The organism is Ruegeria sp. HKCCSP351, from assembly GCF_017872535.1.
GTDB lineage: Bacteria > Pseudomonadota > Alphaproteobacteria > Rhodobacterales > Rhodobacteraceae > Ruegeria.
This window is the reverse complement of record NZ_JAEDOV010000010.1, coordinates 56,950-112,365: the sequence shown is the minus strand read 5'-3', so window position 1 is coordinate 112,365 and position 55,416 is coordinate 56,950. Positions and strand designations below refer to the sequence as shown.

The following is a 55,416-nucleotide window of genomic DNA, read 5'->3' as shown; positions in this document are numbered from 1 at the left end:
CGAAGAGCTGGGCCCTACAGCCGAAAAGAAAGGGCTTCGGCTGGAGGTTCGGGTTGAACCGGTTTCAATTGAGGGAGACCCGTTGCGCCTGAGGCAGATTTTCGTCAACTTGCTCAGTAACAGCATAAAGTTCACAGACAAAGGGTATGTCGCCGTTTCCGTCGTACAGGATGGTACCTCGGTTTTGGTCTCAGTCAAAGACAGTGGACGTGGCATACCGGACGATCAGTTGAATTTGATATTTGATCGCTTCATCCAGGTAAACGCAAATCAGAAAGGCCAGACAGGAACAGGACTTGGCCTTACGATTACAAAAGACTTAGTCCAGTTGCATGGTGGGCAGATTACTGTGTCCAGTACTTACGGTGTAGGCAGCACGTTTCAGGTCAGGTTCGAGAAGGATACTCCTTCTTCCCGTGAGGCAGCAAATACCGTTGCTGAGAAGTCCGATGTTGTTGAAATTGGCACCCAATCCGCTTGAACAAAAGGTATTTGCAATGAGTCTCTTAAAAAGAGTGGTACATGTAGACGACGATGAAGACATTCTGACTATCACTCGTATGTCGTTGGAACTCGTCGGCGACTTTGAAGTCACCCAATTCAGTTCTGCAAAAGATGCATTGAATAATCTGAAGAGCCTGCAACCCGACCTTTTCCTTTTGGATGTGATGATGCCGGACATGGATGGCCCCGAGCTTCTTTGCGAGCTGCGAAAGCGCCCGGAATTTCGAGATACGCCTGTCGTGTTTATGACAGCAAAAGCTGAATCCAGCATTCAGAACACCCCCATCAGTGAGAGTGCTTTGGCGTATATAACGAAACCGTTCGACCCCTTCGCACTTCCAAAACAATTGAAGTCCTTGCTTGAGAACGGGCTTTGAATTTCAATTGCTTTCCAAACGCTTAGAATGTCCTCGCTTCCTAAATTGTCGTGGCGTCACGGAGATAAGTTTTTGTTGCTTTCAAATTGCGGTTCTCTACCATAAAGAGTGTTCTAATGCACTGTAGTGCCTAGAAAGTGTATACTTTGAGAAATTAAGGGGGGTTTTGACTTGAGCAGTCCGCCTGAGTCTGAAACGGGTGGCGTGGTTAACTCTGAAGTGTCGCCTTTGATGCGACAAATGATCGACTATTGTCAGGTTGGAATAGATCTGACAGGGCAGCGGTTGCTCATTTTCGCAGCGGCTCTCGCACTTGCGGCATACTACTATGATGACAAATTTGCGGGAATCCTGCTGGTGCTGGTAATCGCATCAGAACTCTTTGATTATTGGCTTTTCAACAAGGTGACGTCGCAAGAAAACACAGATCATCAAGCAGCCAGACGTCTTTTACCCTGGCTTTATCTGAGCACACTTCTCAGCACATCATTGATCATCGCATACTCGATTGGTATTGCATTTATTCAAGGACCGACAAGCCATTTCATGGCTTCATTCTTTCTTTTTGCGGCAGCCCTTTTTGCAGCGATGCACAGCCACTATGTCCTGCACGTTCTGGTAACCCGCCTTTTATGCTTCGGAGTTGCCTTTCTGTTCATACCGATCAGGGATATCGTGATTACGGATGCCCCCATTCAATCGGAGCTCTGGGCACATCTATTCACAAGCATCTTTGTTCTTACATTTATCGTCGACAGTTCGTTGGGTTACCTCAGGATTTACCGACAGCGTTCTGCACAGTTCGACCTGCTTCAGGAAGAGCATGAAAAATCAAAAATGGCCTACAAGGCAAAATCTGAATTCATCTCAACAATGAGCCATGAACTCAGGACACCGCTGACATCAATCCGGGGGGCAGTTGGTCTCGCACAGTCAGGCAAGCTGGGTGAGTTGCCGGAAAAAGTAGCGGATGTTCTGGATGTCGCCAACCGCAACTGCATCAAGCTTCTAAAGCTTGTAGACGAAATTTTGGATCTTCAAAGCGTTGAGTCCGGTCTCATGAAGTACGCGCACGAGTTGCTCGACATACGTCAGGTTGTTTCCGACGCAGTTGAAGACACAAAATCCTTTGCTGTCGAACGTGCTGTGTCCATTAAGTCGACCCTGCCGGATCAAGCGATAGTTGTGCGCGGCGACAAACACAGGCTTCAGCAGGTTTTCGAGAATATTTTGTCAAATGCCATTAAGTTTTCGCCTGCCAAAAGCAAAGTGCTGATCTCGGTGGAGATTGAAGATACCAGGGTGAAAGTATTGTTCCGAGACGAGGGAATAGGCTTGTCCGAACAGGACCACGAAAAGGTGTTTGACCGTTTCACACAGGTGGATTCATCAGATACTCGGAAAATCGGAGGCACCGGCTTGGGCATGAACATTTCTAGGCAAATCATGAGTGCGCATGACGGCAGCATCAGTTATAAAAAGAATGACGGCCCAGGAACCACTTTCCTCGTAGAGCTGGAGCGTGCCGTCAATAGCCCAAGACTTCGTTAGGCGCGCGTTGCGATCAATCAGCCAACCAATGGCTTTCGCGTGATGTTCGAGTGTTACAATACGAAAGTTAGGTATAACGCTCATATGCGCCTAAAGGCGTATACCACATGGATGAATGGCAGATTTGGCGAAGCTGCACCGCAGCGCTGGTCGACTTGGCGAGCGACCGCTCAGGGCCGTCCCCGATGTATCAACTCGCCGTGCGACAGCTAATACTGCGTTGCCTCTGAGGTCGGCACGGATGAAGATTTTCTGATGCGGGCCAGGGTGCGAGGTTTCGGCTTGGCTCGACTGTGGCCCGCGTTGGAAAATCTTAATCAAAGCGGACGAATGAAAAGCTCAAAGGGTGGAGCATTCAGGTCAACGGATCTGACTTCTCACTCTCGCCGCAACGAACGATTTGCATATCATCCGCTCTGAGGGACGACGACGAAAAGGGCCTTCGCAGCAGTGGCTCCAAAGTCCGCTGCCTGGAAGCACGTCAAAACCACATGTCCTTTACAGTTCGGCTGTCACGAGGAAGTTCTCGAAAGCTGTCGCGCCCCTCGAAGTGACGGATTGGAATCTCACTGATTGGTGACGGATCAGACATTCGAACATTAACCGCAGACAGTTTGCGGCCGTTTTCGTCCGAGAAACACGCAACATAGTGCGTCACACACCCGCAATTGGCGCAAAAGTGGAAATGGATATCCCCGCTATCGCGACGCAGATGTGTACTTGTTTTCCCGGTAGTTTGAATGTCATAGCCAATGTGCCCATAGGCCCAAAGGGCACCGAAACGCCGACAAATTGTGCAATTGCAGGCCGTGACCGACTTCGGCACAGCATCGAGAGTCCAGCCAACTTCGCCGCAGTGGCACGTTCCTTTCAGCATGTATCAATCTCCGCTCTTGGCACTGACGGCATCATGATGACCGACCCATGTGCTTTGGCCCAGGCGCGGATCGCCGCTTGGGTCAAGCTGCACTTGTGGCCTTCCCTTGAACAGCAGATAGCCGATTTACATTCACGGCGATACACAGCTGGGTCGCAGGACTACTGGGCGGCGATGCGTGACTGGCTGGTTCGGAATGACGTTCCTGCTCCAAACAATCTGCCGGGGCGGCCAGAACAAGAATAAGGGCTGGCTGAGGGGGTCGAGGCCAGCCCCTATCTTCGTCACGAGGGGGCAAGTGGTTATTCTGATCCCAATCTATCCAACTCAAGCAATGCCCGAAATTGGGGGATTCCCGTAACATTTCTAACTTCACCGAAAAAGTTTGTTTCCAATGGGCAAACAGTGAGTTTCAAAACGAGATGTGGACACAATTTTGCCGCAATGCGATCCTCTGTTCGTGGGTGGCGCGTGTTGATTTTAGAGCGTTCCAGTTTTTCCATCTGGATTTGAGGGGGTTGTTGAGTTCGGCGCGCCGCCCCACGAGTATTTTATCGAACCGCCAGAGTATTGAACTGCACTTTCCGAGTGCCGGAGCGCCAACGCAATTTTCATCTCATGGACGCAATTTGAACACTCTCCGAAAATATCAGTGCGGAGCGGCGCGCCTTGATGGGGATTATGATTTCAATGAGGGGGTACGAGTTCGGCGCGTCGTACCACCACCGCCGGACATACTCGTTGTCCTTTGTTTTGTTTAATTACTGTTATTTGATCCAGTTTGCGATTTTTGAGAATGGGTGATTAGTGGAAGAGAATGAAGGCGTCTGGTTTAGCCAGGTCATGTATGACACAACGTTGATGAAGCCCTTTACCTCCGAGCAGGCTTTAAGCAACTTGCCGACTGCTGGTGCAGTAGACAACAAAAACAGGGCTGGATCGTTCAATCCCGTGAGGCCTTTCCTAAATTAGTTTTTGGAATGTATCCGAACAAAAAGCCTCAGGCGCTGCCCGAAATTTTCAATGGGCCATATGGTCCAGTCGTATCTCGCGCGGTAGCGAATGTACTTCGCGAAGCAGAACTGGGAAAAACGAAAATCTATCCTTTGAACGTTTGCCAACACGACCGTGTGACACCAGTTGAAGGCGAGTATTTTACACTCGCCCTTGGTGAACAAAAAACGGCGTTTGTTCCGGATCGGTCGAATATGGTCAAACCTATGGGGAATAAACCAGATACTTGGATGAAGCGGGGCATGAAACCCAAAGACTTCGACATTGTTGTTTCAGGTATAGCCTTGGAGGGACCCGATTTGTGGGTTGATCCGCGCTTGTACTGGAGCCTGTTTTTTAGCGCCCGCTTGGTAAAAGCGTTGAAGGCAGCGAAGCTCACACGCCGCTTCGGGCTGAGTAAATGTAAGGTTGTTTCCATTCACTAAAGGGGTACGATTTTGGGGATGACGCATTATCGATACCGGCCAAGTTATGGGGAAATCTGGCTGGTTGTAAGTGTCCTTCTGGAGGCGGTTTGAAATCTATTTCAGTGCAGAGTAGCGGCCCGGATTTTTGGCTCATCGCCGGAATACTTCTGGGCGTCATCCTACTTTATTTGGCCTTGCGATTGATGCTCCGCGTATTTGGAGCAACCAAAGAGAAAGTCTCGTGCCGTTGGAGGAGAGACACCGCGCAGGACAAGGAAACTCTACGCGCGTGGAATTGCCGAGCATGCGGTGTTACAGCATATTCCGGAAACGGAAGAAGACCCACAGGCTGTCGCAAGTCCTCAAAACTTCAGAGCTTATAGTCAGGATGGGACCGCGTTGCACGAATAGCACTTGGGCCGCATTTGCCTCTTTCCCCGGTTCGTTATGCGACACGTTCATAGGTTGCTCGACCGAGATGGGTCATGCGGTTGAGGGCTTTAACAGCGATCTTGGTTTCGGTTGTCTGGGTCTCCAATTTGCGGCTAAGCAGCACTGATCCGTTGAATTGTTTGTAACGCCCGATCTGGGCCTCGCCGCGTGATCTTTGGCCATAGCCAGTAGCCTTCTGCCAGGCCATTCGACCACCCTTGGCGATCATGTCGATAGCCTCAGCCTTTGCCGATATCACTATGGGCTCTTCTCCCACATTCGTGCTGCTGCTTGCATACATCTTCGTTCCTGACGAACAAATAGGTCCGCGCAGGATCGCGGGCGTCATCCTTGGGTTCGTCGGGCTTTTGGTCCTGATCTTGCCTTAGGCTTCTAACGGACAGGCAACGGGTGGTTCTGTCATGGCCAAAATTGCCTGCGTGGCAGCATCACTGTGCAATTCGGTCGGTGCTATTCTGATCCGCCGCGTGCCGGCGATCCCGCCGATAGCATTTACTGCGGGGACTTGTGCTGCTTCTGCACCGAGGTTTGCAGTGAGCCCGTAGCGGAAACCAGCCGTAGGCCGTGCTACGATGAACTGTATCAATGCAACTGTTCTTTCAGGACCGCACAATAGGAGGACGCATCGATGATCATGCGGATATTTCAGGTCACTGTGAGACCCGGCAAAGAGAATGAGTTCAGTAAGTTCTTCCACGAGACGGCGATACCGTTAATGAGAGGGACGAAAGGCATCGTTCAGGTTCTTCCCGGTGCCTCCAGAAAGGACTCCCCGAGAGAGTTCAGCTTTGTGATGATTTGGGACGGTCTAGAGTCACTAAAGGCGTTCGTCGGAGACGATTATCAGAGCCCGCACATCGATCCTGCCGAAGCCGAGCTGGTCGAGGCTCGTTCAATTAAACATTACGAACTTGTAGACGCGTGGTAATTCAACAGAGCGGCCGCTGAGAGCCCGAAGCGGACCATCACTTAAGACGGTCAAGATCGCCAATTCATGGCATGCAAAACGCTTGTGCCTTGTTGACCCGGCAGCTCAAATTCGCCCAAAAGTTCAAACTTTAGGTTTGGATCATCACCAACCAATGCACGCGTCACGTCAGATACAAGAACCTCGCCTCGACTAGCAACAGCCGCGATACGAGCGGCAATATTGACAACCGAGCCAAAGAAATCCTCATGGGACTGCACTACATCGCCAGTGTGAATTCCAACTCTGACGGCGAGCCGGGGCTCGGCAATTTCGTTCGCCAGATCACGCTGAATTTTACCTGCTGCCGACATTGCAGATCGAGCGGACGCGAAAGACGACATCGTACCGTCGCCTAGTGTTTTGACGAATTGGCCTCCATTTGCTTCAACGATCTGTTTTAATGCCGCAAAATGAGCATTGATCTTCGCAGACCACGCGCGGTCACCCAGTGTGTTTGCGATGACGGAGGATGCCACGACATCCGTAAACATGACTGAAGCAAGTCCTTCGGTTTGGCCTAACGACATACTCTCACGCGCTGCCTCGGCCAGTTGAGACATTGACGTCTGCTCCATCCCCAGTATGACTTGATTGGGTATTGGCACAGAGCCGTGCCGATTAATGATTTTCCAGCTCCCTTGCTCCAGTGCGAAAATCAGCGTTTCGCGAAATTCGAACGGTTTTTCGGACCTGCCCACTAAAGTGACCTTGTTAATGACGGTGGCCCATCCGATGTCGCCTGCTTCAAAGGCTTCCGCGAAAAGCTCCTCCATGTGCAGAATATCTGGCTTATCTTGAAAATACGCGGCGACAGCGTCTCTTACTTCCTGTCCGCTCCAGTTCTCGCCGCTCGCCGACCCGAGAAAGCTAAGGTTTTCACTATTGGACAAAAAATTGGGCAAAGCGATCTGATTACCACTGCTGTTGTTCATGTACCAGCGGCGCGAAATAGCAAGCAGTTCTGGAGAAGGCTTGATCACAAGTTTCTTTCCAAGAGGCCGCAGTTTGCTATCGCTGTCGCGGCAGTTCAGCAAACGGTTGTTGCTTAATGAATACCGGAATTGCCTTGCAACTCAAAGGGCAACTTTGTCCGCATCACGACCATATTCTCGGGAAACCCAACCACTGCAACGTCAAGAAGAACCGTCTGCACCGCGCCGAGCCATTACGTGGTCCATAGTTAGACTAAGCACCTCGACTTCGTCCTGATTGTAGGTTCGGTAGCGGAACCGGACGGTTCCCCGGTCAGGTTTTGAACGCGACGGCGTGAGCACCTCGACCGTGACGCGCGCATGAAGCGTGTCGCCGGGAAAAACAGGGGCGAGCCACCGCACCTCGTCCATACCATGCCCGCCCATGTTGGTGTCGGTTAGAACGCCAGTGTCACGAAATAGCCGGAAGGTGAGCGCGATGGTTTGAAAACCACTTGCAATGATCCCGCCGAAAATCGAACCTTTTGCCGCCACCTTATTTACATGGAAAGGCTGGGGGTCGTGCATAAGTGCGAAGTCGACAATCGCGCCCTCGGTGAGTGTGATTCCACCGGTCTCGAACGTATCATTGACAGACAGATCGTCGAAGTATTTGCCGCTAACCATGCACAAAGAATAGACGGTAAATGTTCGCGCATCAACGAAGACCCTAGCTCTTTGTAAGCAGAACAGTCGTGCCAGCGAACATCCGAGAACGCCCGCTTCAAGCCCACCACGGACTTAGTTTAGATGGCAAATGTGGAGTACGACAGATGTACGGCGCCTAGCTCGTTAGGGGGCTGAGCGCACCGGTCAGGGACACTTTGCCCTAGTGGAACGCTCCCAAGGAGCCAAAGCCAGCGTCATCGGCTGGCTCGTTTTGGCGAGTATGATTCATGTGTTAGATTATACTTATTTGAACTTGGGGGGGAGATATCGTGTCAGATGAAGAAAAAATCCGCGCCTTGGTCCGCGATCACTTCGAAGGCATGAAATGGAACAATCAGGAAGAGCCGGATTGGGAACGCTTCCGGGGAGACTTCTTACCAGGAGCGATTTTATGCGGAGCAGCTCGACCGGCGCAATTGCGATCACTGGATGAATTCATCGAGCGTATGGAAGCGGTGGCGCGGAAAAACCTTGAATCTTTTGAAGAGCAAACGCGGAGTATGAAGATACTTAAGTTCGGGAGCATCGCAGTCGTGCTTGCGGTGTCGGAGCTTTTGGAAGACGGCACGGATGTGAGCCAAGACGTGAGTGGATATCTTCTCGTAAAATCTGACGACGACTGGAAAATTATCGCGCACACTTGGGATCAAGCTGGCGATGACGAACTGTCACTTAAGAGGTTGGACCTGCAACCGGCAGTCTGAAATTGACATCGTCTGTTTGTACGCGCCGATTAAATACAGAACTCGCGGGTTTTAGAATTATTGGAGTTCAGATTTGACGGAAATGACTTTCGTTCTGGAAAGCACTCTCAAGTGCCCTGAGTGTGGACATGCTAAGGTGGAAACCATGCCGACGGACGCATGCCAGTGGTTCTACGAGTGCACTTCATGTGGCAAGGTCCTTAAGCCGTTACCCGGCGATTGTTGCGTGTTTTGCTCTTACGGGACGGTAGCTTGTCCGCCGATCCAAGAAGGTGGCACATGCTGTGGATAATCGCGGGGAAACACCTCCAGAAATATCATCTGCTATGCCAGTCGAACTGCGCATTTTTGTACCGGTGGCGATCCGCGCAATCATGAATAACCTCGTTCCGCGCTTGGAAACGGTAACGGGTGCAGCAGTCACTCAGTTGGTTGATCTAAACCCCGCGATACCGGAGCGCATCTCGGCGGATGAAGCTTATGACATCGGCTTGACTAATCCCCCTTACGCTAAGGCGCTCGTAAAAGATGGAAAAGCAGATGCAGCCAGTCACCGAGCTTTTGGCCGTGTGCCCCTTGCCGTTGGCCGAAAAGAGAAAACCGAAGGCTCAATCAGAAAAGACGTGGAGACTATCAGAGCCCTTTTGCATGAAGTCGATAGCATCGCCTACACGGGTGCAGGCACAAGTGGCCGCACCTACCTCGATTTGATCGAGCGGCTGGATCTGAGTACTGTGCTTTTACCCAAGAGCCTAGCCATGGGTGGTGGCGAGCCAGTCGCATCCGTCGCCGCCGGGGAAGTTGAGCTTGCAGTCGCTCCGCTGACTACGGTGCTTTCAACACCGGGGGTGGTTCCTGCGGCAATCCTACCGGAGGAGCTTGGGACTCATATCGATATGTCAATATTCTTGAGCACAACGCCCCCGAGCAGCGCGGCCCTTGCGCTAGAATTTTTGACGGCGAACGAACTCGACGATGAACTAGCCGCCGCGGGTGTTCTGCGGTTCGAGTTGGATTAAACGCGGATCGACAGAGTCGCGCTATTTCTGCAAGGTGTTCGCGATTACAGCCATAATCTAGACATCCGCAACAATTCTAGCAGGCGGCCGTTTTAAGCCAAAGCGGCCGCCCCAAGCTCCTTACCCGACTTGGTCTGCTTCGAGGCTAAAAGGGGTAAAGACAGCAAGTTGGTTTCAGGGTTCTCCTGGCATTGGAGCTGCGTTTACTTCGATAGTGTTGAGATCGGGATCAAGCAGATAGAGTTGTGGGAACCCGGCGAGACCTTCACGCAGAATAACTAGTCTTTTTTTGTCACCCGCTGGCAAATCCTCGCTATATCCAGCCGCCTCCAAGCGATCGACCATTTCTTCAAAGTCGTCAGTGCAGAATGCAAAGTGTACGTCGGCAATGTCAGGAGAAGATTTGGTGCGATAGGTTCCAGCATCGTTCAGCACCAGGTGAATTTGGCGATCGTGACATGCCAACCAAACTCCGGGAGTCGAAAATGGTGGGCGGTCAAGGCGTTCCAGGTTGAAAAGACTTTCGTAGAAGGAAGCTGACTCCTCAACATCCCGGACGGGATACGAAACATGATGAAGTAGTATTTTGGGCATGAAATGTCACTTCTCAAAGTCTTCGATACGATAAATAGCAGATGTGGCATCAAATGTCCGGTTCGTCCGCGATGTGTGAGTCCACTCAGTCTCCAATTTTGCAAGTGCTGCGAACGACCGCTAAGCGGGCTGCGTCTGCAGCATTCTAGACCATGTTTGAGTGACTGGTATGGGCCGTCCGCGAAGACGGCCCAAGTTGTTAGATTTCAATGGCCTCTGCGATCGCAAGCGCATCTTCCAGCTCAACACCGAGATACCGGACGGTGCTGTCCATCTTGGTGTGCCCAAGTAGCAGCTGGACCGCCCGCAGGTTGCCGGTCTTCTTGTAGATCTGTGTGACTTTTGTCCTCCGCATCGAATGCGTTCCGTATGCACTGGCCTCCAGACCGATCGACGTGACCCAATCCCGGACGATCCGGGCGTACTGGCGTGTCGAGATGTGCAAGCGTTCATGGAAACGACCCGGCCATAGGTACTCCGAGCCGACCATGAGCTCATCTTCCATCCACTTTTCAACCGAGGCGCGTGTGCCTTCGGAGATTTCAAAACGAACCGGCTTCTGCGTTTTGCTTTGCAACACCGAAGCTCGTTCCTTGATCTGGCCGGACGCCATCACGTCGACGACTTTCATCTTCACGAGATCGCAGCCACGCAGTTTGCTGTCGATTGCCATATTGAACAGCGCCAGGTCCCGATGGTTCTCGGCGAGTTCAAGTCGAACACGGATTGCCCAGACGTGTTTTGGTTTCAGTGGCCGTTTTTGCCCAACGATGCGCCCTTTGTTCCAAGCTGGGCGAAGCGCACGAATGGCCGGTAAGTTTGGTGTTTCCATGACTGATCCTCCGATCCGCCATGCCCTCCCACAACGACAACCTGACGTTGACGATGCCACCATATCACGGGATGCTGCGTCGCATCCGAGGTCGGGGCTGAGCCCAAATTGACCAATTCTGTCGTCAGGATCAATTGGCGCATACTGTCAAGAAGCTGCCACTCAAATTCGCGGATCAACGCAAAGCGAGTGAGAGTTTGCGGTCCGCACGTTCCACCAAATGCTTCAATCGGTGGCAGTTAACTTCGGGTCAGACGAAGATCGCTTCAGACGCCATATGTGCAAGATCGAACCCAGATGAATGCTGCACCAATGCGCGAATTGCGAGATTTTCCAGGCTCTGATGCTCAGGAAACGGGAGTGTGAATCCTACGGGGCAAAAGAATCCTTGACCAATTCCAACATCAGCTCTAGTAAAACTGAAATGACGTTTTGCTAGATGAAACGATTGCGAATGATTATGTGGAGCCGCGCATGTCGCGAAGCCACAAACCAACCAACAGTTCGGGAGGAGCCTGACATGATGAAAGATAACCAAAAACTGAAGCTCACCACGGCGCTAGTGGCAGGTGGCCTGGCCATTGCTTCGCCTGCCTTTGCCGAGGGAGAGGTCGTGTTTGCGTCCTGGGGAGGCTCGTTTCAGGATGCCTTGCGCTCAGCCATGCTGGAACCTGCCGCTGGTGCGCTGAATATCACTGTCAAGGAAGATACGACAAACGGCATTCAGGACGTGCGCGCGCAGATCACGGCGGGTGCCGTTGCATGGGACGTTACAGAACAGGATTTGCCTTCGTGTGAAACCCTGAGCCGGGAAGGCAGCCTTGAGCCGATCGACTATTCGATTGTTGACACCACAGGCATTCCGAAAGAGCTGATCCATGACAATTACATCGGCTTCATCAACTTCACCAAGGTGATTGCCTATCGCAAGGATGCATTTGGCGACAATGGCCCGTCCAATTGGGCAGAGTTCTGGGATCTGGAAAACTTCCCCGGCAAGCGCGGTATGCACGGCAAGGTGAACTATAACCTCGAAGCCGCGCTCATGGCGGATGGTGTGCCGATGGCCGAGATCTATGACACGTTGGCCACGAATGAGGGCAAGGCGCGCGCATGGGACAAGCTGGGTGAGATTGCCCCCGAAGTTACCGTTTGGTATCGCGGCGGGTCGCAATCGGCGCAGTTGCTGCGTGACGGCGAAGTGGACGTGATCCATATGGGCCATAACCGCGTAGAAAGCGTGATCGCGTCGGGCATTGATGTGGCCTATGCCTTTGATGGCGGCACGATGGACGTGGACTGCTTGTTGGTTCCCAAGGGGGCTCCGAATAAAGACAACGCGATGCGCCTTATCAACGAATTGCTGAGCGCCGAAGCACAGGCGAGGCTGGCGGTGACCATGCCGTTGGGTCCGGTGAATTCGGGTGCCTTCGGCACCGGGATAATCTCGGATGAGATGGCAGTGAAGGTCAACACACATCCCGACAACTATGGCAAGCAGCTTCTGGTCGATCCGAACTTTTACATCGGCCAGCTGGGCGAGTTGACCGAAGAGTTTGACACGCTGATCCAACAGTAAAAAATATCTGGGCGCGGCACATCTTGTGCTGCGCCCATTTTTGTCAGGTTAGGAGCCCCCATGTCACCTGCAGCCCACTCCCTTCCCATCGATATATCCAACCTGTGCAAGGCCTACGGATCGGTCAAAGCGCTGAATGACGTGTCTTTGAACATCGCCGCGGGCGAGTTCCTGACATTGCTGGGGCCATCAGGCTCCGGCAAGACGACGCTTTTGATGGCGCTGGCCGGATTTGTGCGTCCTGATGGCGGGTCGATCCGGTTTGGCGAACAGGAAATGATTGCAACGCCGCCCCACAAGCGCGGCCTTGGCATGGTGTTCCAAAGCTATGCGTTGTTTCCGTTCATGACGGTCGCAGAAAACGTGGCTTATCCGTTGAAAATTCGCGGGGTGTCCAAAAGCGATCAGAAGGCCCGCGCCGAGCGCGCGCTGGAGACCGTGCAGCTGGGCGGTTATGGCGACCGGCGCATCACGCAATTATCCGGGGGACAAAGACAGCGCGTGGCCCTTGCCCGCGCCATGGTTTTTGAGCCGCAGATCATTCTGATGGATGAGCCGTTGTCAGCGCTCGACAAGAAGTTGCGCGAACATATGCAAATCGAATTGAAGGCGCTGCATGAAAAGCTGGATGCAACTGTCGTTTACGTGACCCATGACCAGCGCGAAGCCCTGACGATGTCGGACCGGATTGCAGTGGTCAATCATGGGCGGATCGAACAGATCGCGACGCCTGAGCGGCTCTATCGCCAGCCGCATAGTTTCTTTGTGGCGGATTTTATCGGGGAATCCATTTCCCTGCCGGTTAGTGTAGCGAATGACACGGCGCAGCTTGGCGAGCGCGTTCTGAAATCCAATACGCCTATTGCGCTGGGCAGCGGAGGCCATCGTCTGATCATCCGGCCCGAGTTGCTGGAAGTCACAGCAGGCGCGGTGCCAGACGCCGCCAATGACCTGTCCGGCCAAGTGCATGACATCATTTATCAGGGCGACAGCGTTCTAGTGATCGTTCAGCACGACAGCGCTGGTCAGATCAATGTGCGTGTGCCTGCCAATCGCGCGGGCCAAACCGGGTTGCCGTCGAAGGGAGAGCAAATCGGCCTTGCCCTGCATCCCGAAGATACGATCATCGTACCGGAACATGTGGCATGAGTATCGCCGAGACGTATGAAGGTGCTGGGACTCTTCAGAATGCCAGCACGCTCAAATCCGAAGAACGCCGCGAAAAACTGACGTTTCTTGGGCTTTCGATGCCTGCGGTTTTGACGATCTTGATCGTCGTCTTCCTGCCGATTTTCTGGCTGTCTTCGCTGTCGTTTTTCAATGCGGCAGGCGAACTGAGCACGGAAAATTACACGCGCATCTTTAGTAGTGCTCTCTATCGGCGAACCTTTGTCGTCACGTTTCAGATCAGCATTGCCGTGACGGTGATTTGCGTCCTTCTCGGCTACCCGCTGTGCTACTGGCTGACAAAGATGCCGAACAAAACAGCGGCCATTCTGATGGTGTTTGTGCTGGTCCCCTTCTGGACCTCGGTTCTGGTGCGGACCTATGCGTGGCTGGTGCTTTTGCAGCGCAATGGGATCATCAATTCGTCGCTGATGTCACTTGGCATTATCGAAGAACCGCTGCAACTGGCGCACAATCTGACCGGCTCCATCATTGGCATGGTGCATATCATGCTGCCTTTTTTGGTTCTGCCGCTCTACGCCACTATGCGCAATATTGACGGCGACCTGGTCCGAGCCGCCGTGGGCCTTGGTTCCAGCCCGCGCGGGGCCTTTTGGCGGGTATTTTTCCCAATGTCCCTGCCGGGCCTTTTTGCCGGCATCGTGCTGGTTTTCATCCTGTCGCTTGGGTTCTTTGTCACACCGGCTTTGCTGGGCGGTGGCCGGGTTCAGATGCTGGCGCAGCGTATCGAAAGCACCATCACAGTCTATTCGAACTGGGGGGCCGCATCAGCCCTGGGCGTGGTCCTGCTGTTGCTGGCGCTGGCGATGATCTGGCTGATGAACCGTGTCTTCGGGCTCGACAAACTGTTTATGCGCTGAGGATCTGAAAATGGAACAAGTCGGACAACGTAAAATCGACGGCCTGTGGCTGACAGTGGTCGGCATTGCTGTGCTGTTCTTTCTCATCCTGCCCACGCTGATCGTTATCCCGATGTCGTTTTCGGGGGCATCCTATCTGGAATTCCCGCCGACATCGCTCTCGTTTCGCTGGTACGTGGCCTATGTCACGTCGCCGGAATGGATGAGCGCAACAAAGACCTCGCTGATCGCGGCGGCGCTGACCACGGCAATCGCGACGCCCCTGGGCTCACTTTGTGCCTATGGTCTGCATTGCTCTGCGCCTCGTATCAGGAGCGCGGCTCAAATCCTTGTGATCATGCCGATTGTCGTGCCAGTGATCCTGATCGCTGTTGGAGTGTTCAGCCTCTATGCCAAGCTGGGGCTCAATTACACACTGACCGGGATCGTGATCGCCCATACTGCGCTGGCGCTGCCATTCGTGATCGTGACGGTGATGTCGGGATTGCAGAATTATGATTTCGATCAGGAGCTTGCAGCGCGCAGCTTAGGGGCGTCCCGTGCATACGCATTGTGGACAATCACCGTACCGCAGGTGAAATTCTCGATCCAGACAGGGGCTTTTCTGGCATTTATCACGTCGCTGGACGAGGTTGTGATCTCGATGCTGGTCTCGGGCGGGGAAAACGCCACAATCACCCGGCGCATGTTCAATTCACTGCGTGATCAGCTTGATCCGACAATCGCGGCGATCTCGACCTGTCTGATTGTCGTGTCCATCACGGCGCTTATCGGTGTGCAGATGATCGGGCGTCGGAAAGACAAGGCACAATGATGCGGGTCTTATTTTTCGCCAAACTCCACCCGAATCTGGCGGGCGGCATCAAGGACCGCCGCGCGATACTTTTCGACGGCTGTGTCATTGAAGCGGACGCGCAGGCCGGACAAGCTGATCGCGCCCAGCAATTCATCTTCGAACCCAAGAACAGGAACCGACAGTCCGGCGACGTCAGGATCGCGTTCACCAAGGCTGAGATAATACCCGGCCTTTCGGATGCTGGCCGCCTGTTTTCCCTGCCGGATGGAATAAGCATCCAGCACCTGACCCGAAGAGCCCATGCTCAGCGGAATGATCTCGCCCTCCTGAACGTGATCCCGCGCAAGCCTTGGCGAATTGACCCGGTAGAGGCACACGCCAGAGTTGCCGCGTTGCACATAAAACGACGCACTTTCGCCGGTCGCATTCACCAAATTCGCAAGCACCGGTCGCACAATTGGCCCCATCCGCAGGTTTTGGCGAAACACGGATCCAAGACGCCACAAAGACGGCCCGAGGTGAAACAGACCCTCGGCGTCTCGCGTAATATGACCAAACTTTTCAAGCGACACGCTCAGACGCAGAATTGTCGCCTTGTTGACCCCGCTGCGGTCCGCAACCTCCTTCAAAGAGAGGCCTGCATCGCCCGGCTCAAAGATGTCCAGCACACGCAATGCGCGCTCTACCGCTTCGACACCACCATTGGCGTCAGGGGATCGGGGCTTGTCGGGCATAGGCAGACCTTTCGACGCAAATCCGTCGCTTTTTATAGCCGGTTTGAGCGCAATTGGAAATCGCAAATAACGAAGGCGTCTGGCAATGAATAGCGCGCGGAAACAAATGATAACAGCTGGTTATGCGGACCTTCCTTTTGGCATTCATTCGCAATGTAAGGCTGATTGTGTTGGGGTTATGGGCGTTCCGAGCGAAGTTAACACCGGGCCCCGATCCGGCACCTCTCTGGCACCCGATGCGCTGCGCAAAATGACTGCCCAACTTGGGATCGGACTGCCTGTAGATGGTCGGGATCTTGGCAATCTGGACCTGTCAGGGGATTGGCCTGCCGCGTTGGAACAACTTGTGACGCAAATGGTGGATCACGGTGTTGTACCCGTTGTCTTGGGTGGCGCGTCTGATGTCGCCTCGGGTGTGCTGGGGGCCTTGCCTGATCTGCCAGTTGTCGCGGCCATGCCGTTGGCCCGGCGTGATATCGCGACGCGAACAGCCAACACGATCTGGGTGGGATTGAACGGCGATCAACCTGCTGGTGTCTGGGATCTGATCAGCCAGCGCAAGATGGATTGGCGCACCGCGCGGCAGTTGGATGAAGGGCACGGCGACTATTCTGACACGCCCGAGCGCGCTGTCTTGTGGATCGACATATCGGTCATTGATCTGGGGCATGCAGCTGGCAGCGTCGGCCTAAATCCCGGCGGGATGAAACCTGAAACGCTGGTTTCCGTCATTGGTGCCATGTCCTGTAAATGGCAGGCGATTGTGATCACCGGCCTTGCGCCTGCGCGCGACACCAGGGGAATGTCGGAACTGGCGGCGATCGAAACCCTGAACGCGGCGTTGCACAATGAGTGAAGCGGCGCAAATACAGTTTGACGCGATCCCCAGTTTTCTGGGCGCATCCATTGGCGATCTGGAAGATCTCGTGCCCGGTCAGGTCGCGATTGCAGGCTATTTTTGTGACAATCTCGCCCGGCCATCGGCAGGGCAACGCTATCTCGCGCGCCAGCTTCGGTATGCGTCCTGCCCCACAGTAACACCCGCGAATGCAATTGACCTTGGGGACGTGAACGTCTTTCCGCTAGAACCTGACAAGCATTTTCTCGCAGTTGCCTCGCAATGTGAATCGGTTCTTGAAACCGGTGCCCGCATGGTGTTGGTAGGCGGCGATTCCAGCGGTTTGGAAGCGCTTGACGTCGCCGCAAGACAGGTCACAGGTGCGGATGTTCCCATCATTGGGGTCAATGGCGGCGCAGTGAGCCATTTGCCCCGCACCCAACCGGTCATCCTGTCTGTGGATTTACAAGAGCTTGCGGGCAAATGGGTATCGCACCCGCATCGCCTGACGGGAATGTCACCAGCACAAATGATCGCGCAAATTGACGCCACCCCGGGCGATACCATCGCGGCTGCGGTTTTTGGGCTTGCCCCGGAACTGGACAACCGTGGCAAGGCTGAAACCCGCGCTGCACTGGCGATCCTGCAAGCGGTCACAGCTCGTCTTGAGAAAGGAGCAGGCTGATGCCTCTACGTTCGGCCCCGTTGCCGCGCATGGCAGGGCATCTGTCGTTCATGCGCTCTCAGACCAAAGCAATCGGCGACGTCCGGTCTGGAGATCTGGCCGTACTGGGCATCCCGTTTGAAGATACAAACGCACCTCATGCAGGGCAATCTCTGGCGCCGCGTGCATTACGCGAAACCTCGGTCTATTTCGGTTGGCACGCAAATCCACAATTCAGTCACCCCGTAGATATCGATGCGCGTCAGGATATCAGTACCGATGGCCTGCACGAGCGGCTTTGTGATCTCGGAGATATTGCACCGGGGTCCGAAGATGCGATCCACGCGGCCTTGAAGGCGGCCATGCGTCAGATCAGCGACAATGGCGCCTGTGCAATCTTTTTGGGCGGATCAGATCGCATGTCCGAGACGGCGCGGAGCGCGCTCCCTCATTGTCAGACAGTGCAGCTTGGCGGTACACCAGCCGATGCGCGCGATTTTCATATTGCGCCCTTGCCGAACGGAACGACCACGCCGGTAAATAGAGATACTGCCGCGCAGCGTGCCGCGTTTTCAGAGTGGCGGGATCCATCAAAGCCGTTGTTTGTTCGGTTTGATCTCTCGGTGTTTGAAACATCGCTCAGTGCGCTTTGTGATCGGCCCCGTTTGGGGGGCTGCGATCTTGCGACGGTGGTGCAATGGCTTGAGCTTTTGGGACGGCACGAGGTCAGCGCCATTATGTTGACCGGTCTGAATCCGAACCGTCCCGGAATGGGTGTCGTGAAGGTTGGCCAACGCCTGATGGTCACGGCTCTTCTGGCGTTTATCTATGCGCGCCTCGGCTTTGGGATTGATTTTCCGCGCCGCCAAACTTCCAAGGAAAAAGTACTGACATGACTGCAGCGATAACGACATTTCTCCCGCCTCTGGCACAACCGGGGTATCGGCTGTTTGATGGGCCTCTGCTCGATGCCGCCGACGTCCGTCCGGGCCAAATCGGTGTGGTGGGTATGCCCAGCGATTGGACACATTCAAGCCGGCTCGGAACCAGGTTTGGTCCCGAGGCGCTGCGTAAGGCAACGACGGTATTGCAATCCATGCGACCGCAGGGGGTCAGTTTTGATCCAGATACGGGCCAAAGAAGCGCAACGGCCAGCGACTGGCTCGTGGATTGCGGGGATGCAGTGATCACCCCTGAGGATGTAGACGCAACCACCGAGGCCATTGCCGCAATGACCGAGGCGCTGAGCGTTGGAGGGGCGATCCCTCTGGCACTGGGCGGTGATCACTATAATAGCTTCCCGGCCTGCCTTGGCTATTCCCGTGGGTTGGCCAAACGCGCACCAAATGCACGTTTTGGGTATATCCAGATCGACGGTCATCTGGATTTCTCTGACCGGCTTGGCGCGTGGGGCAGCCATAACCACGCAACCAATGCCCGTCGGATTTCCGAACTGCCCAATGTCGACGTGTCCAATATGGTTTGGGTCGGGATCACCGGTTGGGTCGACAGCGGTGAACTCGCCTTGATCGAAGAGCAGGGCGGTCGGGTGTTTTCGGCTGGCGACGTACATAAATTGGGGACGGCAGAGGCAATTCGTCAGGCGTTGGAGCATGCCATGAAGGGATGTGACGAACTGTATCTGTCAATCGACATCGATGCGATGGACGCTGGCTACCTCCCCGGCACCGGCTCAATCGTTCATAGCGGTATTACACCGCGTCAGTATTACGATCTGCTGGATGGGCTGGCCGAGGCCCCGTTGGGTGGACTGGATATTGTTGAGGTGTCCCCTCCTCTTGATCCGTCGGAGCGTACCGAATTTCTGGCTGCAGAAATGTTGTTCCGGATCCTGCGTCGCTTCCGCACACAACCTGTGACCGGGGCGGTGACAGAGCAATGATGGACTACAAAGGAACAGAGCAGCTGGGTGGGTTTTCCCATGCAGGAAAAACACTTGCGCCCGCGACACGGCCCTGGATCACAGACCTGTCAGCGCTTTGCCCTTACGAGGGCCTGCAACCCGGGAACCTACCGGAATTTGAACGCGACCCGAATTGGGACAACTGGGCGCTCACCGACAGTCCCAAAGACCCGAACCTGCGCCTGAACTGGCATCTATTTGAGGACGGTGGAAGAAGATTGATGGTCGCCGACCGGATGCTTATGAGCCGCGTCAGCTGGCAGGATCTGGATGATGCGGGGTATGTCCATGGCACAGAGCTGTCGATTGATGGACGCCTGTTTCGCTGCCGGTTGCTTACGGGGGGGGATACGCCCTGTAGTGACCCTTTTCAGGGGGCGACGCGCCCCAATGAATGGGATGCGCTGGTGGGGGGCAGCGGGGCGTTGAACGCTCCGCAACCGGACCCGGCCAATAGTACAGCACCGCTTTGCCCGGATCATCTGACCTCGCCTCATAACCGTTTGTGGAACTGGTTCGGCGCGGTCAGCTGGACCGCCGAACCGGTTGCCAGACGGGCCGATGGGCGGGTGTGCAGGGGCTATCATGGCCCGACCTATTTTTACGTGAATACTGTGGACCACCGGCATGAAGATATCGGGTGGCGACCAGTTCTTGAGGAAGCGCTATGACTGCAAACCCCTTTGCCAACTTTATCGCCGGATCATGGGTTGCTAGCAGCGACGCGGCCCCCAATGTCAACCCGTCCGACCTGAACGACACGATCGGCGAGTATGCCCGGGCAAGCGCCGATCAAACGGTTGACGCAATCGAGGCCGCGGCCGCGGCCCTGCCGAATTGGCGCAAGACATCGCCTCTGGTCCGGTTCGAAGCGCTCGACCGGATCGGGTCGGAAATCCTCGCCCGTGTAGACGAGCTGGGCGATATGCTGGCCCGCGAAGAGGGCAAAACCTTGCCCGAAGCCAAGGCCGAAGCGCATCGCGCCGGGCATTTGTTCAAATATTTCGCGGCTGAGGCGTATCGTGCGACCGGCGACACCTACCAATCTCTGCGCGAAGGTGTGTCGCTAAATGTTGTACGCGAGCCAATCGGCGTTGTGGGCGTAATCACGCCCTGGAATTTCCCACTGGCGATCCCCGCATGGAAAATCGCACCCGCTCTGGCCTATGGCAATACGGTTGTGTTCAAACCTGCCGAACTGGTGCCCGGATCGGCATGGATGTTGTCCGATATTATTGCCCGTGCGGGCGTGCCTGAGGGGGTGTTCAACCTTGTGATGGGAAAAGGCCGTGAGGTTGGGGAGGCAATCGTTACGCACCCCAAGGTGTCCGGGGTCACATTCACCGGTTCCACACCCGTCGGTCGCCATATGGGGGCGGCGCTGTTTGCGCGAGGAGCGAAAATGCAGCTGGAGATGGGGGGGAAGAACCCCTTGATCGTGCTGGATGACGCCGATCTGGATCTGGCGGTGCACTGCGCCGTTCAGGGCAGCTTTTTCTCAACCGGACAACGCTGCACAGCGTCTTCCCGCCTGATTGTGACCGAGGGCATTCACGACGCATTTGTTGACCGTCTTTGCGCGGCAATGAAAGACCTTCGGATCGGTGATGCGCGCGCTCCGGAAACCCAGATTGGTCCGGTCGCCAGTGAAGCGCAGCTCGCCATCGACAAACGATACGTGTCTCAGGCTGTGGATGACGGTGCAACGCTTGCCGCAGGTGGTGGCGAGGTCAAATCCAAAACAACCGGCCATTACTTTGCGCCTGCGTTGTTTACGGATGTGTCACCCGACGCAGCCGTGGCACGAGACGAAATCTTTGGGCCCATCGCCGCCGTGTTACGCGTGCCGGATTACGACGCCGCCCTGGCCACGTCCAACGACTGCGAATTTGGATTGTCCGCAGGAATTGTCACGCGGGATCCCGCCAAAATCGATCACTTCTCGCAGAACGCCGAAGCAGGCATGATACAAGTCAATCTGCCCACCGCCGGCATGGATTTCCACGCACCCTTTACGGGCCGAAAGGGATCCTCTTATGGTGCACCGGAAAAAGGCAGCTATTGCCGCGAGTTTTTCACGGCGGCCAAGGTTGTACACGCGGGGCGCGGATAATGTCGCAGACACCTTTGAAGGGCATTCGTGTTCTTGATCTGACCAATGTCCTTGCCGGTCCGTTCTGTTGTCATCATCTGGCGCATCTGGGCGGCGAGGTTATCAAGGTCGAAGCCGTCGGTCGGGGCGATCTCGCCCGCCAACTGGGGGCCGACCCAGAGCTGAACAAAGTCAACATGGGCGTGTCCTTTCTCGCCCAGAACGCGGGCAAGAAATCGGTCACGGTCAACCTCAAGAACCCACGGGGTCGAGAGATTTTTCTGAAACTGGTCGAAACTGCAGATGTCGTGGTTGAAAACTTCCGGCCCGGCGTCATGACGCGCCTCGGCGTGGGCTACCAGACCCTGAAAGAGGCCAATCCGACCCTCATCTATTGTGCTATCTCCGGCTTTGGCCAAGAGGGCCCGTGGATACGCCGCCCGGCTTATGACCAGATCATACAGGGAACCTCGGGTGTGATGTCGATCACCGGGGATAGCGACAGCGCGCCGCTGCGCGTTGGATATCCGGTGGCAGACACTGTGGGGGGCATCACCGCAGCCTTTGCGATTTCATCTGCTCTGAACGCCAATCCGCGCGGCACCTTTATTGATGTGTCGATGCTGGAATCGGTGCTGGCGACAATGGGCTGGGTGGTGTCGAACTATCTGATCGCCGGCGTCAATCCGACTGCCAATGGCAATGAAAACCCCACTTCGGCGCCTTCCGGTGCGTTTGAAGCGAAGGGCGGGTTGATCAACATTGCCGCAAACAAAGACCAGCAATGGGAGCTACTGACGGACCACCTGGGATTGGCCGCGCTGCGCGAGCGGCCTGAATATGCCACGCGCGAGGATCGCAAACGCAATAGGCTGGCTCTGAAAACTGAGCTGGAGACCGTGTTGAAGACCCGGTCACCGCGCGACTGGGCCAAGGAACTCAATAGCATTGGTGTGCCATCAGGAGCGGTTTTGACAGTGCCGGAAGTATTGGAAATGCCGCAGGTTGCAGACCGCGGTTTCCTCGACCAGTTTGAAAACGTCCCCGGCGTCGGACGCGACATTCAGGTTGCCACGACCGGGATCAAATTGGACGGCAGCGCGCCCACCGTCGATGCACCACCGCCCACATTGGGGCAGCACAACTCTCAAATCTGGAGCGAGTTAGGTCTTTCACCGGAAGACATTGAAAAACTGGCAAAGGATGGCGCGATATGACGGACCCCGCAGGACGCAATGACGCCGATGCCATTTGCCACTGGTGGCGCACCGAAATTATCGACATGGCTCCGGGGCGGATCGCCTTTCGCGGCCACCCGATCCAGGACCTGATCGGAAACGTCAGCTTTGCTCAGATGATCTGGCTCATGGTGCGCGGCAATTTGCCCACGCCAGAACAGGCGGCGCTTTTTGAATGCGCGCTGGTGGCGGGCGTGGATCATGGTCCGCAGGCGCCATCGATAGCCGCAGCGCGTATGGCCGCGACCTGTGGGCTGGGGCTCAACAACGTCATGGCCACCGGGGTCAACATGTTGGGTGACGTGCATGGCGGCGCCGGTGAACAATGCGCCGAGCTTTATTTCGACGTCGCCAAACGGATGGATGACGGCGCTGAACAGGAAGTTGCCGTCCGCGACGGTATCGCCGCCTGGTGTGAGGAAAATGGCAAGATCGTCTCGGGTTTTGGCCACCGTTTCCACAAGCCCGTCGATCCCCGCGCACCGCGATTGATGGCGTTGGTACGCGAGGCCGCGATGTCAGGCACTGTAGAAGGGCGATTTGCCGATATCGGTGAAGCTATACAGACGGAAATCGGACGTAAGCGCGGTGCCGATATCGCGATGAATATCGATGGGGCCACGGCTGTTATCTTTTGCGAATTGGGGTTCCCGGCACCGCTTTCCCGGGGATTGTTCTGTCTTTCCCGCTCGGTTGGCGTCTTGTCTCATGGCTGGGAACAGATTCAACAGGGCGGGCGGAACAAGGGGCCAATGCCGCCGCGTTATCTGCCGGAATATATTGGTGTCAAATCGGAGCGCTAACCCGATGACCATTGATGGTGCGAACGCCTAAATTCACACCGAACTTGGCATTGAAGCGCCACTGGCGTGTGGACTGTTTTGCCGGTCTCGGTCATTGGGCATCCCCCCCTAGAAGCAGACCCAACATGTTAGTCTGAACAAAGATTCACTTCTTTGGTGTTGTCTTTGAAGGTATTTCAATCCAGGCGAGAATCGATACATTTTCACGCTTGTTCTGACGTCAGCGAAGCGCACCGAGCTGCCATCGCGACAAGCGCGGCGAATTCACACTTGGTCCGCGATGCGTGAGTTTGTCGATCGCTGGATTTCGCAGTCGCAGCTAAAGTCCGGTCTGGTGGGCCGCACCGCAGCGATGCGCGCCCTCGGTCAACGGCAGCAAAGGGCCGATCTCCTAACAAGTTGTGGAAAGAAATTACGGGATCACCTTAGATCTCAGCGTTATCGCTCAGATTGAACCAAGTTGGCTATGCTAGTTCGCTGATCATCGATTTCAGATGGCGCATGTCGGTACCGCAGCATCCTCCAAATACTTGGATCGACGGATTCTGCCTCGCAATCGCGGCAATCTGTTTACCAAGTTCAGCTGGATCGCCTTCGTCCAGCTCATCTGCTTCGTCAAGTTCCGCATGCGAGCAACTCGAAGCGTTCGCCACAAGGCCTCTCAGCCGGGGGTGGTTGCCAAGCGCTCCGGCGAAATGGGTAGGGTGAGCGCAGTTGACCATAAAAAACAGCGCCGCCGAGTCGGTTGCTGCGTCGATCTGGTCAATTCCGTCCACAAGTTTGGTCCCGTCTGCCAGGCACCCGTCTGTCTCAACAACCAGAGACATGATGATCGGCAGTTCAGCGTCCCGGGCGGCGAGGATGCATCCCGCTGCCTCGCTTGGGCGGTTGAATGTATAAGCGGTGACCAGATCGAGGCTTGTGTCTTTCAGGCTGTGCATTTGAGCGGCGTGGTATTGACGTGCATCTTCGACGGGTACCGGCGGGATGTCGGCGTAAGGATCATGGCGCGGGCCGATGCAGGCCGACACCAGTACATCATCGCGAGCGGCAGCTTGGCGCACGTCTTCCATTAGACTGACCGCATCTTTGTTTACTTCGGCGAGCCGCTCTGCATCGTACCCCAAGGGCGCTGCCCGGTCGGCGTTCGCCATCCATGTGGGCGCATCAAGGATGCATCCGACATTCATTTCACGGGCCAGATCGACAAGAGCCTGCATTTGACCGGCCAGTATCACCCTGGTGCCAGGTTCTTCCAGCAATGGAAACGACGCGAAACCGGGAAGCTCAATTCCATGATTGAAAATCAGGTCGGTGCCAGTGCCGGCGTAAACCAGAAAGGGCTTGTTACCTTCGAGTGGGAGCTGTCGCGCCATTCTGATCCACGCCTATTGCCGTTACCTCTACACAAGAAACCTACTTTGTCTCGGGCCTCCTGTGAACCTTAGGACTGCGACAGGGTGTATTCCGTCACTCTGATCCCCACGCCAGGCCAAACACCAGGTCATGTCTCGGTCGAAATCACCAGTGGCGACCGGCGCGCTCTGATTACAGGTGATGCAATCCATACAACCGCCCAGTGCTGGCATCCCGAGTGGCATTTTATGTTTGATTCCGATGCTGAGATGGCCGTGACATCCCGTCGGAAACTGTTGGAAAGCGCCTCGGAAACGGGATGTATTGTGCTGGGAAACCACTTCGCTTTGCCGTCTATTGGTCGGGTGAAGGCGGACAACGACGCGTTTCGCTGGGAGGACTAGCCCAGGTTGTATTTTGATGTGCGCGGGTCTGTTGTGGGATGGCGGCTGACGTGAAAGTTCGACGCGCCGCGCAGCTTACAGGCAATGATCGGCGAAACTAAATCTCGAACCCATTGGGCTATGTCACATTCCCTTGAATTCTTGTTTCACAAGCTTTCTCTCTTCACCATTTTGTGAAAGCCTGAAGCAGTTATGAGTGACAGAGTGTGCAATTTTCAGAAAACAGTGGTTCTTTCTGAACTCCAATCAGCTCTCTTGGACGGAATTTGTGATCACTGCGAGGTGACAAGTTCGGAACTGGCCAAGAGTGGAGAGGTGCTGGAAATATGTGGACAAGAGTACTGTTTCGATTATGAAACCGGTGTGTCCACGGAGACTGAAATTTTGTTGTGCCCCAGCTGTCACGAGGCAAACCATCTGGACGCGCAGCGACAGCATAACCCTTGCCACATCTCTGCAAGACGCAGCCGGGAAAACATGGGTTAGTCGATGGGTTCAGGAGGCGAAGCTTTGGAACGGTTTTTGCAAGAACCATCGCTGGTCCAATTTCGGTAGTCTGACAGACCAAGCTCGTCCCACATCCAGCCGAAATCATACTCAGCCACCGGAGAGCCGGTCTGGCGCGCGCTGCGGTTTTCGATTGTCTTCAGCCAGTCTATGACTTTCTTCCTGCCCGCCGTGCTGCGAACGGCCTGGCGCGGGGTCTTGCCATCCAGGGCAGGAATCGGCTGGTCAAGCGTATCGCGGTAATGCTGTTCGAGATATTCGTGGGCCATCTGACGGGCAAGGGCACGGGGGATGTCCTCTTCTTCTGCCACTCCGTTACTCGTGCTGTCATCCGCCATCATCTGTTCGGCGGTCTGGATTGATGTCAGCGGAGATTTCACCAGGTCGCCCAGGAGGTCCCGGACCAGGGCTTCGCCGCGTTCAGCGCGCGCTGTAGAGCTCACAGAAAGTGTGAGTGTCCGACCTTTCAGATCTAGGGACCCAAGCACGGAGGCCCCTGACATTGATTTGTCCAACACGAGGCCGGTGCCGTGCTTGGTGCCGGACGGGGTGTCGAGGTCAAGCCAGGTCCAATCCTTCTGGCCTGAGATCACGAGTTCTGCGGACTGTGTTAGCTTTTCAGATACCTGGCTTTGCGTCACTTTGCTGGCGAGGGGGAAGCGCATGTCGTGAAAGAGCAGGTTGTCGCCATCGCTGTTGCTGATTTGTGGTGGTTCCGGATCCAGTAGGTTCGGCAGATGTGCGAAGAGCCAGGCATTGGTGAAGAGGGGTGCGGAACGGTGTAGCTGATCCTGTGTCAGCCTCAGTTCAACGTCGGGGTTCAATTTCAACACGGAGCGGAGCCCGTCTTCAAAAAACGCGACGGTGTCGGGGTCGAATGGGAGCAGCGCCCCCGAGATCACGTTATAATCCCCCTGTGCGACAACCCGAGCTGCGATGCGATCCCATCGCTGCAGCATCTGCGTCGCGCTGTGTTCCCGGACGGTAACCGGCTCTGCGTCCGAAAGCATGTTGCGCAAGACCATGGATCTGCCGGGGTCTACCTCGCTCACCTCATAAAGGCTGACCGACGCGTCCCGCAATCCTTTGATATAGGCGCGGGTCTGCGCACTCTCCTTGGAACCGCTCCCTTTCAGATAAGCATCCGCAGCGTTTTCGGCGTCCGCTCCGAATGTCCTGCCCAGCAAATCTTCCAGGCCACCACCCCACAGGACCATCGGCCAATCCTCGCCCAGCAAGTCGCCCAGATCCTCGAACTCAAGATCGAAGGCCTCGAGCGCTGGCAGAAAATGCTCGTCCAACACATCAGCGAGCCGCTCATGCCAAATCTCGTCACGGGTGATAAACCCGATGAGCCCACCAAGATCGTTCCCCGTTGTCATCTTCAGCTTCTCCCTGTTTGCCGGACAGGGGCGATTTAGCGCAGATTGCAACCGCCAGCCAGCCCACACGCGTATGCAGACCTGCGTTACATGGAGGGACTTGTCATGGCGAATGCTATGTCTTTGGCTCCCGCCCAAAAAGCTCTGTGAAAAGCTTTTCGGAGCGGCGCAGGCCTTCATCGGTCAGTACCACCGATTTTGCCTTTCCAACCGGGTCCAGGATCAATCCGTTACGGTGCAGGCGATCAAGCGCTCCCCAGTCAAAGCCTTAGGGCCGTCCTGAACCCAGCGAATTCGGGGATGTTGCGAGCCGCTTCGACGACGGGTGTGAGCCCAACTAGTGGATTCGTCAGGGCGTTTCCGCCGGTATTCTATGATTGCTAAAAGATGGTGGTGCTGATCGCTGTCGTATTAGATTTTCCGCAAATATGCCCAAGAGACGTATCCCTTAAGCTTGCGCGCGCGCTCCAAAGAGACGCGGCACCAACGGGTGCCACCGGTCTGCTCACAGCCGTGAACTCGTAGTGCGGTTCCATTTGGAAGACCAACGATCACATTGAACCCTGTTCCAGGCCCACTGCGCATTTTTAGCATGTCACCGTCTTCGACGCCAAAAACCTCATATGTTCCGAGTGACGCGGCCGCCGCCGGTTTAACGTCCATGACGACCCCCAGGAACAAAGCCATTAGGGGTAAAAAGATTGCATTGCGCATCGCGATGTCCTGCTTATTGCCTCAACGACAATCGTAGCAACTCGGGTCACCAAGAGGAACAACTCCAAGACAGAAATGTAGGTGATACCAAAGCTTCAAACGCTACATTTCTTCCAAATGGTGGGGAACCCTGGCCCAGTTGGGGGCATCTTTCACAAAAACCTTGCTCGTTGGCTTGAAGTTGTTTGGCTCATCCAATGTCCCAGCCGCAATGCTCGTCAATCCGAAGGCTGTCACGCCCCACAGGCCTGATCCGCAGGTGCCACAAAAATGCTTGATGACAGGTCGACCTTCCTTTGAGGTCTTCTCAAAGGTCCGTGGTTTGCCTTTCAGCAGCTGCAGGTCTTCCGACTTTATCATGTACCCGGCATAACCGTCCGTTCCGGTCATCGATAGGCAATCACTGCAAAAACACATGAGTTGCATTACTGCGCTGCCAGTGACCTGGTATCGAACCTCACCGCAAAAACATCCGCCTTCCAAGATTTCAGCCACGTTGCCTTCATCCTTCTATTTCGTTTTGCAAGATATGAGAAAACCGTACCTACTCTGGCCAGTGGTCACAACGGTTCCAGCAGCGGAATGTGGAATGGTGCCAATATGAGCTCCTGTACCTGGATGGGTACGAGGCAAGCATCAGACAGATTGAGTTGTCGAATGTTTTCATCACGGTTCTGAATCCTTGCCAATTGACTGTTCCAGCAAAGTCATTGGACAGACGAGCTTTATTGATCGACAATCGCGTCATGGAGCTGACAGACACCACACCTGTGCACCTGATCCATGTGGACCCTGAGATCAACATGGCGCGGTTCTATGGCATCGAGTTGCAGCCGACGTTGTTTGGGGAGGTTTCAGTGCTTCGTACCTGGGGGCGTATTGGCACGAACGGGCAAGCCATGATGGTGACGTATGATGACGAAGCCCTGGCTAGTGAAGCGCTCCACAATCTCGAAAAGCAAAAGCTCCGTCGAGGGTATGTTCCGGTCGGTGAGTGACTTCGGGCTGCAGTCTGTTTCTGTGGCAAATCCCGAGCCTTTCGGCTCGTGAGCAGGCTCTAGGTTTCAGCCGACGTATCGGCTTCCACCCAGAACACCCCAGAATGATCTCCCTGTCCCAGTAGCCCCTGACCCGTCTCTTGCGAGCCGGGGCAGGGGCTTTGGGTCATGGTCGGTCCATGCCGTGGTGATCTGCCCATTCGGGTGACGGTCCCTTTTGCGCTCACGCAGGATCAGAGATCCTTTGTCCTTTCCTTGTGGGTCAGGCGGGATTTGGACAAGCCAAACGCTACCTTCCGTAAGGGGGAAGGCGCGGCCTCCCCCCTCGGACAAGACAAATAGACAATACCGTGTCCTCGCGCGCCTGCGCTGCGGGCCGCACCACTCTTGTCGATTGGTCCTGTCTCGCCCCTCTCCGCGTTCGCCACGGGGCAGGTTTTAGAGACGACGCCCTTTCAGGGCTCGGCTCAAAACCAGCACCAAAGGGGATCAACCCCAGAGGTCGCACCACAAAAGGAGAGACGGTTTTGGACATTGAAAAGACAAAAGACATCGACACTGACACCAGCCTGCAGGCGGCAGAGATTGCGACCCAGAATGACCTATTTCGGAAAGCGCTGATCGATCCGACTGCGGCAATCGAGATGCATTCTAAGGGAATTCAGGGTCAGGTATTTGTCACGCCCGGCGTGTCAGGTGAAGGGATGGAGTTCCAGACTGCAGCTTTGGCAGCGGTGGCGTCGGATGACCAGTTTGACGAGGGCAATGACCCCTATGGCGATCACACCTTTGGGGCGGTGACAGTCCGTGACCAGAAGCTGTTCTGGAAGATCGATCTTTACGACACGGACTACACGTATGGGTCCGACCGGCCGTTTGACACGTCAGTGACGCGCCGCGTTCTGACCATCATGTGCCCCAGCGAATACTGATCTCAATCCCAAACCGGAAAGGAGGTGAACACCATGAGCAATGAAATCTTGCAGCAACGTATCGCAGAAGCGTGGGCGCTAATCAGGAAGGGCGACAATTTCCACATCGCGCGCCGCTTCCTGATCCAACACGCAGCCATCTAAACGGCTCCGCTCTACCCCGGAAGGGGTAGGGCACCCTTAACACGATCTCAAACACTCAAACAAGGATTTGCCCCATGAGCAAAGTCGAAACATTCACCGCACCGGAAACCATCGAAACCGTATCCCTGTCCGATCTCTACCTGTCTGACATCAACCCACGACAGGAGGTTGGTGAGGAAGGTATTGCACTTCTGGCCGACAGTTTGGTTATGTGTGGCTTGATCCAGAACCTCAGCGGGTTGCGCGATACCGATGGCAAAGTCGCAATCGTTGCCGGTGGTCGCCGCCTACGGGCTCTGAACATCGCCGTGACTGAGCGCGCTGATCTGGCACAGGTTCCCGTTAAGGTCACGGACAATCCCTTCGTGGCTGAGCAATGGGCCAATGCGGAGAACACCGCCCGTGAAGAACTGGACCCTGTGGACGAGGTCCGTGCTTATGGCAAAATGGCCGAGAAATCTCTGTCTATTGCCAAGATCAGCAATGCGTTTGGCGTGACCGAATCCCATGTGCGCCGCCGCCTCGCGCTTGCCAGTCTGCCCGCCGCCGTTCTGGATGCGCTCAAAGCCGGTGAGATCAGCATGGGGCTGGCCAAGGCCATGACCGTCAGCACCGAAGAAGAGAAAATTCTGGAGGTTCTGGAACGGGCCAAAGAATGTCGGTGGTTCAGTGAGCATGATGTCAAACAGGCACTGACGTCGGAGGCTGTTAGCAGCACTAGCCGCAAGGCCGTATTTGTCGGGCAGAAGGCTTATGTTGAGGCGGGCGGCACCGTCACCGCTGATCTGTTTGCCGATGAAACCCTATTCAATGAAGGCGCGTTACTGGATCGTCTGTTTGCCGAGAAACTGGCGGTAGAAGCGGAAAAACTGCGCGACGCGGAAGGCTGGGACTGGGTGGACACCCATGAGGAAAGCTACATTCCCTATGGGTTCTCGGGTACGAAAGACATGCACCGTTTGGACATGGTGAGCCGGGACTTCACCGAAGGACAGGCCGAACGGTATGACGAACTTGCCGAACTCTATGAGGGTGAGGCTCTGGACGCGGATGGTGAAAAGGAGCTGGCCGCGCTTGAGGACTATACGGCGCCGTTCTATTCTGACGCGCAGCGCAAGCTGTCCGGCGTGTTTGTCTATGTCACCAACAATGGCGAGATCAAAACATCCCCGGCCTATGTCGCGGCGGAACATGTTCAGGCTGCCATTGAGGCTGGTGTTCTGGCCCCGGTCAAAGAACCGGAGATCAAGGAAGAACCAAAACCAGTTTATTCGCAGAAGTTCATCGACGACATGGTGGCGATCCGGCTGGCAGCGGTTCAAACGGCCCTGCTGGACAAGCCTGATTATGTGTTGAGCCTGTTTGCTTTCTTTGCCACCCCGGCCTCCGGTCTGAGCAGCAATCTGTTTGGGTTTGGCTATGGTGGTGCCGAGCGGAACACACCCGAGATCGATGACCAGTTCATCCTCGACCCGCGTCTTGGCGGAGAACGGGATGAAGCGGCACAGGCAGCCTATGACCAGTTCCACGAGATTGCCGCACAAGGCAGCGTGGAAGCGTTCAAAGCGTTTCGCGATCTGGGCAAGAAGACCCGCAATGGTGAGATCACGGGTTTTCTGGCCCGGCGGTTTCTGACCCAACGCCCGGAGTTCATGGCGGAGATCGAGGCTGAGATCGAGGCTGACATGCGCGCGATCTGGACCCCTTCGGCTGAAAACTGCTTCAAGCGTCTGAAAGGCTGGCAGCTGGATGATCTCTACAAAGACCTGCTGGACCTGCACATCGACGCCGACATGTTCAAAGCCTTCGCGAAATCCAAAAAGGGTGCCAAGAACGAGGCGCTGCACAAGCTCTTCAATGATCCAGAGCATCAAAAGGCACTGGGCGTGACCGAGGCACAGAAAGCCCGGATCGATGCATGGGTGCCGGATTGCTTCTGAAACTGGCAGGGCAGGGCGCAACGCGCCCTGCTTTTCAGCAATGATTTTTGATTTTAGTTCAATGGTATAGGTTGTTTTGACTTGAAAGGTTGTAGCCTGTAGGCTACATATAGGTATGATAGAAATTCGTAAGACGGACCTGTTCGACAAGTGGCTCAAGGGCCTGAAGGACCAAAGGGCGAGAGCCAGGATCTTGGTTCGCATCACGCGGTTGAGCCTGGGCAATCCCGGTGATGTGAAACCGGTTGGTGAAGGTGTGAGTGAACTGCGTATCTCCGAAGGGAAGGGGTATCGCGTTTACTATGTGTCGCGCGGTGACGTTTTGATCGTTTTGCTGTGCGGGGGAGACAAGTCATCCCAGCAAGCCGACATCAAAACCGCCAAGGCGATGGCAAGAGAGTTGGAGTGAAAAACATGGGTGTCAAAACAACGAAGTTTGAAGCGGCTGACTATCTGGACAGCCCGGAAGCCATTCAAGCCTATCTTGAAGCGGCTTTTGAAACCAGCGACACGGCGCTGATCGCGTCGGCACTTGGCGATGTTGCCAAGGCCAAAGGTATGTCGAGTGTGGCCGACAAATCTGGTCTGTCTCGGGAAAGCCTCTACCGCGCACTTAGCGAAAATGGCAATCCCGAGTTTGGCACGGTGCTGAAAGTGCTGAGCGCTGTGGGTGTGACGCTCACCCCGAAAATGCACGTGAATTAACCCACTTTAAAGGCTATCCACCATGTCCACCGATGCAGCTCCGTCTACGGTTGAAAAAGCCGCCCGCCGCGTCTGGAAATCCGCGCAGATGTTCGTCGGGTTTCATACAGACCAGAAGGGCAAGCCGCGCACACAGCCGAAGCTCTGGCCGCCAAAAAACGGGAGCGCGTCGATCCATGGTGATCCCAGCGCGCAGGAGGCCATCGTGGTCGTCAAAGCCGCTGATCCGGACGAGGTACAGGACGTGCAGATCAAGCTGCACCCAAACCGCATTGTTGTGCGCCGCGATGCAGATGCCTGGTGGCAGGGTGTCGCTGTAGATGAGCATACCGTGACGGTCCGAATGGCCGACAACACGATCATCGAAATCCGCCATGACGGATCGGTGAAGCGGCGCTCGGCAGAGGACGAAACCCATGTTGAAGCAGATGGCAGCATCTTCAAGTTCACGGAATTTGCCGAGGCGCATATGACGGGTGACGGGGTGGAAATGACCCGCCGCACAGAGGATCGCATTGCCACGATCACAGCTGACGGTGTTGTCGATCGCGCGCGCAAGCGTTAGCCTGTAAAGAATACCTCCAGATTTTCCTTTGGTTAAACTCGTGGCCCGCTTCGGTGGGCCTTTTTCTTGGCGTACTCATCACTGTATCTGCCCGTGCGCCGGTCTCGCCCCGCGACAGCGCTTGAGAGAGTTCTTGCGGATTACCGGGGCGTCCTACCGAACCCGCCAATCCAAATTGAGTCCGGCTGTTTACCTGATCCGCACAAGCACGGACCAGGGCCGGACCGTCCGGTCTTTGGCCTCCGCCAGTTGGATAGGGCGGTTTGCACCGTCCGTCATTCTTCATCCTTTGCGACGACGGTCATACCGACCCAGAAGGGCAACCCCCAACTTAGAACTGAGCGCCGCGCCTGTGTCGGATCGAGGTGATGTTGCCGCCATCAAAGACATCGTTTTGTTCAGATGTTCCGCGCGCAGCGATCCCAGAAAGCCTTGCCTTTCACCAGGTCTGACAGTTTCAAGTACGTTGCCGGAGAAGATCCTCGGCTGCGGTGTTTCTGAAGGGATGAACATAAGCGGGCAGTCGGGGAAGACGCGCGGCGCCCGGGCCGGGCGCCGCGCTTCAACAAGGAATGTCCCCTGCGCCTGCGGCGCATTCCGCGCGGATCAAATTCCCTGCTGACATCCCCTTGATGCCCGCTTTTCCCTTGTTCATCGAAACACGCCATAGCGAGGATCAAACAATGGCAACTCAAACTCTGAAACTGAGCGTCAAGACCGGTGAAAAAGAAGGCAAGACATTCTGGGATCGATGCGGGGTGCTCTTCGTCAATACCGATGAGACCGGCACCATCACCTCGATCCAGGTCAAGCACAGCATGTTCCCTGGCGTTGAGATGGTGGCCTTCCCGAAGCGCACCGATGACGATCCCGTCACCGAATGACGGGAGGGCAGGGCGGCGCAAGCCGCCCTTTCTTCTGCTCCGGCCGCAGGCCGGACCACATATGCGCCACAGGTGGCGCGCGGTCCTAAGACCGGGCAGGGGTGCCGACCTGCCCCAATGCGGCAGCAGACAACCCTGCCACACCCGCCGCGAAAGCGGCGGGACATTGAGCGCGCTGAGGCGCGCGGAAAATGCCATACTGACCTTGAACGTGCCGGTATGTGACGGGCGCTGTTCGGGCAGCTCCCGCTTTGCGTGATTGCCCTGCGCCGGTCCACCGGCACCCACGCCTGCTGGCTGGAAAAGGGGCAGGACCCTTTTCCCGGCGTGGAGATTGCCTCCAAGAGCAAAACTGTTCCGGGGGCAATTTGAGAAAATACGGATTTCTAAAATCACCCCCGGTTTCCTCTTGGAGAGTATGACAGGATAAGGTAGTTGTGTTACAAGTCATAAAAACAACCAGAGGTATACATTGAGCAAGCCCGGCGACACCACTGTCTTTTCCGTTCGATTGCCGTCAGATGCGTTGGTGCGTTTGGAGGAGGCCGTGCAGTCGCTTGGGGCCAAGAGCCGCAACCAGATCATCCAACGACTGATCTATCGTCTGATCGGGTATCTCGATCCTGACCCGGCCGTTGTCGATCTCTGGCAGACGCACTTGCGGCAGGTTCAGGGTGGATACACCAACCTCAATCAGCTCGCAAAATCGGCCAAACGCGGTTCGGTGATCTGGACCGATGACGACCGGCGCGATGTCGAAAACCTCCATCGTGCGATCATCCAGCACCGGCAAGACCTGAAGGCGCTGATCACCGCGGCCCGCCGAAACCGAGAGCCAGACTCCGCCATTCGCCGAATCTTGCGCGACGATGAGAGGACATCTGAAGCATGAACGTCGCGGCTCACAATTTGACGGCAGGGGACTTTCTGGAGCTAGCCTTCCGGGAAGCGCAGAAGGGTATCGATCGGTCCAAGCAGATCAGCCAGCAGCTGCAAACCGCCAAGCGCATGAAGTTCATGATCTCGCGGGCCTCATCCATCAAGGCGCGGCTTGGTGCTGTGGTTGGAAAGCCCGAGGCGGTTGTGAAACACGTCCGCAAAGGTGGGGTGAAAAAAGCGCATGAGCTGCGCCGCCAGATCAATTACCTGACCGTCAGGGCAGAGGGCGTGTTGGACATCCGCGACAATGGTGTGACCCCGCTCGATGCCGATCAGGTGAGTGATCTGATCGAGACCTGGGCCGAGGATTTCAACGGGAAAACCAACTATGGTTATACCCGTCACATGATCGTTTCTTTTCCCGAAGGCACCTATCCGGATGCCGCGCATGAGGCCGGTTTGGACTTCGCGGATCGCCTGTTTGGGAGCGGTGATTTTGGCGATACCTGGGACTATCTGACCGTGTTCCACAACGACACTGACAACCCCCATGTCCACATCGTTGTGAATAACCGAGGCGTGGAACATGGGCAGTGGTTGGCTATGGGTATGAGCAGCGACATGAACATCGACGTTCAGCGCTCTATCCAGGTTGAGGTTGCCGAAGGATACGGAATTGAGCTGACCGCAACGACCCGCCTTGAGCGCGGTTTGCGGCAGGAAGTTGAGACCGACACGTGGAAGGTTCAGGCCGGACTGTCTGTTGTTGAAAGCACTCCGGAGGTTGAAGTTACGGCCCGCGACATGGCCGGTGATGTGATGACACTCTCCATCGCAAGAATGTCGGATCTGTTTGATGAGCGCGCCAACGCTGTCAAAGACCGGATCGAAGAGTTTGCCATCCAACTCGTTGAAAGTGAGGAACCTATGGTATCGAGAATGGAACATCTGCTGGATCAAGCCCATCATTTTGATGATTACGGCGAGCCAGGAGACCCGTCTTATGTGTCGCCCGAAGTCATGAGCAACTTGCGGCGACACATCGAATTAGGCGGTTCTGAGGAAACAATCGCACCCGAGCTGAAGGCTCAGGTTGTTGCCCATATCAGCGACGTTCGGGACAACGAACAGAGCCATCCGTATCTGTCTGCCCTTGCTGATATTGTCGATGACAAGGCGTTCCAGTCGTCCGCTGATTATGCCCCGGCAGCACGCCGGTACGAGGTCTATATACAGGACACCTTGGGCAAGGGGGCCTATGAGGACTTCCAGACTCAGACCAAAGAATTGCTGCAATCCATCGACAAGATGGAAGGGCTGGCCCGTGAGGTTGACGACCCTCATCTGCGTGTCGCTATGGATATTCAAATTGGCGAGTTGAAGGGCGACGTTGCGGACCTGCGCACCAACGATCCGGACCTTCAAGCCTTCATCATCGAGGACCGCCGCTATTCAACGATGATGGGAATGGGCACTGCCGAAATGGATGTCTTGGATTATTCAGAGGCCGGCAAGTGGGCAGCGATCCGCAAAGAAGTCACCGACACGGCCAGCAGCTACGGCCTCGATGGCGAGGCGTTCGTTGCCCGCTTTGGCGATCATCAGAACGTCACCCTGGGTACAACAATGGGATGGCGCAGCGACGACATTTCGACCGCCGCGGCCCACTTCCAGGCGCAAGGATTACCCGACAGCCACGACCGCGCTGAGGCCGTTGTTGACGAGCTGCACCAGCTTGCGTCTTCCAGGATCATCGCAATCTCAGAAGAACTTTCAGACGTTCACGCCCACGCAACGCACCCGCTCTTGCAGGGGCGCGGTGACGATGACGGGCACAGCTTGTAAGGACTTTAACCGGTCTGCCTGATGCGCGCGCCAACGCCCCAGGCAGACCCATCACAGAGTTTTCCATCAACTCGCAAAGGAAAAACTATGGTTTCGCGTACAGACTATCTTTTGAACGAAGTCGAACACTTCGCACCCTATTCCAGATTTGATCAATCCGCCCCGCGTGAAGATCGCGTTTCAGAGCAGATCGACATCATCAGGAAAGAACAGCAGGCGATGGGCTTTGATCGTGCAGCCATCGCCTCAAACAGCTTCGACATCGAGGACCAGGCCAACCGCCGTGTTGACGAACATACTGCGCAACAAGATCTGGTCGAAGAATTCAAAATCGAATTTGAAGCTGCGGAGCGGTCAGGGGAGCCGGTTGATCTGAACGATATGCAGGCTTTGGTTTCTCAGCACATGAGTGATGCTCAGGAATACGATCTGTATCACCCTTACTATTCGTCCCTTGCGGATCTGAGTGGTGACAAGGATTTTCAGGAGTCCGACGACTACCAGTCGCCCGGTGATCGCTATGTTCAGTATATGCAATCCGCTTTGGGGGAGGCCATCTTTGAGAACTACGAGCAGCAGACCAAGGACATCGTGAACTCCATCGAGAACATGGAGGCTCTTGCACGAGAGGTCGAAGATCCACACTTGCGTGCCGCAATGGACGTTCAGATCGGGGAGTTGAAAGGCGATGTTGCCGAACTGCGCCCATATGACACCGACCTGCAGGCATACACTTTGGCTGATGACAGCTACACCACATCCATGAATGCGGCCGAGTTGGACAACCTGGACCCCACGGAAGCCGAAAAATGGCTGGCTGTGCGTGATGACATTGTGGCGACCGCGCACAGCTTCGGTCTCGACGGAAGCAAGTTCCTGGCCCGCTACAACGATCATGACAGCGTTTCAATCGGCACAACGGCGACTTGGAAAGACGCGGACATTTCCACCGCTGCCGCCCATTTCAACAGCCAAGGCGTTCCGGACAGCTACGAGCGCGCGGAGGCCGTTGTTGGTGAGCTGCACCAAGTTTCATCCAGCAAGATTGCCGCCGTGGTGCAAGAGATTGCCCATACCCGCGAACAGGCTACCCACGTCCATGAGTATGATGGACACAGTCTTTAACCACGGAGGACATGATAGATGATTGTTCGCGCCGGTGAATGTGTTGCCGGGAACAGCGAGACCACCGGGTTGGAGTAATGTGGGGTCTGTTCCGATTGGGACGGACTCTTGTCCTTGGACATTCCGGGCATTCGCTGCACCACGTTTGAATAGGCAAGAAGCGGACAAAACAGTCTTTCGCTGGGACTAAAGCAATGTCCGCTCATAGTTTAGTGATCGTGGTGACAGAGTTTATGATCGGCAAGAGACGCGAGCACATAGCAGTTCTCTGACACTCCTTCGTCATCACAGCCCTTCGAAATCCGAACCAGCTCTTTTTCAAGAGCCCGTAGTCGTTTGATCTTTGCTCTTACTTCGGAAAGTTGTGAGACGGCGATGTCCGTTGCGGCTTGGCATGAACGATCCGGGTGGCCTTGAAGCACAATCAATTCGGAGATCGCTTCAATTGAGAAACCAAGATCGCGTGCATGCTTGATGAAACTGAGACGCTCTAGCCCTGCCACATCGTAGCGCCGTTGGTTGCCTTCGGTGCGTTCTGGTGCGGCAAGCAGGCCCATTTCCTCATAGTAGCGGATAGTCGGAACTTTGACCTTCGTGCGCTTGGAAAGCTCCCCGATAGAAAACATGAAAATACCTCTTGAACCTCTAGTAACTAGAGACACTACACTATGGTCACGACAGATACAAAAAGGGCTTCCCAATGTCAGCATGTTGCGGACACAACGCCAAATTCGACGGCGTATCAGACGACTACAAAAGGAGGCTGTGGATTGTCATTGCTCTGAACGCGGTGATGTTCGTCGTCGAGATGACTGCCGGTCACTATGCAAAGTCTCAGGCACTTCAGGCCGACGCTCTAGACTTCCTTGGGGATGCTTTGACCTACGGTATCTCGCTGGCAGTGATCGGGGCTTCAATCCGTGCACGCACCAATGCCGCTCTGGCGAAAGGGGTGAGCTTGCTGCTGATGGGTCTTTGGGTGTTTGGATCGACCGTGTACCGGGTGTTCTATGTCGGAGTGCCGGAGGCCGAGATCATGGGCATCGTTGGCTTTTTCGCTCTTATGACCAATCTCGCAAGTGTTCTCTTGCTCGTCCGTTACAAGGACGGCGATGCAAATGTGCGCTCTGTCTGGCTATGTTCGCGTAATGACGCCATTGGCAATGTGGCCGTTATGTTTGCAGCTTTAGGCGTCTGGGGCACAGCTAGCGGTTGGCCTGACCTGATTGTTGCGGCGGTCATGGCAACGTTGTTTCTTTCCTCTGCTTTCCAGATCGTGCGCCAAGCGCTCGCCGAGCGTCGGGAAGTTGGCGAACATGAGCATGTTTGACGTGGATTATGACCTTTGATCTCGAATGATACGAAATCGGCTCAATTTAGTTGGAAATACCAAGGACTCTCGCCATGAACCTGAAACGCCGCCAAGTACTGACTTACGCCGCTGGCTTTGCCAGCACAGTACCATTTGCCGCGTTTGCGCAAGACACGCCTTCCGTCCGTGTTCTCAAGGATCCGAACTGCGGCTGTTGCCAGGTTTGGATCGACATCCTGCGGCAGGAAGGCTTTCGCATTACCGAGGAGCGCAGCTTTGGAACACAGCTTGTCCGCCACAAATTGGACAACGGCATTCCCGAAGAAATGATGTCCTGCCACACAGGCGAGATCGATGGCTATATGATCGAGGGGCATGTGCCGGTTGCAGACATTCGTCGTCTGCTGGAGGAGCAACCCAGTGCTGTTGGACTTGCTGTTCCTGGCATGCCCTACGGTTCCCCTGGGATGGGGCCGGAAGATCGTCGTGAGGCCTACGACGTGTTTTTGATCCTCAAGGACGGTAGCACCGAGGTGTTCAAGAGTTACGAAGCGGCCTGAGGCGACGTTCATCGAGCGGAAACAGTAAGGAGGAGAAGATGACGAAGCTTGGATTACGCACTCTTACCTTAAGCGTTCTGTCTATCACCATTGCTACAGTGGGTTGCGCACAACAACAACGAGGAGATTGGTGGGGTCACGGGCCAATGGGATCTAACCACATGAGGTCTGAGCACATGCGTGGTTGGGGGCACGGCAATATGGGGCCTGGCCAGCAGCAGCGCATGCAACGACATTGGACGTATATGAACGAGGACGTGCCCGCAGCCTACCGCGGGGCTCGGAGCACCATTCGTGCAACGCCCGAGAATGTTTCGGAGGGCAAGACGCTATATACGGAAAACTGCGCAAGCTGTCATGGAGCTGAGGGTTTGGGCGATGGTGAAGCCGGACGTTCGCTCGCGCCCTCTCCCGCTCTCCTACGATGGTTCGTTCAGATGCCGATGTCGGGGGACGAGTACCTTCTTTGGGCAATTTCCGAGGGCGGCGAACGCTTCGGAACAGACATGCCAGCCTTCAAGGAAGCGCTGAGCGAAGAAGACCTTTGGAAGATCATCGTTTATATGCGTGCGGGGTTCCCTTGATCTGTCGTCAATCTGTTGGTTTTTGATGAGTGTTTTTGCTGTCGATACTATGACGACAATTCTCAGCAGGCATAAAGCTGACAATGCGCCATTCTAGTAAGCTTCACGGAAGCGGACATATATGTAAGTCGCAGCACGAGCAGGTTAGGGCTCTCTCCTGCCGTTCTCTGCATATTGAAGTAAGGTCCGGTTCGGCCGCGTCCTGTTACCCCCGTCAAGTGAAGGCGCTACTTTCAGCCCGTTTGGCTTTCATTTTCTCCATCGCCATATCTTTCGCTGACCGACTTTTCCGCTTTGCGACCGTGCGCTGCGCATCAAATGCCGCCTGAAGTTCCTGGTCTTTTTCAGAAACCTCTTTCACCGGGGCAGGGGCCGGTTTCGCATCAGCCACTGCCTTTGCCGTATCCTTGGCCTGCTCTTCAGCAAGATCCAGGTGTGTCCCTTTGATCTTTGGCGTGTCGCCACCAAGGAACTGCATGAAATAAGGATCTTCGAAATATCGAATCTTGTTCGCAATCACGGGCATCTTGCCTTCGCGGATCAGCACAACCTCGTTTTCCGGCAGACGACCAACGTGCTCTGGCCGGAGCAGCCGAATGCCTTCTTCACGCTCTGATATGCTGCCCATTTCCATCTTGCCGAGTGCTCGAGACTTCGACTTGCTTATGACCGTTTTGTCCCCGATGGACCTGGACACATGTTCGCGTACTTCGGAATCCTCTGAGGCGGCAAACATCTGGGTTCCAGCGTTTGCCAGCATCGCCCGCACACCCTCGTGCCCATAAATGTCCTGTAGGCGCGACAGTGTTTGCGAAATCACCACGAGCCTGCCCCCGAACGATCGCATGGTGTCATAGGCTTCAACAACGCGCTCAAGATGGCCGAGGCGTTGGAACTCATCGAGCAGCATCAAAACCTTGAACGGCTCATCTTCGCCCGGCTCAACAGTTTCGATGGTGTTCACCAGATCGAGGAAGAACAGGCGAATGAGCGTCCGGAACTCTTTGACCTTTTTCCCTGGCACGGAAAAGTAGATCGAGCTGGGGCGCCGACGCAGATCTTCAAAGTTGATGTCATTGCCCTGCGTGGCTCTTGCTACCGACGGGTTGCGCCAGAGCTGCAGGCCGGAGTTCAACATAACCGAAATCGTTGACCGCAGGATTTTGGATTCTTCGGCTGCAAGATTCAGAAACTCATCTGCAGCTCGCGCATATCCAACTTCTTCAGCCATTTTCTCATAGTCCTTTTGCTTGGTCGTTTTGACCAGGCGCAGGACTTCGGAAATGTATGGCCGCTTTCTTTTGATCGCCAGCATCGCCATTGCGCAGAACATGCCTTCAACACCACCCATAAAGCCCTGCGCGGACGAGCTGGGCGTGTCGAACATCTGAGTTGCAACCTGAATCACTTCTTCCCATCGCCGGTCCAGATTGTCGGCACGTGCTGCGCGGCGCAGAGGGTTGTAGCTGTGGCTTTTGTCGGGGTTCTCGGGGTCGAACATAAAAACCTCATCGCCCATTGCTGCCCGACGCGCGCCGGTTGTCTGGAAAATCTCGCCCTTGATGTCCAGGACGACGCAAGACCCATTGAAACGCAGGACATTCGGGATCACAAAGCCGCTGGTTTTGCCCGAACCAGACGGGGCAATGAACATCGCGTGCGGCTTTTGGACACCGGGGCCGGGCTTATAGTAGATCGCGTTTTTGTCCTTTGGCTCACCAAATTTGGCAAACACGATTTCACTATCCAATTTGTCTTTGAGCTTCAGAACCGACGCATAGCCTTCCTGGACGAGCTGAGGGGCCTTTGCAAAGGTCGCATCACCGTATTTCGTTGAGGGACCACGCAGCGCAGCCGCCACAAATGCAAAGGTCAAAACACCCACTGCGACCACCGCCACCAGACCCATGATCTGCTGCGTCTCTGCAGGCTGTGCCATGAACTTCTCTGGGATCGCCCAGATGTCCAGCCCGCGAAAGCCTCTGGTGTTGATGTATTCGAGAGCCAGCCCGACCACCAACACCGCGCAAGCCGAGGTAGCGATAAAGCCCATAGTACCGGCTATCGCGACCTTCTTGCCTTTGGGTAGATCCTGAAACTCAGCCATCGGTCAGCTCGCGTTTGAAGAAGCACACGATGCCAAACTCGGCAGGTACGACGCCGACCATTTCCCAACCGTCTTGCCCGAGCTTCGCAAACTTCTCGCCTGCATTTTCCTCTACCCGCATCAAGACATTACGATACTCAAATTTTTTCATTCTATTTCTCCTTCAGATAAGTTGATCAGCGGTCATCAGGGGTGGGAAGATCACTCCGTTGACCTTCCGTTCGTCACCGATTTTCTTCATGTGAACGATCATGTGAATGGTGGCCCGGATGTCATCGACCACTTCTGACTTTTGAACGGTCGGAGATCCGCGACGCACCATCTTGCTCATACGTCCAATGGCATCTACTGGTGAGTTGGCGTGCATGGTACAAACAGAACCATCGTGGCCGGTGTTCACCAGTTCCAGGAACATATTTGCGTCGTCGCCCCGAATTTCACCGCAGACGAGGCGGTCAGGCCGTAACCTCAGCGCCGATTCCAGCAGCTTTGTTGGTGATCGAGGGCCATCTTCTTCGGAACGGTCAGCAAGTAGATCGACAGAATTGGGTTGCTCGATGTCCAGCTCGGCCACTTCTTCAATCGTCACGATCCGTTCGCCAGGATCGACGCGCTTCAGCATTGCATTGAGAACAGTGGTTTTGCCAGACGAGGTGCCCCCGGCAATGATCACGTTCCATTTGCTTAGCATCGCAAGGTCGGCCAGCTCGTCAAAGTTCATTGTTCCGGCAGCGAGAGCAGCCCGAGCCTTTTCAAGCGCGCTGTGATCATTGTTTTCTGCCAACGCCGCCTCTTTGCTGGCGAAGCTGAACGCGCCCAGATCGACGGTTTTCACGCGGAGCAGGCGGATCGCCACGGACCCCACGCCGGTTGTTGCTGGCGGAATCACAACCTGCACCCGCGCTTTACCCTGCTGTGTCGGCACGTTGGCCGTCGCAATCGGCTTCTTTTCTCCGAATGTCACATCGCTGAATCCGGCCACGCAGCGCCCGATGTTTTCCACATCATCTCTGTTCAGAGTAATGTCTGTCCTGGTCATGTGTGTTGTGCCCATTTCTTCGACCCAGACCGATCCGTCAGGATTCACAGAAATTTCGCTCAGGCTTTCATCGTGCAACAGATGCTCGATCTTGCCTGTATAGTATTCCAGAAGGCTATTGCCGTTCCGCCCGCTCATGTTCTTGTCCTTGGTAGAGCACTTTTTTGAACACTGGAGGTTGCCTTCGCTGCATCTCGGCTTTGCCTCGAACACGAAGGCATCCACATAAGATTCATTGCTTCCAAAAAGTGCTGAATTTGCTTCAAAAAAGGCCGCTACCGCACTCGATCATGCTGGCAGCGGCCGGAAAGACTGCTGAGGCGGTCGGCTCATTGGCTCGCGCTCAGAAGCTATCGAACACAACGTCGCGCTGCAGGATGGCGTTGATGCGACTGCCCTGATCGACAAAGACTGTCGGAGTAATGCGCAGGTATTCATCAAGCGCCGCTGCCGTAGCGTTCTGCAGGTTAGACCCCACTTGCGTTGCCAGATCAGTGCGAACCGAGTTGTTGCTATCGTTGTCAGAGACCAGTGCCACCGGCGCAATGCCGATGATGGACAACAGCGCTGCAGTTCCGAACCGTTTCCCAAAGTGTGTGTTCACCCTGCCGGTCGCACCAGTCCGGCCTTGACCGTCCGTACCAGCCGATCCGACCTGAGTTGACAGGCCGTCAGGCGTGATGACACGGCTCCAAACGATCATGATGCGCGTTTGCGCCAATGTCGTGTCCGCTCGATACTCGCCAAAGAGCTTCGATCCGCGCGGCAGAAGCAAACGCGTGCCGTCCATCGAGTAGACGCCACGTGTAATCGTCGCCACGACACTGCCGGGCAACTCCGAGCTGACCGCGCCACCGAACACAGCCGACAAAACCGTGCCTTGCGTCAGGGTGCGCGACGGATCGTCAATGATCGAGGCCCCGACGATGGGGGGATATTCTTCGACCAGATTGTTTTGCCATGTCGTGTTTTGGTTTTCCTGATAGCCGCGTTGATCTTCAGGCAGGCGGGTGTCGTCTGGCTGGACTTGAACCGGCTGCGGCGCTGCAGGGAAGGGTTGGAAAATGACCGGCTGCGATCCACCATTGATCGGCTGGTAGTTTTGACCGGGTGCGTCCTGTGCCATCGCGCTTGAGGCCAACGTGACCAGGGCGAGGGTGAGTGCTGTTCTGTTCATCGTCAGCTCCATCAGTTTCTGCCGTATGGGTTTTCATCGAACACAATGCCGTCCGACTGGTTCTGCCGCTGGCGCATTTTCTTCAGTTCTTCGAGTCTGCGCCGCTCGTCATCGGTCAGACCTTGCGCCTGAAGGTGGCTTACGCTGGCAAGTGCCCGGGCCTCCGCATCTGCGATGGCCTGGGCAAGTTCCGTCTGGAACTTCTTCTCTCGCTCATCATATCTGACCTGAAGGCGTTCATTGGTCAGGTTCAGCGTTGCGATTTCACCGTCTTTTTCTGACAGCGAAACTTTGGCATCCGTCAGCTCGTCTTGCAGGTCGGAAATCCGGCCATTCTGTTGCTCGATGGTTTTCAAGGCTTTATCAAACCCAATGAATTCAACCGGCTGTGGAGTTGAGGCGGGCGTTGCCACCGCAATTTCCTCGGGCAAAGCCTCTGGTTCTGGCTCATCGACCTCTGGTCCCCGTGCGGTCAAAAGCCCATATCGCTCGCCACCACCTTGTTGCAAAGCGTCAACGCGAACGCCCGTGTTCCCGCCTTTGCTTTCGTCGCCCAATACGAACCAAGCGAAACTCACGAACACCGCTCCGGCAACAGCGACAGCGATGAGCTTCTTGGGCTCGAACCTCTTTCTCATACGTTGAGGTGGTTGCTCCGCTGCAATCCGTGCTGCAATTGTCTGATCGCGGTTCATTACTTGCTGCCCCCCGGTTTAACTGTCTGTGAAGTAACGGGCCTGCCCGTTGCACTCGCCTGCTGAAACTCGTCGCCATCGTTTCGAACACAGATTGAAGTGTCCTCAATGCGCAGTGTCCAAAGATCTGAAAGGCCCTGCACCTGGATAATGCCGCGCTCTTTGACTGTGGTGTTCACCATCAGCTCACGTCCATCAGGCAGGACACGGAAGATACCGGGCAGCTCCGCATCCTGTGGGATATGCATGTAAGTGTGAACGCCATCATCCCAAACGGCGGTGGGCGCAAAGTCCGCTTTGCCCGAGCGCGAGTAGTTCTGGTTCACAAACCGGCCAGTTGGCTTCGGCTCGCTCCGAGCGACTGTGCCGCGACGCGTTGTGGTCCCGCCGCTGTTGTTCTTGTTATAGAACGTGACCCGGAACGGTACTCGCTTACGTTCGGCGGCGCTCTCGGCCGGAACCAAATAGAAGTTGTATGTCCCGCGATTGGTCAGGACGGTCAGGTTTGAATCCGAGTTCAGGATTTCCGGCTTGAACGCAATAACGCGACCTTCCTGCAGGCGAGTGATCTGAAAACTTTCAGTGTCGCCCGCACCAATGCTGCGGACGGTTTCGCCCTGCGGAAAGTGAACATAGGTAATCAGGCGTTCACCCACAGGGATGCGGTACACCTGGTTGTCGACGTAATGGAAATGCGTGATGCGGTGATCCGCGTTCTTTCCGTCTGGCGTTGGTGTGATTTCAGCGAGCAGAGGTGTTGAGAGCGTCAGGGTTGCAGCCATGACGCGGGTGAGTGTTATTAAGGGCCGAAACATCAGATGTTCCCCATGGTGTCTACGCGGTAGTTGGTGACAACGAAGCCAAATGGATTTTCCAGAAGCTCACCCATCGACGTCACGATTTTCTCCTCAAACCCGTAGGTCACTGTGACCACGTAGCGGGCTGTCGCCGTTGCTTGGTTTGGCACGATCAGGGACTTGCGGATCTCGACCTGCACCGTCTCATCGTTGACCGGCGAGACGCCCAGAATTTCGGTCTGCACCTTTGTCTTGGGCGTATAGATTTCGTCCGGATGGTTGTCGTTCGACCCATCCCACAGTTCGCGGTAGGACGTTTCGGCCAACTCATCAGAACGACGCAGCACCGATTTCAGGCGCTCGTTATTGTCCTGGACATCATAGGTTTCCCGGTCGCGCACATAATTTGCGACTTCACGGAAGGCCATTGCCTCCGTCGGTTCCAATTCTTCCACCTTTTCAGTGAGCAGGACTGGCAGTTTCGTGTCCGGATCAATGGAGAATGGCACCGCGCGGATTTCCTTCAGGGGAAGGAGCATCGCCCAGCCAATCATAGAGGCCACGCCCATTGCCATGCCGACCATGCCGAATACCTGCCATTTGAAGGCATCGCGGCGTGCGCCCAGAAAGAGTTCTTTTTCGTGATCTGTCACGTGTGACATTTGCTCTGTACCTCGATTTATGAAGATTTATTGGCGCGAGCTTGTCGAATGCTCTGCCGGTAACGGTCAGCGGCGTAGCTCTGACGAGCTGCCCCATCCTGATTTCGGGCTCTGTGCGCTATGTCCCGACGCGCTTGCATTGCGCGAGACGCGCTGTCACGAACGCCAGTCCCGTCACGTGCTGCGGAAGCCATCGCGGCGGCGGTTTTGCCACCGGCTACTGCACCCCTTGCGCCATCGCTGGCAGTGCCCAATGCACTTCTTGCGGCTGCAACCGCGCCGGTTGCCACAGCAAGACCGGAGGATGCCGAAACTATCGCGCCAGACATGCCGCCAGCCAGTGACGGGATTTGCGTGAGCATGACGATAGCCACGATGCAGATTGCGAGAAAACGTCCGCTGGCTTCCATGTCATTAACATCAGACAAGGAACCAAGTTCCGAAGCGAAAAGCGCCTGAATAAGAGAAACGATGCCTGTCAGAACGACAATGACCATGATGAGGCCCACAGTCGTTTTCGCCCAGGCTGCGAAGATATTGGCTGTGGCCGAGCTGAGCAGCGTTGCAATGAAAACAGGCGCTAGACCCAGCAGGACCGCCAGACCGCCTTTTGCGATGAGTGCCATGCCAGTGCCAAAAGCAACGATGACGGCCCCAACAACCCAGAGAATAGCTCCGGTGATGCTCAGGCCCCAGGTCGCGTTTTCAATGGCCTGCTGGCCCATCAAGAAACACTGAAGCGCAATCTCATCCAACGCTTGCCATACATTTGTGGTTCCAGTGAGTGCCCCGGCAATACTGTCCGGCAAGATTTGGACGCCTTGATAGATTGGTTGGAAAAAGGACCAGCTCGACGCCATTCCGATGATGATCGTCGCCCGAATGATCCAGCCTACATAACCACCAAACCCAATTTCTCTGATCTGAAGTACGCCGTTGATCAGCATCGCTACAAAGATCAGCGCAGCAATAGCCCAGAGGGCGGATGCGAGATCCGCCGCAAGGCTGGTGTATGCTTGCTGAGAAAAGTTGCTGATTGCTGATTCAATCGAGCTGACGAAATCCTGAATCACGACCCACAAGCCTCCTCAATTGCAGGGCGCAGCGCTTCCAAGCGTTCTTGCTGCGTTTCTTTGAGCGATTTGAGTTCGCTGGATGGCTTCGACCAGAAATCGCCCTGGTCTGCGCCCACCAACTTGATTGCAGCTTCGCGGCTGAGGTTACCGAGCGGGCATTCAGTGCTGAATGCTTCATCGGCTTTGCGCAGGCGGCATTGCTCTATGGCAAATTCATGAGCAGCTATCACTTGCTCATTCAAAATGGCATCGGTCCAGTTGCCAACGACATACTGTTGATCCGCGCCCTGACCAGCGTTGGCGAGCTGTTCAACCCCGTATTCCTTCAGGGGTTTTTTGAACGCTCGCACGCCCGAATAACCAAGACAGGTCCGATATTCCCCAAATGTCCAATCAACATTGGGGGGAAACGGAAGTCTGGCCTCAGCACTGGCCGACGACGCTAAAAGCGTCGCCGTCAGTGTGATCAGGGCGAAAGTGGAGCGGCTTTTCATTGGGTTTCTCCTCTTGCGTAATTGCTAAGCGTCTTTAGGTCCGCTGCGTTTGCAGCCAGATCCGTGCCCGACGCCAGGGCATTGGCCGAGGTTGCGCGCAAGATTTCAATTTCAACTTGCAGGAGTTTCAGAAGAACCGCTGTGTTGTAGTCGATTGCATCCTTCAGATCTTCTTGCTGACCGATTTCACCGCGCAGCTTTTCGGCGTCTTCGGAGAGTTTGCCCGCCATGTCATAGCCCTGTTCGCCCAGAGCGGACGCCATCAAGCCAGCGCCACCTCGCTCTGACAGAATGCGCCGGGCTGGCACGTCTGACGTGCTGAACTCGGACAAGATGCCATCGTTCAGGCCGAGGTTGATGGATCGTCGTTCCATTGCCTGCGCTGCGACATCGGGCAGGCCGGTGATACCGCCCTCCGCTGCATCCAGGGCGTATCCAAGCGTGTCAGCTGCCGTTGCCAGCTTCAAAAAGCTGCGGCTGTTGAACTCGTCCAAATCTGTCAGACCAGAAATGGCCTTGAACGAGTTCTCCAACATTGCGCGCTGCTGCTCGAGCTTCTCATATTGTTGCATTAGCTGTTCGTACTGGCGGACCATTTCCGCGACTTCGCGGGCCGAATTGGCGGCGTCTTGTGCGATTGCCGCTGAATCAACAACCGGGACACCCTGGGCCGATGCCGTGACGGGCAGGGCGGCCAGAACCAAAACAGCAATGGTTGTGCGGATGTGCTTCAAGTTGTCCATCACGCCAGCTCCAATTCTGCAGGACCCATTCGTTCGAAGTCACAGGCGCATTTGCTGCGATAGCCCGAATAGGTGTTGGTGCAGGCGGCAACGGCGGCCAGAACAACAAGGGCGATTACAAGGCGGGATTTCATGTGATTTCCTTCCAGAAGTTGGGGTTTTGTCGCCAGTCAGGATCAGGGAACGACTTGCCGTCTGATCCGCTCAAAACACGAAGAAGCGGGCCGAGAGCGCCGACATCGACATCGAGCCAAACACTCTCATCACCTTTCTTCATGAGCATTACGCGGTCGCCAAAATGCGCCCTCAGTGCGCCCAGCTCTGAATCGTTCAAGCCGATTGCCCGGTAGTCTGCTTCATTGCCGGATCGGGAGGGGAACAAGAGCTGCGTGCTGGTGTTTTCCAGGATCGACTTACTTGCCGCTGACGACAGGATGTGATCGGGGATCTGCGTCATCATCATCATCATGACGTTCAGCTTCCGGTATGTGGTGTAAGCGTTCTTGAGAATTTCTGCGCCGTAGGGGTTGCCTGCGATCACCCAGGCTTCATCAATCACAAAGACAGTGGGCACTTTCGCAGCACAACGGCGCTCGATCTGGCGCATGACGTAGCTGATCCATGCCAACCGGACCAACTCGTCATCCAGAACCTCAGAAATGTCGAACACAAGATGCCGATCGTCAGAGGCAAAAGGATCTGTGCCACCCTCGCCAAACATCCACGACAAACGCCCGTCGCCAGCCCATTCACTTGCACGCTTGTACAGGTTCTTGTCATCGTCAAAGGCTCTGAACCGTTCCACCAGTGAATCGAAGTTCTGAAGCGCAGGCGGCAAAGTGGCATTGGCTTGGCAAGCCCGCGTTATTTCATCCTTTTGATCGGTGGTCAGTGGTTCGTCATAGCTCAACAGGGCAATGACCCAGTTGGCGAGCCAGCTTTGCCCAGCCTCATCCGTCTCGGTCTGAAACGGGTTCATGCCGGTTGGTTCACCAACTCGGACGCGGGTGTACTGCGCACCAAGCGCCCGCATCGGAGCCTCCATTGCCCGGTCTTTGTCAAAAGCGATAATCCGCGCGCCCTGTGCCACCGCCATTGTTGCCAGCAGCATTGCGATCACGGTTTTACCCGAGCCGTTCGGTCCAAGAACGATCGTATGCCCGGAGGGCAGGTTTTCGGCGTCCTTACTGGTCTTGGGAAGGTGCAGCGAAACATCGTAGCTGTCCCCGTGCGTTGTCGGGAAAGTCGCCAATGGCCCCGGCCAGGGCAGCTTTTCCGCATCCAAACCCTTTGGCCGCATGTGGAACGCAACCATGTCCGCAAAGTTCTGGTCCGTGATCAGTTCTTCACGAGGACGGAATGCGAAGTTGCCGGGGTGCTGCGCGAAGTACACCGACCGCGCCGACATCGCTTCGCGTTTGACCGTGCCGCCCGAAATCTGGATTTCACCGATGATGTGTTTTTCGGCGGTTTTCAGATCTTCCTCGTTCCCAAACACGCAGATCGACAGGTGGTGCTTGCCGAGTGACATGGTGCCGGAGGCAATGCCGTCCGCCAGAATGGACAAATCCTCTTCAAGCGACTTTGCCTTGTCGCCTGCCGAGCGCATTTGTCCCGACTTGCGGCGTTCCATTTCCTGCGCCTGGGCGCGGCTGATCGGCAGGAAGGATTGCGAAATCACGACATCAACCGGCAGGTCTAGCCCGTCGAAAATGCCGGGGAACGAAGCCATCGGGTAATTCTTCAGGGAATAGACACGGATGGAGCGTTCCTGATCGTCGCCCGTGACCAGTTTGCCGCGCTTGCCCTGAAACAGCACATCCTCTTGCGGCATGTTGAAGGCGATGGGTTCTGCAATGTTCGTGTGAATGATCGGCTGATACCGACCGTTCAACAGCATTCCATAATAGCCGAGCCAACGCCCCTCGCTGAGCTTCAGCCGGCGCATACGGGCCTCGCCCAGCGTGCCCGCCAGTGTTGTGAACACACCGTCGAGCTGTTCCATCATTTCGCGGCGTTCCTCGTCTATCGTTCCAGACGACATGCCGAACATCTGTTTTGCCCGCTCATCCTGCCGCTTTTGCAGAATGGCGCTGATGATGATCTTGCGTTCTTTCAGCTCTGCATCGACGGACGCTGAGCGCATGGCCTGCGCCACTGCACCGGCAAAGCCGGTTGGATCTGTGATGACATGACCAGTCTCAGCTGGGACGGTCAGTCGATGAACATAAAAGGCCACCTCATTGGGTGTCGTGCGCAATACACGCTCAAACCGTTCGGCCAGGAACTCGAACTCGTTTTCGTCCAGCGTGTTTGCGTTGATTCCGGTGATTTCTGCAGCGGCGATGAGGCCACCGTTGCGTGTAGAAATGACCTCATCGTCCACGACATAGCCATACGGCAACATCTGAAAGAGGCTCATTTCATCCTTGCGCCAGCTCGGCTCGATCAACGAGCGGGCAAGGGTCCACAAATCCTGTGCAGCAGGCTTAGGCACTATAGTAATCTCCCCCATGATGCTGGCGGTTTTTGGTGCGCGGAGTTTTGGAAAGGGTTACGGACAGGACGCGGAAGAAAGCCGGTTCCCATTCGTAAAAGAGGCGAAGCCCGGTGTAGAAAACAAAACCCGCAATGATTGCTGGCGCTATCCCGAACATGAAGAACGAAAGCATGGTCATCCCGAGGATCACCAGCAGATAGATCACGGGTAAGCCGCCCCATTCTGCGGGGCGGCTCAGGCCGCGAAAGACCGTATTGCGGCGCGGCATCAATCAGCCTCCGATGAATGTATCAGCGAGGCCGATAACAGCGCCGACGACGATAGCGATTACCGGGCCTTTCAGCGAACCCCAGCCGAACACGTAGGCGAGACAGCCCCAGATGAAGCCGACAGCGGCAAGGCTGACGCCAACGACCTTCGAGTCGGCCAGCGTTTCGTTGATGAAATCGCCAATGGCATCTTGCAGCCAGCCAGCGGAGGCGGGCGCTGCTGTGATGATGAACGCAGTGATCGCGAAAAACGCCATCTGCTGGTAGAAGTGGGTTCTTTTCATGAGGAAGTGCTCACTTTGCTTAGGATGATCCGCACGTAATTGCGGGTTTCGGTGAAGGGGGGGACGCCGCCGTATTCGACGACGCGGTGAGGCCCGGCGTTGTAGGCGGCAAGCGCCAGCTTCCAGGTTCCGAACTCGCGGTACTGCGCCGCCAAATAGCGGGCACCACCGTCGAGATTTTCTGCAGGGTTCTTTGGGTTCACGCCCAGGTCTTTCGCCGTTCCGGGCATGAGCTGTGCGAAGCCATAGGCACCCTTGGGTGACAGAGCGTCAGCCCGATACCGGCTTTCCTGCCAGACCAGCGCCATGAACAACTCGGCCGGAATGTCATGGCGTTCCGCCGCTGCGTGGATTTCTTTGACGATCCGCTCCTGCGACCAGCCGCCCGAGGATCTGCGAGGCCGCGGTGCCTTGCCCGCAATCTCGATCTTTTCCTGTGGCTTGGCCTTCGGCGCTTCCGGTTTTTCGTCAAGCGTGTACTCACGCATCCGGATTGGCCGAACGACGCCATTGACGATTTCTGCCCGCGCACCGTTCAGAAACACGCTGCCATCCGGCTCGTATTCGATGACCTGGGCGCTTGCGCCGGTCGCCACAAATGCCGTGGAGACGAGCAGAAGGGGCCGCATTGCTGCGATCATTCGGATTTCTCCTTTGCTTGAGTTGGCGAGGAATTGGAGGGGTTCTGTTCGTCGCCGGTCGCGGCCACGTACTCATCAGTCCAGGACGGCGGAATGCTGACAGCATCCACCAACCAGCCTGCGAGACTTGCGTATTCTTCGCCACCAAGGGCCGAAGTCTTGCGAGCGATAGAGCGCGACAGAAACGAAGCTGCTACGCCGTGCTGCAGCAACAGCGAAATCAGAACGCACAGATCATGCAGATGGTATTCGAGGTCGCTGCCAGAGCGAAAACCGCCGCTATAGAACACTTCACGGGGTTTGATTGGCGACGCCGGATCATACCCGATGGTGACAAAGGCAGTGTGCCCTTGCGGAGTTTCAACGCGGCGTGTTTCAGCCAGCCGACGATCAGGAAGAACTTTGCGCGCAGGCTTGTTCATGACAAAGCTCCCTGCGCATCAAGTTCCGCTTGTCGGATTTGCATTGCGAAATCCACTTCAAGGCGCAGCTCAACGACCACTTCAAGCGGCATAACGATGTCCAGCCAGACACCCTCACGGATCAGGTGAACGTGATAGGTGGCGTTTGGGTAAACGAACCAAAGGGCTTCATGCCGGTTCAGAACGTCGCGCGCGGTGTCGGCGTCGATTGTGCCTGACAGGTCGCAACCGAATTTCAGGGTTGCGTATGAGTTGGCATAGTTTGCTCGGCTGCTGCTTTGGATGAGCGCAGCGGCCTTTTCCGGTGAAGCAAAGCGGAACAGCTCTTTCGGACCCAACGCCTTGTTAACGTCTGCGTGCAACTTCAAGGCTTTGTAGAGCCGATTTGCACGGACATACTCAAGATCATTGAGGACATGGAACATTTCGAGCGCGATTCCGAAAGCCGTGGCGCGGGCATCGCTTTCCAGCCAGTATTCGCGCATTCCGCGCTTGATGGTTGACCGTTCTCCGGCAAGGTGGCGGATTACGGTGAGAATGTCCTTACGGGCTTGCTCGAAGCTCTGGGCGGCAGGCACCCAGCGCCGATCAATCTTGCTTTCGATAGTGTCGAAGGCCACTGTGATCACCTTTCCGCCTTTCAAAAAATAGGTCAGTAGTTTTTACATAATTACTATTATGGGGTCGACTTCAGGTCATCTGAGCGGTGGGGAATCGGGTGCTGGGACACAGCACTGAACCTTCAGTGGCGCCGCAAAAGACCAATGTCTGGTTCGGATCTCTTAGTCAGATGTTTTGGCTGGAACGTTCGGATGTCCCGCGCGCCTCAATCGTCAGACAGCGCTAAGGGATCGGAGGTGCAGACGCGTTGTCTAGGTTTGCACCCATTGACTCTGTCGCGGTGCTGCCCAATCTAGGACCGGCATCTCGGACTACTGTTTTTACCATAGTACAGTTCTCTCTTGATGTTGGAGGAATGCCCGGATGGATTAAGGGCGTTTCTTGTCCTGTCGATTGTTGGCGCAATCGGCAGGACTGCTTATTGCTTAGTCGTTTCTCTCTGCTGTCATAAATCGTTGTTTTATCCTTTCTTTCAGCCGCACCAGGACTGGCGCTTGCCACCCGAGTACGGGCGCGCCAGACCTTCAGAAATCAGGATGGCCCCGACGTTCTGTCCAGACACGCGCCCAAGCGCCAAGAAGCGATCGTGGACGTCAAAGTGCAGCTCAATCTCAAGTTCAATTACGCCCGCGAAGTTGATGAGCTCCGTCAGCCGGTCCTTGGCTCGTAGACCCAAAGCTCTCTCAGCATCGCACTGAGCCCGGAATGTCTCAGGCGTATCAAACCCAATAAGCCGGTATCGGTCGTCACCATGGTCGATCGTGTCACCGTCAACGGCAATCACCTCGGATGCGCCGAGAGTCTTTGTTTTCCTAGCTGGTTCAATCCAAACTGCAGCAATGAACAAGGACGCGAGTGCAGCGCTGAGAAACAAGAGCCGTTTCATGCGCCCTGCCCCAGCATTTTGATGAGCCGGGTTCTCGAACGTGACCGATCAGGTTTTGGATTTCGCGTCCAGGGCCTGAGCTGCTTCGAGACCCTCTGGGGTAATCGACTCGATCGTATAGTCTGATTTGACGCAGAGAATGCGCCCATCACCAAATTCCTGATGATGCTTGAAGAGGCCCGGCCAAAGATCGAACTCTCTGGGCTCAGCGCCCGCTCGAGAGATCTTCGACTTGCACAAGGCCCCGACATAGTTCGGCGAGCTGTAAATGCAGTGGTACTTAGGTCGTCCAAGGGAAGCGAGTCCGATAAATTCGTAGCGGCATGTAAAGGGAACCTGATCCTCTTTCAGGCCCCGGACCATCTCGATGGTTACCACAGTGTATTGTCTCTTGTTGTCCGCCATGACGACCCCCTATGGGCCGTCTTCTACATCCAAAAGTTGTGGACTAAAACACAATCTACGTCAATATAAGAAAACCCGCCAATATACGATATTGGATTGTCAGA

The 55,416-nt window shown here is 55.5% G+C and carries 64 protein-coding genes (1 of these 64 only partly in view); 34 read left to right on the top strand and 30 right to left on the bottom strand.

What is annotated here, in order from left to right:
* The 4 genes from I9182_RS17935 to I9182_RS17920 form a co-directional block, all read left to right on the top strand.
* A protein-coding gene (locus I9182_RS17935; RefSeq protein ID WP_209599147.1) for an ATP-binding protein crosses the window boundary here: on the top strand, positions 1 to 481 show its final stretch. The gene continues 1,640 nt to the left of window position 1, outside the view; the window shows 481 of its 2,121 coding nt (coding positions 1,641-2,121); the start codon falls outside the window, past its left edge; it ends in the stop codon at positions 479 to 481.
* Positions 450 to 881 (top strand): response regulator, encoded by a 432-nt coding sequence (locus tag I9182_RS17930; protein ID WP_209599146.1) that lies wholly within the window; start codon positions 450 to 452, stop codon positions 879 to 881. Before I9182_RS17935 ends, I9182_RS17930 begins: the two co-directional genes overlap by 32 nt.
* Before the next feature lie 171 nt (positions 882 to 1,052).
* A complete protein-coding gene (locus I9182_RS17925; RefSeq protein ID WP_209599145.1) occupies positions 1,053 to 2,432 on the top strand; it encodes a HAMP domain-containing sensor histidine kinase in 1,380 nt (459 codons plus the stop codon).
* A 1,857-nt stretch (positions 2,433 to 4,289) separates the two neighbouring features.
* Positions 4,290 to 4,748 carry a hypothetical protein gene (locus tag I9182_RS17920; protein ID WP_209599144.1) on the top strand — a complete coding sequence of 153 codons (459 nt, stop codon included), beginning with the start codon at positions 4,290 to 4,292 and terminating at the stop codon, positions 4,746 to 4,748.
* A gap of 427 nt (positions 4,749 to 5,175) precedes the next feature.
* On the opposite strand, the gene I9182_RS17915 is transcribed toward I9182_RS17920, so the two are convergent.
* Complete coding sequence (locus I9182_RS17915) at positions 5,176 to 5,421, bottom strand: hypothetical protein (RefSeq protein ID WP_209599143.1); 246 nt, start codon at positions 5,419 to 5,421, stop codon at positions 5,176 to 5,178.
* 390 nt (positions 5,422 to 5,811) lie between these two features.
* Between I9182_RS17915 and I9182_RS17910 the strand changes: the two genes are divergently transcribed.
* Positions 5,812 to 6,111: a hypothetical protein gene (locus tag I9182_RS17910; protein WP_209599142.1), complete on the top strand. Its 300-nt coding sequence runs from the start codon at positions 5,812 to 5,814 to the stop codon at positions 6,109 to 6,111.
* Positions 6,112 to 6,161: 50 nt separating this feature from the next.
* Here I9182_RS17910 and I9182_RS17905 read toward each other — a convergent pair whose 3' ends face one another.
* Positions 6,162 to 7,133 (bottom strand): adenylate/guanylate cyclase domain-containing protein, encoded by a 972-nt coding sequence (locus I9182_RS17905; protein ID WP_209599141.1) that lies wholly within the window; start codon positions 7,131 to 7,133, stop codon positions 6,162 to 6,164.
* Between the two features lie 153 nt (positions 7,134 to 7,286).
* A complete protein-coding gene (locus I9182_RS17900) occupies positions 7,287 to 7,751 on the bottom strand; it encodes a MaoC family dehydratase (protein WP_209599140.1) in 465 nt (154 codons plus the stop codon).
* A 311-nt stretch (positions 7,752 to 8,062) separates the two neighbouring features.
* Between I9182_RS17900 and I9182_RS17895 the strand changes: the two genes are divergently transcribed.
* The 3 genes from I9182_RS17895 (at position 8,063) to I9182_RS17890 (ending at position 9,516) form a co-directional block, all read left to right on the top strand.
* A complete protein-coding gene (locus I9182_RS17895; RefSeq protein WP_209599139.1) occupies positions 8,063 to 8,497 on the top strand; it encodes a nuclear transport factor 2 family protein in 435 nt (144 codons plus the stop codon).
* A gap of 82 nt (positions 8,498 to 8,579) precedes the next feature.
* Positions 8,580 to 8,789 carry a GDCCVxC domain-containing (seleno)protein gene (locus I9182_RS20495; RefSeq protein ID WP_245222719.1) on the top strand — a complete coding sequence of 70 codons (210 nt, stop codon included), beginning with the start codon at positions 8,580 to 8,582 and terminating at the stop codon, positions 8,787 to 8,789.
* A 34-nt stretch (positions 8,790 to 8,823) separates the two neighbouring features.
* Positions 8,824 to 9,516 carry a substrate-binding domain-containing protein gene (locus tag I9182_RS17890; RefSeq protein WP_209599138.1) on the top strand — a complete coding sequence of 231 codons (693 nt, stop codon included), beginning with the start codon at positions 8,824 to 8,826 and terminating at the stop codon, positions 9,514 to 9,516.
* Positions 9,517 to 9,690: 174 nt separating this feature from the next.
* Here the strand turns inward: I9182_RS17890 and I9182_RS17885 are convergent, their stop codons facing one another.
* Positions 9,691 to 10,110, bottom strand: a complete 420-nt coding sequence (locus tag I9182_RS17885; RefSeq protein ID WP_209599137.1) for a VOC family protein — start codon at positions 10,108 to 10,110, stop codon at positions 9,691 to 9,693.
* A gap of 199 nt (positions 10,111 to 10,309) precedes the next feature.
* The gene (locus I9182_RS17880) at positions 10,310 to 10,942 is read right to left on the bottom strand and encodes a tyrosine-type recombinase/integrase (protein ID WP_093037018.1); all 633 of its coding nucleotides are present in this window, start codon (positions 10,940 to 10,942) and stop codon (positions 10,310 to 10,312) included.
* Between the two features lie 520 nt (positions 10,943 to 11,462).
* On the opposite strand from I9182_RS17880, the gene I9182_RS17875 reads away from it, so the two are divergent.
* The 4 genes from I9182_RS17875 to I9182_RS17860 are packed head-to-tail and all read left to right on the top strand — an operon-like array spanning position 11,463 to position 15,383.
* Positions 11,463 to 12,521: an ABC transporter substrate-binding protein gene (locus tag I9182_RS17875; RefSeq protein ID WP_170417838.1), complete on the top strand. Its 1,059-nt coding sequence runs from the start codon at positions 11,463 to 11,465 to the stop codon at positions 12,519 to 12,521.
* Between the two features lie 60 nt (positions 12,522 to 12,581).
* On the top strand, positions 12,582 to 13,670 hold the full coding sequence (locus I9182_RS17870; protein ID WP_170417835.1) for an ABC transporter ATP-binding protein: 1,089 nt from the start codon (positions 12,582 to 12,584) through the stop codon (positions 13,668 to 13,670).
* On the top strand, positions 13,667 to 14,569 hold the full coding sequence (locus I9182_RS17865; protein ID WP_170417832.1) for an ABC transporter permease: 903 nt from the start codon (positions 13,667 to 13,669) through the stop codon (positions 14,567 to 14,569). Before I9182_RS17870 ends, I9182_RS17865 begins: the two co-directional genes overlap by 4 nt.
* A gap of 10 nt (positions 14,570 to 14,579) precedes the next feature.
* The gene (locus tag I9182_RS17860) at positions 14,580 to 15,383 is read left to right on the top strand and encodes an ABC transporter permease (protein ID WP_170417829.1); all 804 of its coding nucleotides are present in this window, start codon (positions 14,580 to 14,582) and stop codon (positions 15,381 to 15,383) included.
* Positions 15,384 to 15,391: 8 nt separating this feature from the next.
* Here the strand turns inward: I9182_RS17860 and I9182_RS17855 are convergent, their stop codons facing one another.
* Entirely contained in the window at positions 15,392 to 16,099 is a 708-nt protein-coding gene (locus tag I9182_RS17855; RefSeq protein WP_170417827.1) for an IclR family transcriptional regulator, read from the bottom strand.
* Between the two features lie 178 nt (positions 16,100 to 16,277).
* On the opposite strand from I9182_RS17855, the gene I9182_RS17850 reads away from it, so the two are divergent.
* Genes I9182_RS17850 through I9182_RS17815 form a run of 8 tightly spaced genes read left to right on the top strand, consistent with a single transcriptional unit; the run spans position 16,278 to position 23,658 of the window.
* Positions 16,278 to 16,955 (top strand): arginase family protein, encoded by a 678-nt coding sequence (locus I9182_RS17850; RefSeq protein WP_170474326.1) that lies wholly within the window; start codon positions 16,278 to 16,280, stop codon positions 16,953 to 16,955.
* Positions 16,948 to 17,622, top strand: a complete 675-nt coding sequence (locus I9182_RS17845) for a hypothetical protein (RefSeq protein ID WP_170417821.1) — start codon at positions 16,948 to 16,950, stop codon at positions 17,620 to 17,622. Before I9182_RS17850 ends, I9182_RS17845 begins: the two co-directional genes overlap by 8 nt.
* The gene (locus I9182_RS17840) at positions 17,622 to 18,497 is read left to right on the top strand and encodes an arginase family protein (protein WP_170417818.1); all 876 of its coding nucleotides are present in this window, start codon (positions 17,622 to 17,624) and stop codon (positions 18,495 to 18,497) included. The genes I9182_RS17845 and I9182_RS17840 overlap by 1 nt, the downstream gene beginning before the upstream one ends.
* A complete protein-coding gene (locus I9182_RS17835; RefSeq protein WP_170417815.1) occupies positions 18,494 to 19,504 on the top strand; it encodes an agmatinase family protein in 1,011 nt (336 codons plus the stop codon). The genes I9182_RS17840 and I9182_RS17835 overlap by 4 nt, the downstream gene beginning before the upstream one ends.
* Positions 19,501 to 20,196: a hypothetical protein gene (locus I9182_RS17830; RefSeq protein WP_170417812.1), complete on the top strand. Its 696-nt coding sequence runs from the start codon at positions 19,501 to 19,503 to the stop codon at positions 20,194 to 20,196. Before I9182_RS17835 ends, I9182_RS17830 begins: the two co-directional genes overlap by 4 nt.
* A complete protein-coding gene (locus tag I9182_RS17825; protein ID WP_170417809.1) occupies positions 20,193 to 21,638 on the top strand; it encodes an aldehyde dehydrogenase family protein in 1,446 nt (481 codons plus the stop codon). The genes I9182_RS17830 and I9182_RS17825 overlap by 4 nt, the downstream gene beginning before the upstream one ends.
* Entirely contained in the window at positions 21,638 to 22,834 is a 1,197-nt protein-coding gene (locus I9182_RS17820; RefSeq protein ID WP_170417806.1) for a CoA transferase, read from the top strand. Before I9182_RS17825 ends, I9182_RS17820 begins: the two co-directional genes overlap by 1 nt.
* On the top strand, positions 22,831 to 23,658 hold the full coding sequence (locus I9182_RS17815; protein ID WP_170417803.1) for a citryl-CoA lyase: 828 nt from the start codon (positions 22,831 to 22,833) through the stop codon (positions 23,656 to 23,658). Before I9182_RS17820 ends, I9182_RS17815 begins: the two co-directional genes overlap by 4 nt.
* Positions 23,659 to 24,122: 464 nt before the next feature.
* Here I9182_RS17815 and I9182_RS17810 read toward each other — a convergent pair whose 3' ends face one another.
* Positions 24,123 to 25,034, bottom strand: coding sequence for a homocysteine S-methyltransferase family protein (locus I9182_RS17810; protein WP_170417800.1), 912 nt, complete (start codon positions 25,032 to 25,034; stop codon positions 24,123 to 24,125).
* Positions 25,035 to 25,118: 84 nt separating this feature from the next.
* On the opposite strand from I9182_RS17810, the gene I9182_RS20565 reads away from it, so the two are divergent.
* Positions 25,119 to 25,418 carry an MBL fold metallo-hydrolase gene (locus tag I9182_RS20565; protein ID WP_170417797.1) on the top strand — a complete coding sequence of 100 codons (300 nt, stop codon included), beginning with the start codon at positions 25,119 to 25,121 and terminating at the stop codon, positions 25,416 to 25,418.
* A gap of 482 nt (positions 25,419 to 25,900) precedes the next feature.
* Here the strand turns inward: I9182_RS20565 and I9182_RS17800 are convergent, their stop codons facing one another.
* The 3 genes from I9182_RS17800 to I9182_RS17790 form a co-directional block, all read right to left on the bottom strand.
* Entirely contained in the window at positions 25,901 to 27,487 is a 1,587-nt protein-coding gene (locus I9182_RS17800) for a hypothetical protein (protein ID WP_209507579.1), read from the bottom strand.
* A gap of 231 nt (positions 27,488 to 27,718) precedes the next feature.
* Entirely contained in the window at positions 27,719 to 28,021 is a 303-nt protein-coding gene (locus I9182_RS17795) for an SH3 domain-containing protein (RefSeq protein WP_152460662.1), read from the bottom strand.
* A 102-nt stretch (positions 28,022 to 28,123) separates the two neighbouring features.
* Entirely contained in the window at positions 28,124 to 28,516 is a 393-nt protein-coding gene (locus I9182_RS17790; RefSeq protein ID WP_152460663.1) for a GFA family protein, read from the bottom strand.
* Between the two features lie 251 nt (positions 28,517 to 28,767).
* Between I9182_RS17790 and I9182_RS17785 the strand changes: the two genes are divergently transcribed.
* The 10 genes from I9182_RS17785 (at position 28,768) to I9182_RS17740 (ending at position 38,038) form a co-directional block, all read left to right on the top strand.
* Positions 28,768 to 29,019, top strand: a complete 252-nt coding sequence (locus I9182_RS17785) for a WGR domain-containing protein (RefSeq protein ID WP_170418006.1) — start codon at positions 28,768 to 28,770, stop codon at positions 29,017 to 29,019.
* Between the two features lie 527 nt (positions 29,020 to 29,546).
* On the top strand, positions 29,547 to 29,951 hold the full coding sequence (locus tag I9182_RS17780; RefSeq protein ID WP_152460664.1) for a DUF3768 domain-containing protein: 405 nt from the start codon (positions 29,547 to 29,549) through the stop codon (positions 29,949 to 29,951).
* 218 nt (positions 29,952 to 30,169) lie between these two features.
* Positions 30,170 to 32,035 carry a ParB/RepB/Spo0J family partition protein gene (locus tag I9182_RS17775; protein ID WP_170417794.1) on the top strand — a complete coding sequence of 622 codons (1,866 nt, stop codon included), beginning with the start codon at positions 30,170 to 30,172 and terminating at the stop codon, positions 32,033 to 32,035.
* A gap of 115 nt (positions 32,036 to 32,150) precedes the next feature.
* Positions 32,151 to 32,444, top strand: coding sequence for a type II toxin-antitoxin system RelE/ParE family toxin (locus I9182_RS17770; protein WP_170417791.1), 294 nt, complete (start codon positions 32,151 to 32,153; stop codon positions 32,442 to 32,444).
* A gap of 5 nt (positions 32,445 to 32,449) precedes the next feature.
* On the top strand, positions 32,450 to 32,740 hold the full coding sequence (locus I9182_RS17765) for an addiction module antidote protein (protein WP_152460667.1): 291 nt from the start codon (positions 32,450 to 32,452) through the stop codon (positions 32,738 to 32,740).
* A 22-nt stretch (positions 32,741 to 32,762) separates the two neighbouring features.
* A complete protein-coding gene (locus tag I9182_RS17760; RefSeq protein ID WP_170417788.1) occupies positions 32,763 to 33,305 on the top strand; it encodes a hypothetical protein in 543 nt (180 codons plus the stop codon).
* A gap of 683 nt (positions 33,306 to 33,988) precedes the next feature.
* Complete coding sequence (locus I9182_RS17755; RefSeq protein WP_170417785.1) at positions 33,989 to 34,189, top strand: hypothetical protein; 201 nt, start codon at positions 33,989 to 33,991, stop codon at positions 34,187 to 34,189.
* Positions 34,190 to 34,661: 472 nt separating this feature from the next.
* On the top strand, positions 34,662 to 35,081 hold the full coding sequence (locus I9182_RS17750; RefSeq protein ID WP_170417782.1) for a hypothetical protein: 420 nt from the start codon (positions 34,662 to 34,664) through the stop codon (positions 35,079 to 35,081).
* Positions 35,078 to 36,913 carry a relaxase/mobilization nuclease domain-containing protein gene (locus I9182_RS17745; RefSeq protein ID WP_170417779.1) on the top strand — a complete coding sequence of 612 codons (1,836 nt, stop codon included), beginning with the start codon at positions 35,078 to 35,080 and terminating at the stop codon, positions 36,911 to 36,913. The genes I9182_RS17750 and I9182_RS17745 overlap by 4 nt, the downstream gene beginning before the upstream one ends.
* A gap of 87 nt (positions 36,914 to 37,000) precedes the next feature.
* Positions 37,001 to 38,038 (top strand): hypothetical protein, encoded by a 1,038-nt coding sequence (locus I9182_RS17740; RefSeq protein WP_170417776.1) that lies wholly within the window; start codon positions 37,001 to 37,003, stop codon positions 38,036 to 38,038.
* Between the two features lie 209 nt (positions 38,039 to 38,247).
* Here I9182_RS17740 and I9182_RS17735 read toward each other — a convergent pair whose 3' ends face one another.
* Positions 38,248 to 38,664, bottom strand: coding sequence for a helix-turn-helix domain-containing protein (locus I9182_RS17735; protein ID WP_170417773.1), 417 nt, complete (start codon positions 38,662 to 38,664; stop codon positions 38,248 to 38,250).
* 74 nt (positions 38,665 to 38,738) lie between these two features.
* Here I9182_RS17735 and I9182_RS17730 point away from each other — a divergent pair, with 74 nt between their 5' ends.
* From I9182_RS17730 to I9182_RS17720, 3 genes are all read left to right on the top strand, one after another.
* Positions 38,739 to 39,368, top strand: a complete 630-nt coding sequence (locus I9182_RS17730; RefSeq protein WP_170417770.1) for a cation diffusion facilitator family transporter — start codon at positions 38,739 to 38,741, stop codon at positions 39,366 to 39,368.
* Between the two features lie 74 nt (positions 39,369 to 39,442).
* Entirely contained in the window at positions 39,443 to 39,910 is a 468-nt protein-coding gene (locus tag I9182_RS17725; protein ID WP_170417767.1) for a DUF411 domain-containing protein, read from the top strand.
* A gap of 224 nt (positions 39,911 to 40,134) precedes the next feature.
* On the top strand, positions 40,135 to 40,494 hold the full coding sequence (locus I9182_RS17720; protein WP_170418003.1) for a cytochrome c: 360 nt from the start codon (positions 40,135 to 40,137) through the stop codon (positions 40,492 to 40,494).
* A gap of 214 nt (positions 40,495 to 40,708) precedes the next feature.
* On the opposite strand, the gene I9182_RS17715 is transcribed toward I9182_RS17720, so the two are convergent.
* The 19 genes from I9182_RS17715 to I9182_RS17630 form a co-directional block, all read right to left on the bottom strand.
* A complete protein-coding gene (locus I9182_RS17715) occupies positions 40,709 to 42,601 on the bottom strand; it encodes a type IV secretory system conjugative DNA transfer family protein (protein ID WP_152460673.1) in 1,893 nt (630 codons plus the stop codon).
* Positions 42,594 to 42,752 (bottom strand): DUF4177 domain-containing protein, encoded by a 159-nt coding sequence (locus I9182_RS17710; RefSeq protein ID WP_152460674.1) that lies wholly within the window; start codon positions 42,750 to 42,752, stop codon positions 42,594 to 42,596. The genes I9182_RS17715 and I9182_RS17710 overlap by 8 nt, the downstream gene beginning before the upstream one ends.
* Before the next feature lie 12 nt (positions 42,753 to 42,764).
* Positions 42,765 to 43,778 carry an ATPase, T2SS/T4P/T4SS family gene (locus I9182_RS17705; RefSeq protein ID WP_152460675.1) on the bottom strand — a complete coding sequence of 338 codons (1,014 nt, stop codon included), beginning with the start codon at positions 43,776 to 43,778 and terminating at the stop codon, positions 42,765 to 42,767.
* 205 nt (positions 43,779 to 43,983) lie between these two features.
* Complete coding sequence (locus tag I9182_RS17700) at positions 43,984 to 44,817, bottom strand: TrbI/VirB10 family protein (protein ID WP_170575215.1); 834 nt, start codon at positions 44,815 to 44,817, stop codon at positions 43,984 to 43,986.
* Positions 44,818 to 44,828: 11 nt separating this feature from the next.
* Positions 44,829 to 45,455, bottom strand: coding sequence for a hypothetical protein (locus I9182_RS17695; protein ID WP_170666354.1), 627 nt, complete (start codon positions 45,453 to 45,455; stop codon positions 44,829 to 44,831).
* Between the two features lie 56 nt (positions 45,456 to 45,511).
* Positions 45,512 to 46,327: a TrbG/VirB9 family P-type conjugative transfer protein gene (locus tag I9182_RS17690; RefSeq protein WP_170666357.1), complete on the bottom strand. Its 816-nt coding sequence runs from the start codon at positions 46,325 to 46,327 to the stop codon at positions 45,512 to 45,514.
* On the bottom strand, positions 46,327 to 46,962 hold the full coding sequence (locus I9182_RS17685) for a type IV secretion system protein (RefSeq protein WP_170667822.1): 636 nt from the start codon (positions 46,960 to 46,962) through the stop codon (positions 46,327 to 46,329). The genes I9182_RS17690 and I9182_RS17685 overlap by 1 nt, the downstream gene beginning before the upstream one ends.
* Positions 46,963 to 46,988: 26 nt before the next feature.
* Complete coding sequence (locus tag I9182_RS17680) at positions 46,989 to 48,044, bottom strand: type IV secretion system protein (RefSeq protein WP_170666362.1); 1,056 nt, start codon at positions 48,042 to 48,044, stop codon at positions 46,989 to 46,991.
* A complete protein-coding gene (locus I9182_RS17675) occupies positions 48,041 to 48,541 on the bottom strand; it encodes a hypothetical protein (RefSeq protein WP_170666366.1) in 501 nt (166 codons plus the stop codon). Before I9182_RS17675 ends, I9182_RS17680 begins: the two co-directional genes overlap by 4 nt.
* Entirely contained in the window at positions 48,538 to 49,284 is a 747-nt protein-coding gene (locus tag I9182_RS17670; protein ID WP_170666370.1) for a type IV secretion system protein, read from the bottom strand. Before I9182_RS17670 ends, I9182_RS17675 begins: the two co-directional genes overlap by 4 nt.
* Positions 49,284 to 49,418 (bottom strand): hypothetical protein, encoded by a 135-nt coding sequence (locus I9182_RS20560; protein WP_256368715.1) that lies wholly within the window; start codon positions 49,416 to 49,418, stop codon positions 49,284 to 49,286. Before I9182_RS20560 ends, I9182_RS17670 begins: the two co-directional genes overlap by 1 nt.
* Entirely contained in the window at positions 49,415 to 51,781 is a 2,367-nt protein-coding gene (locus I9182_RS17665) for a hypothetical protein (protein ID WP_170666374.1), read from the bottom strand. The genes I9182_RS20560 and I9182_RS17665 overlap by 4 nt, the downstream gene beginning before the upstream one ends.
* On the bottom strand, positions 51,774 to 52,052 hold the full coding sequence (locus I9182_RS17660; RefSeq protein ID WP_152460684.1) for a VirB3 family type IV secretion system protein: 279 nt from the start codon (positions 52,050 to 52,052) through the stop codon (positions 51,774 to 51,776). Before I9182_RS17660 ends, I9182_RS17665 begins: the two co-directional genes overlap by 8 nt.
* A 3-nt stretch (positions 52,053 to 52,055) precedes the next feature.
* A complete protein-coding gene (locus tag I9182_RS17655; protein ID WP_152460685.1) occupies positions 52,056 to 52,337 on the bottom strand; it encodes a hypothetical protein in 282 nt (93 codons plus the stop codon).
* Positions 52,334 to 52,978: a lytic transglycosylase domain-containing protein gene (locus tag I9182_RS17650; protein ID WP_152460686.1), complete on the bottom strand. Its 645-nt coding sequence runs from the start codon at positions 52,976 to 52,978 to the stop codon at positions 52,334 to 52,336. Before I9182_RS17650 ends, I9182_RS17655 begins: the two co-directional genes overlap by 4 nt.
* Positions 52,975 to 53,400, bottom strand: coding sequence for a hypothetical protein (locus I9182_RS17645; protein WP_152460687.1), 426 nt, complete (start codon positions 53,398 to 53,400; stop codon positions 52,975 to 52,977). The genes I9182_RS17650 and I9182_RS17645 overlap by 4 nt, the downstream gene beginning before the upstream one ends.
* Positions 53,397 to 54,029 carry a hypothetical protein gene (locus I9182_RS17640; protein ID WP_170686497.1) on the bottom strand — a complete coding sequence of 211 codons (633 nt, stop codon included), beginning with the start codon at positions 54,027 to 54,029 and terminating at the stop codon, positions 53,397 to 53,399. The genes I9182_RS17645 and I9182_RS17640 overlap by 4 nt, the downstream gene beginning before the upstream one ends.
* Before the next feature lie 464 nt (positions 54,030 to 54,493).
* Positions 54,494 to 54,907, bottom strand: coding sequence for a thermonuclease family protein (locus I9182_RS17635; RefSeq protein ID WP_170417964.1), 414 nt, complete (start codon positions 54,905 to 54,907; stop codon positions 54,494 to 54,496).
* A gap of 48 nt (positions 54,908 to 54,955) precedes the next feature.
* Positions 54,956 to 55,312, bottom strand: coding sequence for a hypothetical protein (locus I9182_RS17630; protein ID WP_142638830.1), 357 nt, complete (start codon positions 55,310 to 55,312; stop codon positions 54,956 to 54,958).
* Positions 55,313 to 55,416: the final 104 nt, after the last annotated feature.

Bases quoted from the DNA above. Each gene is read 5' to 3' on its own strand.
- I9182_RS17930 (WP_209599146.1), top strand. From the start codon at position 450: ATGTTGTTGAAATTGGCACCCAATCCGCTTGAACAAAAGGTATTTGCA.
- I9182_RS17920 (WP_209599144.1), top strand. From the start codon at position 4,290: ATGTATCCGAACAAAAAGCCTCAGGCGCTGCCCGAAATTTTCAATGGG.
- I9182_RS17910 (WP_209599142.1), top strand. From the start codon at position 5,812: ATGATCATGCGGATATTTCAGGTCACTGTGAGACCCGGCAAAGAGAAT.
- I9182_RS17900 (WP_209599140.1), bottom strand. From the start codon at position 7,751: ATGGTTAGCGGCAAATACTTCGACGATCTGTCTGTCAATGATACGTTC.
- I9182_RS20495 (WP_245222719.1), top strand. From the start codon at position 8,580: ATGACTTTCGTTCTGGAAAGCACTCTCAAGTGCCCTGAGTGTGGACAT.
- I9182_RS17890 (WP_209599138.1), top strand. From the start codon at position 8,824: ATGCCAGTCGAACTGCGCATTTTTGTACCGGTGGCGATCCGCGCAATC.
- I9182_RS17885 (WP_209599137.1), bottom strand. From the start codon at position 10,110: ATGCCCAAAATACTACTTCATCATGTTTCGTATCCCGTCCGGGATGTT.
- I9182_RS17880 (WP_093037018.1), bottom strand. From the start codon at position 10,942: ATGGAAACACCAAACTTACCGGCCATTCGTGCGCTTCGCCCAGCTTGG.
- I9182_RS17875 (WP_170417838.1), top strand. From the start codon at position 11,463: ATGATGAAAGATAACCAAAAACTGAAGCTCACCACGGCGCTAGTGGCA.
- I9182_RS17870 (WP_170417835.1), top strand. From the start codon at position 12,582: ATGTCACCTGCAGCCCACTCCCTTCCCATCGATATATCCAACCTGTGC.
- I9182_RS17865 (WP_170417832.1), top strand. From the start codon at position 13,667: ATGAGTATCGCCGAGACGTATGAAGGTGCTGGGACTCTTCAGAATGCC.
- I9182_RS17860 (WP_170417829.1), top strand. From the start codon at position 14,580: ATGGAACAAGTCGGACAACGTAAAATCGACGGCCTGTGGCTGACAGTG.
- I9182_RS17855 (WP_170417827.1), bottom strand. From the start codon at position 16,099: ATGCCCGACAAGCCCCGATCCCCTGACGCCAATGGTGGTGTCGAAGCG.
- I9182_RS17850 (WP_170474326.1), top strand. From the start codon at position 16,278: ATGGGCGTTCCGAGCGAAGTTAACACCGGGCCCCGATCCGGCACCTCT.
- I9182_RS17845 (WP_170417821.1), top strand. From the start codon at position 16,948: ATGAGTGAAGCGGCGCAAATACAGTTTGACGCGATCCCCAGTTTTCTG.
- I9182_RS17840 (WP_170417818.1), top strand. From the start codon at position 17,622: ATGCCTCTACGTTCGGCCCCGTTGCCGCGCATGGCAGGGCATCTGTCG.
- I9182_RS17835 (WP_170417815.1), top strand. From the start codon at position 18,494: ATGACTGCAGCGATAACGACATTTCTCCCGCCTCTGGCACAACCGGGG.
- I9182_RS17830 (WP_170417812.1), top strand. From the start codon at position 19,501: ATGATGGACTACAAAGGAACAGAGCAGCTGGGTGGGTTTTCCCATGCA.
- I9182_RS17825 (WP_170417809.1), top strand. From the start codon at position 20,193: ATGACTGCAAACCCCTTTGCCAACTTTATCGCCGGATCATGGGTTGCT.
- I9182_RS17820 (WP_170417806.1), top strand. From the start codon at position 21,638: ATGTCGCAGACACCTTTGAAGGGCATTCGTGTTCTTGATCTGACCAAT.
- I9182_RS17815 (WP_170417803.1), top strand. From the start codon at position 22,831: ATGACGGACCCCGCAGGACGCAATGACGCCGATGCCATTTGCCACTGG.
- I9182_RS17810 (WP_170417800.1), bottom strand. From the start codon at position 25,034: ATGGCGCGACAGCTCCCACTCGAAGGTAACAAGCCCTTTCTGGTTTAC.
- I9182_RS17800 (WP_209507579.1), bottom strand. From the start codon at position 27,487: ATGAAGGCCTGCGCCGCTCCGAAAAGCTTTTCACAGAGCTTTTTGGGC.
- I9182_RS17795 (WP_152460662.1), bottom strand. From the start codon at position 28,021: ATGCGCAATGCAATCTTTTTACCCCTAATGGCTTTGTTCCTGGGGGTC.
- I9182_RS17785 (WP_170418006.1), top strand. From the start codon at position 28,768: ATGGAGCTGACAGACACCACACCTGTGCACCTGATCCATGTGGACCCT.
- I9182_RS17775 (WP_170417794.1), top strand. From the start codon at position 30,170: ATGAGCAAAGTCGAAACATTCACCGCACCGGAAACCATCGAAACCGTA.
- I9182_RS17770 (WP_170417791.1), top strand. From the start codon at position 32,151: ATGATAGAAATTCGTAAGACGGACCTGTTCGACAAGTGGCTCAAGGGC.
- I9182_RS17765 (WP_152460667.1), top strand. From the start codon at position 32,450: ATGGGTGTCAAAACAACGAAGTTTGAAGCGGCTGACTATCTGGACAGC.
- I9182_RS17760 (WP_170417788.1), top strand. From the start codon at position 32,763: ATGTCCACCGATGCAGCTCCGTCTACGGTTGAAAAAGCCGCCCGCCGC.
- I9182_RS17755 (WP_170417785.1), top strand. From the start codon at position 33,989: ATGGCAACTCAAACTCTGAAACTGAGCGTCAAGACCGGTGAAAAAGAA.
- I9182_RS17745 (WP_170417779.1), top strand. From the start codon at position 35,078: ATGAACGTCGCGGCTCACAATTTGACGGCAGGGGACTTTCTGGAGCTA.
- I9182_RS17740 (WP_170417776.1), top strand. From the start codon at position 37,001: ATGGTTTCGCGTACAGACTATCTTTTGAACGAAGTCGAACACTTCGCA.
- I9182_RS17735 (WP_170417773.1), bottom strand. From the start codon at position 38,664: ATGTTTTCTATCGGGGAGCTTTCCAAGCGCACGAAGGTCAAAGTTCCG.
- I9182_RS17730 (WP_170417770.1), top strand. From the start codon at position 38,739: ATGTCAGCATGTTGCGGACACAACGCCAAATTCGACGGCGTATCAGAC.
- I9182_RS17725 (WP_170417767.1), top strand. From the start codon at position 39,443: ATGAACCTGAAACGCCGCCAAGTACTGACTTACGCCGCTGGCTTTGCC.
- I9182_RS17720 (WP_170418003.1), top strand. From the start codon at position 40,135: ATGCAACGACATTGGACGTATATGAACGAGGACGTGCCCGCAGCCTAC.
- I9182_RS17715 (WP_152460673.1), bottom strand. From the start codon at position 42,601: ATGGCTGAGTTTCAGGATCTACCCAAAGGCAAGAAGGTCGCGATAGCC.
- I9182_RS17710 (WP_152460674.1), bottom strand. From the start codon at position 42,752: ATGAAAAAATTTGAGTATCGTAATGTCTTGATGCGGGTAGAGGAAAAT.
- I9182_RS17705 (WP_152460675.1), bottom strand. From the start codon at position 43,778: ATGAGCGGGCGGAACGGCAATAGCCTTCTGGAATACTATACAGGCAAG.
- I9182_RS17700 (WP_170575215.1), bottom strand. From the start codon at position 44,817: ATGAACAGAACAGCACTCACCCTCGCCCTGGTCACGTTGGCCTCAAGC.
- I9182_RS17695 (WP_170666354.1), bottom strand. From the start codon at position 45,455: ATGAGAAAGAGGTTCGAGCCCAAGAAGCTCATCGCTGTCGCTGTTGCC.
- I9182_RS17690 (WP_170666357.1), bottom strand. From the start codon at position 46,327: ATGTTTCGGCCCTTAATAACACTCACCCGCGTCATGGCTGCAACCCTG.
- I9182_RS17675 (WP_170666366.1), bottom strand. From the start codon at position 48,541: ATGAAAAGCCGCTCCACTTTCGCCCTGATCACACTGACGGCGACGCTT.
- I9182_RS17670 (WP_170666370.1), bottom strand. From the start codon at position 49,284: ATGGACAACTTGAAGCACATCCGCACAACCATTGCTGTTTTGGTTCTG.
- I9182_RS20560 (WP_256368715.1), bottom strand. From the start codon at position 49,418: ATGAAATCCCGCCTTGTAATCGCCCTTGTTGTTCTGGCCGCCGTTGCC.
- I9182_RS17660 (WP_152460684.1), bottom strand. From the start codon at position 52,052: ATGCCGCGCCGCAATACGGTCTTTCGCGGCCTGAGCCGCCCCGCAGAA.
- I9182_RS17655 (WP_152460685.1), bottom strand. From the start codon at position 52,337: ATGAAAAGAACCCACTTCTACCAGCAGATGGCGTTTTTCGCGATCACT.
- I9182_RS17650 (WP_152460686.1), bottom strand. From the start codon at position 52,978: ATGATCGCAGCAATGCGGCCCCTTCTGCTCGTCTCCACGGCATTTGTG.
- I9182_RS17645 (WP_152460687.1), bottom strand. From the start codon at position 53,400: ATGAACAAGCCTGCGCGCAAAGTTCTTCCTGATCGTCGGCTGGCTGAA.
- I9182_RS17635 (WP_170417964.1), bottom strand. From the start codon at position 54,907: ATGAAACGGCTCTTGTTTCTCAGCGCTGCACTCGCGTCCTTGTTCATT.
- I9182_RS17630 (WP_142638830.1), bottom strand. From the start codon at position 55,312: ATGGCGGACAACAAGAGACAATACACTGTGGTAACCATCGAGATGGTC.